Below are 51,213 nucleotides of genomic sequence, written 5' to 3' on the forward strand. Positions count from 1 at the left end.
GGGTCTGGGCCGGGGGCGGGCGGCGGGGTTCGTGCTGCCGGCGTTGGTGCTGATCGGGGTGTTCCTGGTCTTTCCGGCGCTGTGGACGCTCTATCTGGGGCTGACGGACTACCGGCTGACGGGGCTGGAGGCGGCCGAGCCGCGGGTGGTGGGGCTCGGCAACTACACCGCGGCGCTGGGTGACGAGCGGTTCCGGGGGTCGTTGTGGCTGACCGTGCAGTTCGTGCTCGGGTCGGCGGTGATCGGGCAGGCGGGGCTCGGGTTCGCGATCGCGTGGGTGCTGCGTGACCGCCGGGGGCCGGTGAAGCGAGTCACCGAGGGCCTGGTGCTGCTGGCGTGGATCCTGCCGTCGTCGGTCGTGGCGTTCCTGTGGATCGCGTTGCTGGACCGCGACGAGGGGACGCTGAACGCGGTGCTGCACACGCCGGGGTTCGCGTGGCTGCTCGACCATCCGATGCCGTCGATCATCGTCTTCAACGTGTGGCGTGGGACGGCGTTCTCGATGATGCTGTACGGCGCCGCGCTCTCGAACGTCCCGCCCTCGCACCTGGAGACGGCCCGGCTGGCCGGGGCGTCCACGTTCCAGCAGCTCAGAGATGTGGTGTTGCCGCGGATCAGGGGGCATGTGCTGACGAACCTGCTGCTGACCAGTCTGTGGACGTTCAACGACTTCTCGACGTTCCAGATCACGGCCGGGGGCCCGGAGGGGCGGTCGGAGATCCTGCCCGTCTACATCTACAACGTGGCGCTGAGCGGGGGGCGGCTCGGGTTCGGAGCGGCGATCTCGTTCCTCGTCCTGCTCGTCAACCTGGTGTTCGCCCTGGCGTATCTGCGTCTGCTCCGTTCCCGCCGCCCGGAATCCCCGCGGAAGGCGGCCAAATGAGCGAGCGGGCGGCGCGCGGAGGTCGCGGCGGGGAAGCGACCGCCGGGCGAGCGGGGAGCGGGGAACGAGCGACCCCGAGCGAGAAGGGCGCGAGCCGCCTGGGAGAGCGCCCGAAACCCGGCGAGCGAGTGGCGCGGACCCGGCACGCGGTGGGGGTGGTGGGACGGGCGACGTTCCTGGCGGTGGTTCTGGGGTTCTTCGCGTTGCCGCTGCTGTGGCTGGCGACGGCGCCGTTCGACACGCGGCCGGGGCTCACGACGTCGGTGCCGGAGTTCACGCTGCGGAACTTCCAGGCGTTGCTCGACAATCCGTACGCGCTGACCTCGTTGCGGAACTCGCTGATCCAGGCGGGGGGCAGCGCGGCGCTGGTGGTGGCGCTCGCGGCCCTGGCGGCGTACGCGCTGTCGCGGGTGCGCGTCCCGGGCCGGGACGCGCTGCTGTATGTGCTGTTGCTGCTGTCGTCGGTGGTGACGGGGACGGCGGCGATGGTGCCGCTGTTCGAGCTGGCGACCCGGCTGAACCTGATCGACACGCACCTGGGTGTGGTGCTGACGTTGTCGGGCGGCCTGCTGCCCGCGGCGATCTTCATCATGAAGGACTTCATGGACGGGACGCCGACCTCGTACGAGGAGTCGGCGCGGGTGTTCGGGGCGTCTCCGGCGCAGATCCTTCGGCACGTCGTGCTCCCGCTGGTGCGGCCGGGCCTGGCGACGATCGCGGTGTGGGCGGTGGCCAACGTGTGGGGCAGCTTCCTGCAGCCGTTCATCCTGCTCCGCGATCCGGAGAAGGCGCCGGGGGCGGTCATCCTCTACACGCTGTACACCGAGGGCGGCGCGCCGCGGCTCGACCTGATCTCCGCGTTCTCGCTGCTCTACTCCCTGCCGGTGGTGGTGATGTACGTGTTCGTCAGTCGCAGGTACGGCTTCCGCTTCCACGGGGGGATCAAGAGTTGATCGCGTTGAGCGGGCTGACCAAGGAGTTCCCGGGCGGTGTGCGGGCGCTGGACGGGCTTGACCTGGAGATCGCCGACGGCGAGTTCGTCGCGCTGCTCGGCCCGTCCGGGTGCGGGAAGACGACGCTGCTGCGGACGATCGCCGGCCTGGAGATCCCGACGTCCGGAAGGATCAGGATCGACGGGACGGACGTGACGTCGGCCCCTCCGGGGAAGCGGGACGTGGCCATGGTGTTCCAGGACTACGCGCTGTTCCCCCACATGGACGTCACGGCGAACATCGCCTACCCCCTGCGGATCAGGAAGGTGCCCCGGGCCCGGCGCGAGGCCAGGGCGGCCGAGACCGCGGCCCGGCTCAGCCTGTCGGAGCTGCTCACCCGCCGTCCGGGCCAGTTGTCCGGGGGCCAGCAGCAGCGGGTGGCGCTGGCCAGGGCCGTCGCCTGTCACCCGAAGGCGTTCCTCTTCGACGAGCCGCTGTCCAACCTCGACGCCCGGCTGCGTCTGGAGGCGCGCACCTTCCTCAAGCGGCTCCAGCGCGAGCTCGGGGTGACGACCGTCTTCGTCACGCACGACCAGGGCGAGGCGCTGGCGCTGGCCGACCGGATCGCGGTCATGTCCGCGGGCCGATTCACACAGGTCGGGACGCCGTCGGAGGTCTTCCGGCGTCCGGCGAACACGTTCACCGCGGCGTTCATCGGCTCGACCCCCATGAACCTGCTGCCCGGCACGGTGGGCGACGGCGTCCTGCGTGTGGCGGGAGCCGTCCTCCCCCGGCCCGGCGGCGTCCCCGACGGCCCGATCGTGTACGGCGTGCGCCCCGAATACATGGACCTGTCGCCGACGCCCCGCGAGGACGCGTTCGCGGGGAAGGTAGCGGTCGTGGAGAACCTCGGCGCCGCCCATCTCGTCACCCTCGAATCCGGAGCGCGGCTGGTCCAGGTCGTCGTCCCGGAGGGCGAGGAGCCGGCTTCGGGCACGGCCGCGTGGGCGGTCCCCCGGCCGGACCGCGCGCTCGTCTACCGCGACGACCGGCTGGTCTTCCCCCTCCCCGCGCCGGACGGCGCGGGGAGCCCTGCGTCGGGCGGGGGCGGGCTTCCGGCGTCGGACGGGAACGGACCGCCGGCGGCAGGTGGCGACGGACGTCCGGCGGCGGGCGGGGACGCGCGGTGACCACGATCAGGGGCGTGTGGACGCTCGCCGACCGCGTCGGCGGTCCGGTGCGCGAGGTGCCGGTCGAGCTGCCCCGGGGAACCGCCGCCGTGACGGTCCGCCTCTCCTACGACAGGTCGGCGGGGACCCTGGACCTCGGCTGCGCCGGGCCGGGCGGTTTCCGGGGCTGGTCGGGCGGCGCGCGTTCGGAGTTCACGGTCGGGCCGGGGTGGGCCACCCCCGGATACCTGCCCGGCGAGGTCGAGCCGGGCGTGTGGTGGGTGCTCCTCGGGCTCTACCGGATCCCGGACGACGGCCTGCCGTACGAGATCCGGGTGATCGCGCACCGGAGACCTCCGGCGATGCCGCGCGACCATCCGTCCGGCGGCGTGCGGGTGCCGCGCGCCCAGCACCGGGAACCGGCCGCCTCCCGCCGCGGGCTGCCCTCTCTGGAGGGCCTGCGCTGGCTCGCGGGCGACCTGCACGCGCACACGACGCACTCCGACGGCTCCCTCGGCGTCCACGAGCTGGCCTGCCTCGCCGCCGACCGGGGGCTGGACTTCCTGGCCGTCACCGACCACAACACCGTCAGCCACCACGCCGAGCTGGCGTCGGCCTCGGCGCTGGCGGGCATCCAGCTCGTCCCCGGACAGGAGGTGACCACCGACCTCGGGCACGCGAACGCGTACGGCGACATCGGCTGGGTGGACTTCCGTACCGACCCGGAGGAGTGGGCGGCGACCGTGCGCGAGCGCGGCGGGGTCCTGTCGATCAACCATCCGGTGGCCGGTGACTGCGCGTGGCGGCACCCGATGACGGCGGACCGGCCGAGGGTGGCCGAGCTGTGGCACTGGAGCTGGTGGGACCGCACCTGGGGCGCGCCGCTCGCCTGGGGCCAGGCGTGGGCGGAGGACCTCGTGGTGGTCGGGGGCGGCGACTTCCACCGGCCGGAGGAGGGGCATCCGCCCGGGGCGCCGACGACCTGGGTGCTCGCGGACCCGTCGGCGGGGACCGAGGGGATCGTCGCCGCCCTGGCCGAGGGCCGCACCGCCGTCTCCGCCGCGCCGGACGGGCCGCTGCTGCTGCGGCACGGGGACGAGTTCCTCACGGTCGGCGCGGACGGCCTGGTGCTGTGGGGGCCCGGGACGCGCGCCGTCGTGCGGGGCGAGCGGGCCGTGTTTCCCGCCGGGCCGGGAACGCACCGGCTGGAGACGCCGTCGAACGAGGTCATGGCCCTGTGCACCTGACGCGCGCCGCCCGCCGGTATGCCGCCCGCCCCGCGTGGCTTGCCACGCACGGCCTTCCACGCTCCCGGCGCGCCGCCGCGGGGCCGCCGCTTCCGCCCGCCGGAATCCGGCGGCCGAAACTTCCGCCGCATGCCGGGGCGCTTCCCAGGGAATCTGTACCTGGTCGCAAAACATGACAACACGCCCATTAAGCCACTTTTCCGGGTGATCACACTCAAAAGTGATTGGGGGACGCCATGAAGGTCGCCATCGTGGGGCTGGGGATCGCCGCGCAGGTGATGTACCTGCCGCTGCTGGCACGCCGCAGGGACCTCTTCGAGCTCAGCGCCGTCTGCGATCTGGACGACGCCCACGCCGCCAAGATCGGCGGAGAGCTGGGCGTGGCCGCGTTCGACGATCCCATGGCCATGCTCGGCAAGGGCGGCTTCGAGGCGCTCATCGTGCTCACCAACGGATCGCACGCGCCGCTGGTCCGGGCCGCGCTCGACCACGGCCACTGGGTGCTGTGCGAGAAACCGCTCGCCTACAGCCGGGCCGAGGTGGCCGAGATCCCGGCCGACGCCCGGCTCATGGTGGGCTACATGAAGCAGTACGATCCGGCCACCCAGCGGATGGCCGAGGCCCTCCACGAGGCCGGCGGCCCGGAGGCGGTGCGGCATCTGGACGTGACCGTGCTGCACCCGTCGAGCGAGTCCCAGCTCCTCTTCGCCAAGGCGCGTCCCTCCCACCCCTCGCCCGAGGCGCTCGCGCCGTACGCCGCGGCGGACGACAGGGCGCTCACCGCGGCCCTCGGCGCGCAGGCGCCGCAACGGCTGAGACGGCTCTACTCCCAGGTCGTGCTCGGCAGCCTGTGCCACGACCTGGCGCTGATGCGGATGTTCACCGGCCCGCCCACCGCGGTGGACCACGTGGCGGTCTGGCCGGACGACGTCTTCCCGCCCTCGGTCGAGGCGAACGGCGACCTGGCCTCCGGCCGGTACAGCCTGCGCTGGCACTACCTGCCCGGATATCCCGCGTATCAGGAGCGGGTGACCATCCACCACGATCACGGCTCGCTCGAACTCGACTTCCCGTCCCCGTACCTGATGAACACCCCGACCACGCTCACCTCGGTGACGCGGCTCGGGACCACCGAGCGGAAGATCGTGTTCCGGGACGTCGCCGAGGCGTTCGAACGGCAGCTCGTCGCGTTCCACCGGTTCGCGACCCAGGACGAACCGCCGCTCACCGGACGGGACGGCGCCCTGAGCGATATCGTCACGGCGCAGCGGATCGTCCGGCGCCACGCGGAGTCCGCCGGGCTGCCGATCGGAGGCGAGGCCGCGTCACCCGAGACGCCTCCCGAGACGTGACCTGGGGCGGCCGCGCCGGAGGCGTCCGCGCAGCCCCCGCCCGTCCCGCCTCCACGGCATCCCACCGAACACGACCAGCCGGACCGACCAACCGGACACGACCAGCCGGACAGACCAGCCGGGCACGATCAGAAGGGCGCCTCACCGACCACGCCGCCGGGCGCCTCGGCCGCTCAACGGGCCCGAGGCGCCTCGTCCGCCGCCGGGCCGCGCGGACGCAAGCCCCCTGAGGAGCACGCGTGAACACCCCCCACGAGATCGTCGTCGTCCCGCACACGCACTGGGACCGCGAGTGGTACCTCCCCTTCCAGCGGTTCCGCATGGGGCTCGTCCGCATGCTGGACGAGGTCCTCGACATCATGGCGGCCGACCCGCTCTACCGCTTCACCGTGGACGGGCAGCTCGCCGCCGTCGAGGACTACCTGGAGATCCGCCCGGAGCGGCTGGACGACATCCGGAAGTTCGTCGAGGAGGGCCGCCTCGCCGTCGGCCCCTGGATGATCCTCTCCGATGAGTTCCTCTGCTCCGGCGAGACCCTGATCCGCAACCTGGAGTACGGCATGCGCGGCGCGGCCTCCCTCGGCGGGGCCATGCGCGTGGGATACCTGCCCGACCAGTTCGGGCACTGCTCCCAGATGCCGCAGATCCTCTCGCTCGCCGGGCTCCGCAACGCGTGCCTGTGGCGCGGCGTGCCCGCGTCGGTGCGCCGGGACGCCTTCGCCTGGACCGGGGCCGACGGCTCCACCGTCGTCACCCGCTACCTGCCCGGCGGGTACGGCAACGCCGTCGCCCTGTTCAGCGGTCCCGCCGAGGGACTGCCCGACCGGCTCTCGGCCTTCGCCGCGTCCATGCGCCCGTGGCGTCCGGACGGTCCCCTCCTCGCGATGTACGGCGCCGACCACTCCGCACCGGCCGCCGAGATCACGGAACACGGCCTGCGCGTCGCGACCCTCGCCGAGTTCCTGGACCTGGCCGCCGACGCCTCGGACCCCTCGGAGCTGCCGGAGGTACGCGGCGAGCTGCGGTCGCACGCCCGGGCCAACATCCTGCCCGGGGTCCTGTCCGCCCGCGTCCCGATCAAGCAGGCGATGGCCCGCGCGGAGCGCGCCGTCATCCGGTACGCCGAGCCGCTGTCCACCCTCTGGCTGGCCGACCGTACGGCGTCGGCCCGCCTGCTCGACCTCGCCTGGCGGCGGCTGATCGCCTGCTCCGGGCACGACTCCGTCACCGGGTGCGGGGCCGACGAGACCGCCCAGCAGGTCGCCGCGCGCATCGCCGAGGCGGAGCAGATCGGCCAGGCCGTGGTGGATCTCGTGAGCGCCGCCCTCGCCGCCGAGGCGCCGCGCGGCTCGCTGGTCGTGGTCAACCCGTCCCCGTACGAGCGGACCGCGCTCGTGCTCGCCGACCTGCCGGAGCACCGCTCACGCCTGGTGGACGCGGCCGGGGAGGCCGTGCCCGTCCAGCGGCTGGAGCACGCGCCCACGCTGCTCGACGAGACCGTCATGGACGACCTCTCCCAGCTCCTCGGCCGGGTCCACGAGCGGGAGCTGTTCGGGCAGGAGATCGTCTCCTGGGAGGCCGGCGACGGCGTCTTCGCGATCACCGTGAGCCGGCACGCCTCCGGCGGCTACGCGTACGAGGACCTGCGCCGGGCGATCGTGGAGGCCGGTCCCGGGCCGTGGGTGGTCCGGACGCTGGCCGAACCGGTCGTCACCGTCGCCGCGCAGGTCACCGTGCCCGCGCTCGGCCGGTCCGTCCTGACCGCCGAGCCCCCGTCCCGGGGATCGGTCCCGCTGACGCGCACCCCGGAGGCCGCGGCCGCGCTCACCGCGCCGGACGGCGTCCTCGACAACGGGCTGCTGCGGGTGAGCGTCGCGGCGGACGGCACGCTGTCGCTGCGCGGGCGGGACGGGACCGAGGTCCACGGCGTCGGCCGGATCGCGCACGGCGGCGACATCGGCGACACCTACAACTACGCGCCCCCGCCCGGGGACCTCGTCGTCGACCGCCCCACGTCCGTGCGGGTGGAGGAGGTCTGCCGGGGGCCGCTCGTGTCGGTGCTGGAGATCTCCCGCTCCTACGAGTGGCCCGCGGGAGCCGTACCGTCCGGATGGGAGACTTCCCGGGACGGCGCCGAGCCGGAGGAGCCCGGCAGCTCTTCGGACGTCTGGCCGGACACCTGCCCGGAGGAGCCGGGCATCTCTGCGGACGGCTGGCCGGACGCCCCGGACCGGACTGACACGGTCGACGGCGGTTCGCCCGGCACGACCGGCCGCGGGCGCCCGGCGGGAGCCGTGGAGACGGTCGTCATGACCCGGGTGGAGCTGCGGGCGGGCGAACCGTTCGCCCGGTGCGAGATCGCGCTCGACGTACGCTGCCGGGACCACCGCCTCCGCTGGCACGCCCCGCTCCCCCGCCCTGCCACCGAGTCGTACGCGGAGGGCCAGTTCGCGGTCGTACGGCGCGGCCCGGTCCCCGTGGACGGCGGGGAAGACGGGAAAGACGGGAAAGACGGCCTCGCGGGCCACGCCCCGGAATCTTCCGGGGGAACGAGCGCCGCCCGCCAGGCGACGAGGCCGAGCGCCGGAGGCGAACGGCCGATCCCCACCTTCCCGGCGGAGGGGTTCGTCGCGGCGGGCGGCCTGGCGGTGCTGCTCGACCACGTCACCGAGTACGAGCTGATCCCCTCCGCCCGAGGAGACGGCGCGGACGCGGCGGACGGCACAGCGGTCGGCACGGGCCCGGCCGACGGCGCGGCGAACCGCGCGGACGCGACGGACGGCGCGGCAAACCGCGCGGGCTCGGCCGACGGCACAGCAGTCGGCGCGGGCTCGACGGACAGCGCGGCGAATGGCGCAGGCTCGGCGGGCGGCGCGGACGGGCGGGCCGAGCTGGCCCTCACCCTCATGCGGTCGGTCGGATACCTGTCCCAGAACCGGAACCCCTATCGGGACGAACCGGCCGGTCCTCAGGTGGCGACCCCGGCCGCGCAGTGCCAGGGGCCTTTCTCGGTGCGCTTCGCCGTCCTCCCCTACACGGGTGACTGGGCCGAGGCCGGACTGCCGCGCCTGGCCCAGGAGTACCGCCTCGACCTGCTCGCCGTGCCCGGCGCGGGACATAATCCCGGGGCCGGACGTGCTCCCGGGACGGGCCCCGTCCCGGGGACCTCACCCTCGGAAGGGGCCGGAGATCGGAGGCGCTCGGCGGTGCGGTCAGGCCGCGCGATAGAGGTGTCGGGCGAGGGCGTGATGATGGCCGCGCTGCGCGAGAGGGACGGCCTGCTGGAGGTCCGTCTGGTCGCCGAGCATCCGTCCGCGACCGAGGCGGTGATCCGCGGGAGCTTCACCGCCGCGCGGCTCGCCGACGCCCTCGGCTCTCCCACCGCTCCGCTCACGGTCGCGCAGGGCGCCGTACGGCTCCCGCTGCGGCCGTTCGAGATCGTCACCGTTCAGCTCTCGGCCTGACCGGGACGGCTGCGGAGATGGGAGCGTGCCCGGAAAAGGTGCCGGCCCGGGCCCAGAGCACGCGGATCACGTCCGCGGTCTCCTCCGGACCCGGGCCTCCCCTTCGCGGCCGTTCCCGGCCTTACTCTCCGCCCTTCTGGACGTACGACCTCACGAACTCCTCCGCGTTCTCCTCAAGGACCTCGTCGATCTCGTCGAGGATGGAGTCGACGTCGTCGCTGAGCTTCTCGTGGCGCTCCTGAACATCGGAAGTCGGCTGCGCCTCGGTCTCCTCGACCTCGCTCTCCTGGCGGCCCGTCTGCTTCTGGCCGCCGGTGTCCCTCGTCGCCATGTGGATACCTCCGCTCGGGGGATGCCTCTCTCCCGTATCTTCCCCGAACCGGGCGACAATTCGCGCGGATCGCCCCGCGATCTTTCACCCGGCTCCGGGGACGGTCCAGACACTCAACCCTGCCCGCGCCGGGAAAGCAAGCCGCGCGCCCCACCCGGACCGCTTCCTGGACGGCCGCACGGGCTTCCAAGATCATCTGGTAGACCGGATCGTTACCCTCGCCACCGGCCCGGGGCGGGCAAGGGTGATCCTTTTTACGACCACAATATGTACCGGGGAAGCGGAGAACCGTGTCATGTCAGGGGGGTGGCTCATGGGGACGGATCAGGAACTGCTGGGAGATCGCTACCGGCTGCTCTCCGCCGTTCGCCGCGGCCGGGAAGCGGTGATGTGGCACGCGCACGACCTGCGACTGCGCCGCAACGTGGCGATCAAGGAGCTGCGGCCGTCGCACCACGACGACGAGCCCGACCTGCAGACGGCGCGCCGGCGGGCGCTGCGTGAGGCCCGGTCGGCCGCCCGGCTGAGCCATCCCGGCGTGGTGACCGTGCACGACCTGCTGGAGGCCAACGGCCGCCTGTGGATCGTGACAGAGCTCCTCGAGGGGCTCACCCTGGAGGAGACGGTCCGCCACCTTGGGCAACTGCCGGCGCACTGGGCGGCCTGGGTCGGGTTCCAGCTTCTCGCCGGAGTGCGGCACGCCCACGAGACCGGAGTGGTCCACGGGGCGATCGAGCCGGCGAACGTCCTGCTGACCGAGGACCGCGTCGTGCTGACCGACTTCGGGATGGCCGCGATCGACGGCACCGGGTCCACCACGCTCCCGATCGTCCGTACGGCGGCCTACCTGGCCCCGGAGCGGGTGACCGGCGCGCCCCCGACCGTCGCCGCGGACCTGTGGTCGTTCGGGGCGACGCTGTACTGCGCCGTGGAGGGCCGTCCCCCGTACGGCGAGGCCGGGACGCTGGCCGAGCTGGAACGCGCGCTGGGCGGGGATCCCGCGCCCTCACACCGGGCGGGCCCGCTCCGTCCCGTCCTGGAGGGCCTGCTGCGGCGGGATCCGGACGAGCGGCTGACCGCCAAGGAGGCGGTCTCGCTGCTGGTCGGCGTGCTGCGGCGGCTGGGCATCTCGGCGGCGCCGCCCGGACGGCGGCCGGAGACGCCCCCGGCCCGCGCCTTTACAAGGTAGATCTCCTGGCCCGGAGTCCGCTCGCCCCACGCCTTCAGGAGGCCGACCTCCCCCGACCGGCCGGGCCGCGGACCCCGTGCCGTCACTCGCCGGGGCCGCGTCGTGTGCTCTCGCTCGCGGGGCGGGCCTCACTTGTCGCCGGTCAGGGCCGCCACGAGGGCGGCGGCGGTGCGGCAGCGGTCGAGCAGGTCGCCGACGTGCGCCTTGGTGCCGCGCAGCGGCTCCAGGGTCGGCACCCGCTGCAGGGACTCCCGGCCGGGGATGTCGAAGATGACCGAGTCCCAGGAGGCGGCGGCCACCGACTCGCTGTACTGGCGCAGGCAGCGGCCCCGGAAGTAGGCGCGGGTGTCCGTCGGCGGCAGCTCGACGGCGCGCTCCACCTCCGTCTCCTCGACCAGGCGCTGCATCCGGCCGCGGGCGACGAGGCGGTTGTAGAGGCCGCGGTCGGGCCGGATGTCGGAGTACTGCAGGTCGACGAGCTGGAGCCGGGGGTGCGACCAGGGCAGGCCGTCCCGGGTCCGGTAGCCCTCCAGCAGTTCGAGCTTGGCCACCCAGTCCAGTTCGCGCGAGAGCTGCATCGGGTCCTCGGCGAGCCGGGTGAGCACCGACTCCCACCGGTTGAGCACGTCCTTGGTCATGTCGTCGACGCTCGCGCCGTAGCGGTCCTCGACGTACTTGCGGGCCTGCTCCAGGTACTCCATCTGGAGCTGTACGGCGGTCATCTTGCGGCCGTTGCGCAGGGCGATCTCGTACCGGCAGGTCGGGTCGTGGGAGACCGCGCGGAGGGCGGCGACGGGCGACTCGACCGACAGGTCCGCGGTGAGGAACCCGTCCTCGATCATCGCGAGGACCAGCGACGTGGTCCCTAGCTTCAAATATGTCGAAATTTCCGACATATTGGCGTCGCCGATGATGACGTGCAGCCGACGGTACTTCTCCGGGTCGGCGTGCGGCTCGTCGCGCGTGTTGATGATCGGCCGCTTGAGCGTGGTCTCCAGGCCGACCTCGACCTCGAAGAAGTCGGCCCGCTGGCTGATCTGGAAGCCCTCGCCGCGCGAGTCCTGCCCGATGCCGACCTTGCCCGCGCCGCAGACGACCTGGCGCGAGACGAAGAACGGCGTCAGGTGCCGCACGATGTCGGCGAACGGCGTCGCCCGCCGCATCAGGTAGTTCTCGTGGCAGCCGTAGGAGGCGCCCTTGGCGTCGGTGTTGTTCTTGTAGAGCTGGATGGGCGCGTTGCCGGGCATCGCCGAGGCGCGGACGGCGGCGTCGTACATGACCCGCTCCCCCGCCTTGTCCCAGATCACCACGGCGCGGGGGTTGGTGCACTCCGGTGTGGAGTACTCCGGGTGGGCGTGGTCGACGTACAGCCGCGCGCCGTTGGTCAGGATCACGTTGGCGAGGCCGAGGTCCTCGTCGGTGAGCTGGCTCTGGTCGGCCACCTCCCTGGCGAGGTCGAACCCCCTGGCGTCGCGGAGCGGGTTCTCCTCCTCGAAGTCCCACCGTGCCCGGCGGGCCTTCGCGGCGGAGGCCGCAAGGTACGCGTTGACGACCTGTGAGGAGGTCACCATCGCGTTCGCACCGGGCTGCCCGGGCACGGCGATGCCGTACTCGGTCTCGATGCCCATCACCCGCCGTACCGTCATGCGCACCCCGCCTGCTTAAGGCCGTCGTTCCGCCGTTATATCCCCGAGCCTAGCCTCTTCTCTATGCCCGGCTACCAGACAGTTACGGCACAGATGCTTCCCTAGTTTGCGTGGCCGGCTCGGTCTCCCGTACGGGAGGAGGCGGCGCGGAACCCCCGTCGCGCAGGCGGATCCGGTCCAGGGAGGCGCTCAGGGCGGCCCGCAGCCAGCGCTGTCCCGGCCGGTCGACGAGCCGGTAGACGAGGTACGCGATCACGATCGAGACCGCCATCGTGAGGCCGACGAGCGGCCAGCGGCCGATCGAGTCCTTCAGGCCGGGGATGAGCACGGCCGAGACGTTCTGGTGGACCAGATAGAGCGGGTAGGTGAGCGCGCCGACGGTGGTCAGGGCGCGCCACCGCAGCCAGCGCAGCCAGCCGAGGGCCACCGCCGCGATCAGCAGGAAGATGAGCGTGATCGCGATGATCGCGCCCTCCGGCGGGGCCGGGAAGTGCGAGAACCCGATCATGTCCACCCGGCCCTTGACCCGCTCGGTGGCCGCGAGCAGGCACAGCCCGTACGACACCCCGACGAACGCCCACAACACGAACGTGGAGCCGAACCGGTAGATCAGGTAGAACGCCATGCCGGCGATGAAGTACGGCGCCTGGCGGGGCATGAACAGGTAGGTCAGCACGTCGTTGCGGGTGCCCTCGGCGACGGCCACGAGGATGATCCAGGCCGCCATGAAGCCGAGGCAGCGCCGCAGCGTGATGCCGACGAGGGTGAACAGCCCGACCAGGATGTAGAACCTGAGCTCCACCCACAGCGACCAGAAGACGGCGCCCGCGTGCCCGATGCCGACGCCGCCCTGAAGCATGGTCATGTTGACCAGCCAGTCGCGCAGCGACAGCCCGGGGTCGAAGCCCTTCACCCCGGCGAACGTGTACATCACGAAGAGCGCGATGACGACGAACCAGTACGCGGGGTAGAGCCGGGAGGCCCGGGAGACGACGAAGCCGCCGAGCGTGTTGCCCCAGGCGCTCATCAGGATGACGAACCCGCTGATGAGGAAGAACAGCTCGACGCCGAGGATGCCGAGCGTCGTGACGCGGTTGACGCTCGAGAACAGCGCGGTGGGGTAGTCGCCCCAGAGCGACTTGCTGGCCGCCATGTAATGGAAGGACATCACGGCGAACGCGGCGACGAAACGCAGCGCGTCGAGTTCGACGAGGCGCGGCCCCCTCGTCGTACGACCCCCGTGGGAGCCGTGCGAAGGCACATACGTCACGGGCGCACACCTAGGTAGATCACGCCCCTTTGACGTGAATCCGATGTCCCCGGTTCCCTGAAATTTCCTGAACTCTCACGCCGCTTTCCGGAAATTCGTACATTAAGCCATAAATGGCACATTTGGTATGGAAAACCGGAAAGGCCGGGAGGGATGCCCCCTCCCGGCCTTCGGTGTACCGGAGCCGGTGTTCTACAGGTACTGGCCGGTGTTGGCGACCGTGTCGATCGACCGGCCGGCCTCGGTGCCCTGCTTGCCCTGCACGAGGGTGCGGATGTAGACGATCCGCTCGCCCTTCTTGCCGGAGATGCGGGCCCAGTCGTCGGGGTTGGTGGTGTTGGGCAGGTCCTCGTTCTCGGAGAACTCGTCCACGCAGGCGGCCAGCAGGTGCGCGATCCGCAGGCCCTTCTGCTTGGTGTCGAGGAACTCCTTGATCGCCATCTTCTTCGCCCGGTCCACGATGTTCTGGATCATGGCGCCGGAGTTGAAGTCCTTGAAGTAGAGGACTTCCTTGTCGCCGTTGGCGTAGGTCACCTCGAGGAAGCGGTTCTCCTCGCTCTCGGTGTACATCCGCTCGACGACCCGCTGGATCATGGCCGCGATCGTGCCCTCACGGCTGCCGCCGTGCTCGGCGAGGTCGTCGGCGTGCAGCGGGAGGCCGCTGATCAGGTACTTGGAGAAGATGTCCCGCGCGGCCTCGGCGTCCGGCCGCTCGATCTTGATCTTGACGTCCAGGCGGCCGGGCCGCAGGATCGCCGGGTCGATCATGTCCTCGCGGTTGGACGCGCCGATGACGATCACGTTCTCCAGGCCCTCGACGCCGTCGATCTCCGACAGCAGCTGGGGGACGATGGTGTTCTCGACATCGGAGGAGACGCCGGACCCGCGGGTGCGGAAGATCGAGTCCATCTCGTCGAAGAACACGATCACCGGGGTGCCCTCGGAGGCCTTCTCCCTGGCCCGCTGGAAGACCAGGCGGATGTGCCGCTCGGTCTCGCCGACGTACTTGTTCAGCAGCTCCGGGCCCTTGATGTTGAGGAAGAAGCTCTTGCCGGACTGGCCGGTCTTCTCCGCGACCTGCTTGGCCAGGGAGTTCGCCACGGCCTTGGCGATGAGCGTCTTGCCGCAACCGGGCGGGCCGTACAGCAGCACGCCCTTGGGCGGGCGGAGCTTGTGCTCGCGGAACAGGTCGGAGTAGAGGTAGGGCAGCTCGATCGCGTCCCTGATCTGCTCGATCTGCCGGCTGAGGCCGCCGATCTCCTCGTAGGAGATGTCGGGCACCTCCTCGAGCACGAGCTCCTCGACCTCGGACTTGGGAATGCGTTCGTAGACATAGTTGGAACGAGGTTCGAGCAGGAGCGAGTCACCCGCGCGGACCGGCTGGTCCTTCAGCGAGTCGGCCATCTTGACCACCCGCTCCTCGTCGGCGTGCGAGATCACCAGCGCGCGCTCGCCGTCGTCGAGGAGCTCCTTCAACATGACGATCTCGCCGACGTCCTCGAAGCCGAGGGCTTCGACCACGTTGAGCGCCTCGTTGAGCATGACCTCCTGGCCGCGCCGCAACGAGTCCACGTCCACGGCGGGGCTGACGTTCACCCGGAGCTTGCGGCCCCCGGTGAACACCTCGATCGTGCCGTCCTCCCTCGCCTCGAGGAAGACGCCGAACCCGGACGGTGGCTGCGCCAGCCGGTCGACCTCCTCCTTCAGGGCGACGATCTGGTCCCTGGCCTCCTTGAGGGTGGCGACCAGTCGCTCGTTCTGACCAGTGAGTGCGGCCACCTGGGCCTGTGCCTCATGGAGACGCTCTTCGATGACCCTGGCCTGGCGAGGGGACTCTGCCAGCTTCCGCCGCAGTGCGGCGATCTCCTCTTGCAGGAAGGAGACCTGTGTTGTGAGGTCGGCGACCTCCCGTTCGCGCTGCGCGGCCCGAGCCTCAGCGTCGTCGCGAGCTGCCACGCCCCGTCACCTCCTTCCCCGTCGAGAACGACTACTCAAGACCCTACCTATCTTGCCGCTGTACGTAACCTGGCCGGGCAGTGTTCGTGTAGTTACATTGGGTGTTCGGTGTTTAGTACCGAATGGACGGTTTATTCAGGTGAGCATTAGGAACACACCTAGTTGTTCCCCAATGACGCGGTTTTGCCGGTTTGTGGCTGAATCGTCATATAGATTCCGTCCCCTCTCCGTACGCACCCTTGGCGGGGCGCCTGCGCCTCGGCGGCGGCGTGACGCCGTCCGCCATGCGGCGGGCCGTGACCAGGAATCCGGTGTGCCCGACCATGCGATGGTCGGGGCGGACCGCGAGTCCTTCGACATGCCAGTCGCGAACCAAGGTCTCCCACGCGTGGGGCTCGGTGAAACTCCCGTGATCCCTGAGGGTTTCGACGGTTCTTGAGAGCTGTGTGGTCGTCGCGACGTAACAGCAGATCACGCCGCCGGGGGTGAGCGCCTTGGCCGCCGCGTCGACGCACTCCCAGGGGGCGAGCATGTCGAGGATCACCCGGTCGACGTCCGCCTCGTCGAGCGCCGTGACGAAGTCGCCGACCACCAGGCGCCACTGCTCCATCGGGCCGCCGTAGAACTTCTCCACGTTCTTGGTGGCGATCTCGGCGAAGTCGGCGCGCCGCTCGTACGACGTGACCGACCCCTCCGAGCCGACCGCCCGCAGCAGGAAGCAGGTCAGCGCGCCCGAGCCGACCCCCGCCTCGACCACGCGGGCCCCGGGGAACACGTCCGCCATGGCGACGATCTGCGCCGCGTCCTTCGGATAGACGACCGCCGCGCCGCGCGGCATCGACACCGCGTAGTCCTGCAACAGGTGCCGGAAGGCGAGGTAGGCGGTGCCTCCCGAGGAGCGGACCACGGAGCCCTCAGGCTGCCCGATCAGGTCGTCATGCGGGATGGAGCCCTTGTGGGTGTGGAAGACGCCACCCTCTTTCAACGTCACCGTGTGCCGCTTGTCCTTCGGGTCGGTGAGCTGAACCTGATCTCCGGCCTGGAACGGCCCGTGCCTGCGAAAACCCATGCCGCCAAGGCTATCCGTGTTCGCCCGGTACCCGACGCGCTCCGGCCCGCCGCACGAGGGGGCGCCCGACGGGTGCCGCGCCCGTCCCGTATTCCTGTCGCGGAGATCCGATCGCGCTGGTAGAACCACCCCATGTACCCCGAAAATGTGGTTCCTGCCGGTCCGTACACACTGCGCCCGCCGGTGGAGGCCGACGCCGAGGCGGTCGCCAGGGCCTGCGACGATCCGGAGATCGCCCGGTTCCTCCCGCTGATGCCCTCGCCGTACACGCGCGAGGACGCGCTGAGCTGGATCACCGGCGTCTCCCGCGAGACCTGGAAGCGCGGCGGCGCGGACTACGCCGTCACCGACACGGCCACCGGCGAGCTTCTGGGCGTGGCCGGGCTCAAGCCGCTCGACCCGCTCGGCAACGGCGAGGTCGGGTACTGGGTCGCCCCGTGGGCGCGGGGCCGCGGGGTGGCGACCGCCGCCGTCCGGGCGCTGGCCGAGCTGGCCTTCGCCCAGGGCGTCCCCCGGATCGCCCTGATCGCCGAGATCGAGAACATCGCCAGCCAGCGGGTCGCGCTCGCGGCGGGCTTCCGGCGCGAGGGAGTGCTCCGCGCCGCGCAGGGGAGCCGCGACGGCTCGCGCGCCGACATGGCGGCCTTCGCCCGCCTGGCGACCGACCCCGGCGCCGCGATCACGCCGTACCTGCCCTTCTTCCCCGGCGGCGAGCTGACCGACGGCGTCGTACGGCTGGCGCCGCTCACCCCCGCGGACGCCGGGGACTACCACGCGATGGCGTCCGTCCCCGACGTCTACGCGCGTCACGTCCCCCCGGAGCCGCCCGTCCGCGCCGAGTGCGAGGAGCTCTGCCGGTACGCCATGCACCGGTGGCTGTCGGGGCACCAGGCCGGGATCGCGATCCGGGACGCGGCCACGGGCGAGTTCGCGGGGGACATCCAGCTCTCGAACATCGTCCCGCCGCTGGACCAGGCGATGACCGGCTACAGCCTGCGGCCGGAGTTCCGCGGGCGCGGCTTCGTCACCCGCGCCGTGGAGCTGCTCGTGGAGTGGGCGTTCACCCACACCTCCCTGCGCAGGATCGTCGCCGGCACCGCGCCGGACAACACGGCCTCGCAGCGCGTGCTCGAACGCGCCGGGTTCGTCCGCGAGGCGCTGGTCAAGGACCTGCTGCCCGGGCCCGGCGGCACCCGCATGGACGACGTCCAGTGGTCGCGCACGCGGTGACCCGCCCCGGGCCCGGGCGTGACGGGGTCAGTCGGCGCCGAACGCGGCCCTGAGCTTGGCGAACGCGGCGTCGGTGCCGAGCAGGGCGCGGTCGATCTCCTCGTCGGTGTGGGCGGTGGACAGGAACCAGTTGTGCCAGGGGTGGAGGTAGACGCCCTCGCTCAGGCAGGCGGCCGCCCATCGCATGCCCTTGTCCAGGGTGTCGTCCCCCTCGAAGGAGAGCCACGGGATCTGCACCGGGCCGGTCTGGTTGACCGTGAAGCCGTGGGAGGCCGCCTGGGCCGCCAGGCCCTCCCGCAGCCGGGTCCCCGCGCGCTCCATGAGGGCGGGCCCGTCGGTCTCGCGCAGGATCTCGATGGTCGCCTTCGCCGCGGCCATCGCGGTCGCCGAGAACCAGAAGGACCCGGTGGAGTACAGCGTCTGCGCCGGGCCGCGCAGCGCGTCGGCGCCGGTGACGGCCGCGATCGGGAAGCCGTTCGCCATCGCCTTGCTCCACGCGGTCAGGTCGGGGCGCACGCCGAACCGCTCCCAGGAGCCGCGCAGGTCGAGCCGCCAGCCCGCGCGCACGTCGTCGATGACCAGGGCGGCCCCGAGCCGGTCGGCGAGGGCGCGCACGCCCCGCGCGAAGCCGGCGTCGGCGAGCTCCTGGTCCTCGAAGGAGTCGTGCTTGAAGGGGGTCACCAGGATCGCCGCGACCTCCCCCGCCTCGGCCGCCGCCGCCTCCGCGCTCGCCAGGTCGTTGTAGGCGAACTCGACGGTGTCGGCCCGCTGGTTCGGCGTCGTGCCGGAGAGGCCGGGCGTGCACCAGGGGTCCGCGCCGTGGTAGGCGCCGTGGGCGACCAGGACCTTGTCCCGGCCGGTCGCCGCGCGGGCGACCATGAGGGCCTGCGTGGTGGCGTCGGTGCCGTTCTTGGAGAACATGGCCCAGTCGGCGGACGGGATCAGGTCCACCAGCAGCTCGGCCAGCTCGACCATGACGGGCCCCGGCCCGTTCAGGCAGTCGCCGTCCGCCTGCTGGGCCGCGGCGGCGGCCTCGACCCGCGGGTTGCGGTGGCCGACGATCATCGGTCCCCAGCTGCACATCAGGTCCACGTACTCGCGGCCGTCGGCGTCCCACTGCCGGGCGCCCTCGCCGCGTACGAAGAACTGGGGGTAGGCGTCGCCGTGCAGGGCGGCGTTGAGGTGGCCGTACATGCCGCCGGGGACGACCCTGGCGGCGCGCTCGCGCAGCGACGCGTCCGAGAAACCGGTCACGGGGGTGCTCCTTCGTCCTGTCGGGGTCGGTGTCACAGGGAGGCCGGGTCGAGGCCGTCGAGGCCCGCGTCGCTGCCCAGCCCGCCGGCGACCCTGGCGGCGAGGGCGGTGCCGAGGCGGGCGGCGCCGACGACGTCGCGGCCGCCGAGCAGGCCGGCGACGAAGCCCGCGCAGTACGCGTCGCCGCAGCCGGTGGTGTCGACCACCGGGACGTCGAGCGCGGGGATCCGCACGACGCCCCCGGCGGTGGCGACCAGGCTCCCCTCGCCGCCGAGCGTGATCACCGCGTTCGTCACCCCCTCGGCGAGCAGGGCGGCGGCGGCCCGCTCGGCGTCGTCCGCGCCGGTCAGCATCAGCGCCTGCTCCTCGTTGGGCAGGACGTGGTCGACGTGGGGCAGGAAGGTCCGCGCCCCGGCGACGAGGTCGGGCATGTTGGACAGCAGGTCCATGGTGACCACGGCGCCGCCCGCGCGGGCCTCGTCGAGCAGGGCGAAGAACGCGGGGTCGTGCAGGCCCCAGGTGACGTCCATGCCGCCGAGGTGGATCGCGGACGCCGCCAAGAGGCGGTCCTTGTCCAGGTCCGCGGTGGCCAGCGCGAGGTTCGCCCCCGGCACGTGGAAGGAGGGGCGGCCGCCGTCGGGCCGGATCGGCAGGATCGACGCGGCGGTCTGCTCGCCGGGCTTGCGGACGACTCCGGAGACGTCCACCCCGCGCCGTTCCATGATCATTATGAGGAAGTCGCCGAGCTCGTCGTCGCCGACGGCTCCCATGGAGACGACCGGAAGCCCGATCCTGGCCAGGTCGACCGCGGTGCCCGCGGCGGCCCCGGCGGCCGTGATACGGATCTGTTCGAGCAGATGGGTGTCCTGGCCGTCCGGGATGGACTCAACCGGGCGGGCCAGCACGTCCACGATGTGGACGCCGAGGGTGACGACGGTCATGCCCGGGATAATAGACGGACGTCCGACTAAAATGTCAACGGACGAAGGGGGATCGTGATGCCGAAGATCGTGGACCACGCCGAGCGGCGGGACGAGGTGATGGCGGCCGCCCGCCGGGTCATCCTGCGCGACGGCGTCGAAGGCGCGACCACCCGGGCGATCGCCAAGGAGGCGGGCTACTCCAACGGCGTGCTGACGCACTACTTCGCCGACAAGGACGACATCCTCCTGTCGGCCCTGCGCGACTCGCACCGCCGCATCGCCAACCGCTTGAAGGACAAGCTGGCCGGCCTCACCGGGCTCGCCGCGCTGCGCGAGGTCCTGCTGGACAACCTGCCGCTCGACGAGGAGCGGGCCGCCGAGACCGGGCTCGAGGTCGGCTTCTGGGGGCGCGGCCTGAGCAGCCCGGCGCTCCTCGCACTCCAGCGGGAGGACGCCGCCGAGCTGCGCTATCTCGTGCGCAGCCTGCTCGTCTCGGCCGCCGAGGCCGGGGAGATCCCGGCGGCGGACGACCTCGGCGAGGACCTCGACGACGTCACCGAGCGGCTGCTCGCGCTGGTCGACGGGCTCAGCGCGCACAGGCTCCTCTACCCCGACCGGATGCCGGCGGAGCGTCTCGAACGCCTCATCCTCCGCGAGCTGGACCGGCTCGCCGGACGCTGACGGCACGGGCCCCGGGCCGGTGGCCGCGGGACCCGCGCGCCGTGATCGGGCGGGTCAGGCGAGGTCAGGCCGTACGGTGCGGCTCGAACCGCATCGTACGCGAGACCCCGATGCGCACGGTCGTGCCCGGGGCGATGGCGACGACCTCGTTCGGCGGGATGTCGTAGAAGTTGACGTCGCCGGGCGGCTGGATCTGCGTGCCGTTGACCGAGCCGAGGTCGACGAGCGTGACGTCCCAGCCGTCCAGCGCGATCCGCAGGTGGCGGCGCGACACCGAGCCGTCCGGGCTGGTCACCTTGGCCGGGCGCGCCTCGCCCGACTGCGCCTCCGGCGCCCGCTCCGGATCGCGTCCGAGCACGTAGTCGGAGTCGAGGTTCAGCGTGACGCCGTCGTCGAGGAGCAGCACCCCGAGCGACGGCCGCGCCCCCTTGTACGGCACGAGCACGTGGGCCGGGACGGGCACCCCGCAGACCGCGCAGAACTGGGCGCGCGGGTCGTTGAAGTGGTCGTTCTTGCAGTCGACGCCGTAGACCATGGGCATCGGGTCGGACGACGGCGTGGAGTCGAGCTGGGTGGACTCCCCCGGCTCCTCGTCGGACGCGGACGAGGCCGGCGAGGCGGAGGACCCCGACGGGGAGGAGCTGAAGAACGGCTCGAACGGCGAGACCTCGTGCGGGGACGACCCGTCGTCGTCATGGCCCCCCGGCTGCTCGAGCTCCGGCTGGGGGCCGGTGGAGTGGCCCGGGACCGGGTCGGCGACCGGCCCCGAGATCGGCTCGGATATGGGGCCGGAGATCGGGCCCGACGGCGGACCGGAGAGGTCGGCGAGCGGCGGCGGGTACGGCAGGGCCTCCGCGGGCGGCGCCGGATAGGGCACCGAGTCGGCGGGCGGCGCGAGGTAGGGCAGCGGGTCGGACGGCGGCGCCGGATAGGGCAGCGGGTCGGACGGCGGCGCCGGATAGGGCAGCGAGTCGGACGGCGGCGCCGGATAAGGCTCCGGGGACGGCCCGGACGGCGGCCGGCCGAACGGTCCCGGGTCGCGGTCGGGGTCGGTCCTGGGGAACGGCGGCGGGGGCGCCTGGCCCGGCTCCCGGTGCGGCTCCACCGGCGGGAACGGCGGCTCCATGGGCGCGAAGGGAGACGACGGCGGCGGCACGACCGGCTCGCGCGCGGCGATCGGCTCCACCGGCGGGGCCGCCGGCTCCGGCACCGGCTGCCGCCTCGGCGGCGGGGGCGGCGGGAAGGCGATGCCGCCCGGCTCGGAGAAGTCCTGGATCACGCCGGCGCCCGCCACCACGCCGCCGTCGAGCCGCGCGTACGGGCTGGAGGGGCCGGCGCCGGGCAGGCGGAGCTCGATCGCCGTCACCGGGCCGCGCACCAGGCGGTCGGTCCAGGTGAGCGCGTCGCGTCCCGCGAGGTGGACGTCGCCGTCGGGGCCGCCGTGCACGGTGGCCTCGGCGGCGCCGCTGACCAGGACCGCGACGTCGCCCCCGGTGGGCCCGGCGATCGCGCACGCGACCGGCTCACCCGTGGTCCGGTCCATCGTCCCGGCCAGGACCTGGGCGACCCGGCGGGCCAGCGCCCGGCCGTCCCCGCCCGAGGCCGCGGTCTCCCGCAGCGCCGCGAGCAGGTCCTCGACCGGCTGGTCCTCGGCACCGCAGACCAGCAGCAGACCGTTCAGATGAGCGACGACGCCCTCTCCCGGCAGCGGGCGGACCACTCCCACGCCCTGTTCCGTCACTGAACTCTCCCTTTCCGGAAACCCCACCAGATGAACGGCACCGGCATCGGCGCGCTCACCGGGACATCCGTCCGCGGCGGGCGGGCCCGGAACGTGACCGAAGGCGACACCAGGTCGATCACCCCAGAACGTAGCAAAAAGAACGGCATACGGCCTTCCGGAGGCCATCCGCCACCGGGCGCCCGCGCCCGGCCCGCCGCCCCGTCCGGCGCGGTCAGGGCACCGGACGGCTCGCGGGTCGGTCCGCCGACGCTCGGGGGGCTGGCCACTGCACGCTCCTGATCGGTTCGATCTTCCAGAACACTAGTCGCACCCGGCCCCGGTAGACGAGTGGGGAGGCCGTCACACCGGCCTCCCGTCGTCAGACGCCGGAGAACACCCGGTTCACGTCGGCGGTGACGAGCACCCCGTAGATCTCGCCGCCGCGCTCGACGAGGAGGTACTCGCCGGACGGGGTGCCGCGCATGGCGTCGAGCAGCGGCTCGCCCTCCAGGTCGGCGCCCAGCACCAGCGACGGCTCGAGGGTGCGGGCGAGGGATCCGACGTTCACCCACGGCCTGCGGTGCTCGGGCGTGGCGTTCACCGCGGCCTCGTTGACGATGGCGACCGGCCGGCTCTCGTGGTCGACCACGACCATCGCCCCGGCGCCCGCGTCCCTCGCCCGGCGCAGCGCCTCGGACAGCGGGACCTCGGCGGTCACCGGCACCGCCCGGCGGGCGAGCGTCCGGGCGCGGAGGTGGGGCAGGCGGGCCCGCACCCGCGCCACCCGCAGCGACTGGGTGGCGCCCATCCAGATGAACGAGGCCAGGATCACCGCCCAGACCATCAGGGGGATGTCGATCTCCTGACCGGTCATGACGGACGTGAGGATCGGCCAGGCGATCATGACGACGGCGAGGCCGCGGCCGACCCAGGCGGCGGCGATGGTGCCGCTGCCGGGGCTCTTGGTGAACTTCCACACACCGGCGCGCAGGATCCGGCCGCCGTCGAGCGGGAGGCCGGGCACCAGGTTGAAGATCCCGACGATCAGGTTGGCCCCGGTGAGCTGGAAGACGAGCACGTACAGCAGGCCCTCGGCCGGCATGACGTAGGTGAGCAGCAGGTAGCCCACGCCGCCGAGGCCGAGCGAGAGCGCCGGGCCCGCCACCGCGACGAAGAACTCCCGGCCGGGGGTGTCCGGCTCGCGCTCGATCTCGGAGACGCCGCCGAGCATGTAAAGGACGATCCTGCGCACCGGGTAGCCGTAGTGCTTGGCCACCACGCAGTGGGCCAGCTCGTGCGCGAGCACCGAGAGGTAGAGGAGCACCGCGAAGATCAGCGCCACCCCGTACGTGCCGGGCCTGCCGTACCCCGGGAGGTAGGCCGCGAACCACGGCTCGGCGGACCAGGTGATGAAGGCGGCCACGAGGAGCCAGGTCGGCGAGACGTAGACCGGGATGCCGAACGGCCGTCCCATCCGCAGTCCGGGGGAGCCATTCACAGGGGTACTCATGGTGGTCGTCTTCCCTCCTTGGCCTTGATGGTACGCGCCGCGGAGTGGGCGCAGGCCGAGCCGAACGGGCCTCTCCGGCGCCGGGAGGGTTTCTGTCGGCTCGGTGGCCTACAGTGCGGGACATGGCCCTCACCGAAGAGCGCGCGATCATCGGCGCCCTTTCCCCTTCCCGTGCCGGCGATTTCATGACCTGCCCGCTGCTCTACAGGTTCAGGGTGATCGACCAGTTGCCCGAGCGGCCCTCCCCCGCCGCGGTCCGCGGCACGCTGGTCCACGCCGTCCTGGAGCGCCTGTACGACCTGCCCGCGCAGGCGCGCACCGTGGCGGCGGCGCAGGACCTGCTGGAGCCGCAGTGGCGCCGGCTGCTGGAGGAGGCCCCGGAGTACGGCGGGCTGTTCGCCGACGACGCCGAGCGGGACCGCTGGCTCACCGAGGCCAGGGGGATGGTCGAGCGCTACTTCACACTGGAGGATCCGCGCCGCCTGGAGCCGGCCGAGCGGGAGATGTACGTCGAGGCGGTGCTGGAGAGCGGGCTGCTGCTGCGCGGCTACATCGACCGGCTCGACGTGGCGCCCACCGGCGAGGTGCGGGTCGTCGACTACAAGACGGGCAGCGCGCCGGGGCCCGAGTTCGAGGCCAAGGCGCTGTTCCAGATGCGGTTCTACGCACTGGCGTTGTGGCGGCTTCACGGCACGGTGCCGCGGATGCTCCAGCTCATGTACCTCGGGAACGGCGAGATCATCCGGTACGTGCCCGACGAGGCCGACCTGCGCGCCACCGAGCGCAAGGTCCAGGCGCTCTGGGAGGCGATCGAGCGCTCGCTGCGGTCGCGCGAGTGGCGGGCCAGGCGCTCGCGGCTGTGCGACTGGTGCGACCACCAGGCGCTGTGCCCCGAGTTCGGCGGCACTCCCCCGCCCGTCCCCGACCGCGAGCCGGGGCTGAGCTCGCGCAGGAGCAGTCACCGGGCGGCCACCGACGAGCTGTGACGCCGCCGGGGGGTGGCTCATCCGTTCGGACGAGCCGGATATCCGCCCGGGGCAGGGTCGGGCTCGCGGAACGCGTCCGTAAATTGGAGGCGTGCGCCCCACCTCCGGCAGTGCGAGATCCCGGACCCGATCCCACCGTCTGATCACCGACTCCGCTGTCGCGGCGGTCCTCACGGCGGCGTCGCTCGCGCTCATCCTGCTGGTGGACGCCGATCTGGCGGCGCGCTGGCGGGGCGTCCCGTCGGTCGGTACGCGCGGCCCGGAGGCGCTCGGCCTCGTGCTGGCCGCGCTGTGCACGCTTCCGGTCGCGCTGCGCCGCCGCTGCCCGCTGGCCGCCCTGGCGTTCGTCGCGGTGCCCGAGGTCGCCCTCCAGGCGCTCGACCAGAACCCCGGCCTGGCGGGCGTCGCGGCGCTGATCCTCCTCTACTCCGCCGCCGCGCACCGCGGCCTCGCGATCAGCCTGGTCGCCCTCGCCGTCACCGGCCTCGCGTACGCCGTGGGCGCCCTGCTGGGCGACCAGCCGCTCTCCTGGACGGACCACACCATCGTGGTGGTGCTCACCATGCTGTGCTGGACCGGCGGGCGCAGCGTCCGGCTGCGCCGGGCCTACCTGGCCGAGCTGGTGGACCGCACCGACCGGCTGGAGCGGGCGCGGGAGGCCGACACCAGGGCCGCCAGGGCCGAGGAGCGCTCCCGGATCGCCCGTGAGCTGCACGACGTCGTGGCGCACCACGTGAGCGTGATGACGGTCCAGGCGGCGGCCGCGCGCAAGATGTTGTCGGTCAAGCCGGACGTGGCGCGGGACGCGCTGAGCGCGATCGAGGAGATGGGGCGCACGGCGATGGCCGAGATGCGCAGCATCGTGGGTGTGCTGCGCACGGACGGCCCGGCGGAGCGGGGGCCGCAGCCCGGCATGCAGGACGTGCCCACGCTGGTCGACCAGATGCGCGAGGCCGGCCTGCGCACCCAGCTCAGCGTCGAGGACGGCGCCGGCGGGGACCGCCCGGTGCTCCCGCCCGGCGTGGACCTCGCGGCCTACCGCCTCATCCAGGAGGCGCTCACGAACAGCCTCAGGCACGCGGGCCCGGCCGCCAGGGCGTGGGTGACCGTACGGCGGGAGAGCGGCGAGTTGCTGGTCCACGTGGAGGACGACGGGCGCGGCCCGGCGCCTGAGCCCGAGCTTCCCGGACGGACCGGCCACGGTCTCGTGGGCATCAAGGAGCGGGTCGCCCTTTATGGTGGAGTCCTGCGGATCGGCCCCCGTGACGGGGGCGGGTTCGAGGTCAGCGCCCGTTTCCCCCTCAAGGACAGATGATGCCCATCAGAGTGCTGCTGGTGGACGACCAGCCGCTTTTGCGTACCGGATTCCGCTTCATCCTTGAGGCCGAGCAGGACGTCACCGTCGTCGGCGAGGCGGGCGACGGCGCGACGGCGATGGAGCAGTCGAGGGCGCTGCTGCCCGACGTCGTCCTCATGGACATCCGCATGCCGGGCATGGACGGCATCGAGGCGACCCGGCGCATCGTGCGCGAGGCGGCGGCCAGCGCGCACGTGCCCAAGGTCCTGGTGCTGACCACCTTCGACCTGGACGAGTACATCGTGGAGGCGCTCCGCGCCGGGGCGAGCGGTTTCCTGCTGAAGGACGTGCCGCCCGACGACCTCGTGCAGGCGATCCGGGTGGTGGCGGGAGGCGACGCGATCGTGGCGCCGAGCATCACGCGGCGGCTGCTCGACCGGTTCGCCACCCGGCTGCCCTCGGCGCACGAGCGCGCGGTCCCGGCCCGGCTCGACCGGCTGACCGAGCGCGAGCTGGAGGTGCTCCAGCTCATCGCCAAGGGCATGTCCAACGCCGAGATCGCGGCGAAGCTGGTGGTCAGCGAGACCACGGTGAAGACGCACGTCGGGAACGTGCTGACCAAGCTCTCCCTGCGCGACCGGGTGCAGGCGGTGGTGCTCGCGTACGAGACCGGGCTGATCACGCCGGGGGCCCGCTCCTGACGGGCCGCCCGGCGTGACCGCGGGTCACGACGCCGCTTCCGTCTTCTCCTCCGTGCCCTCCCCTGGCGCCGCGTCGCCGGACGCCTTCGTGGCGGCGGCCGCGTCCCCGGACGCGGGCGCGTTCTCCGGGAAGTGGCAGGCCACCTGGTGGCCGCCCGCGAGCGCGAGCAGCGGCGGCTCGACCTGGGAGCAGATCTCCTGCGCCTTCCAGCAGCGGGTGTGGAAGCGGCAGGCGGGCGGCGGGTTGAGCGGCGAGGGCACGTCGCCCAGCAGCCGGATGCGGTCGCGTTCCTTGCGCCGCTTCGGGTCCGGGATCGGCACCGCCGACAGGAGCGCGTTCGTGTACGGGTGCATCGGCGACTCGTACAGGCTCTTGCGGTCGGCCAGCTCGACGATCTTGCCGAGGTACATGACCGCGACCCGGTCGCTGATGTGCCGGACCACCGACAGGTCGTGCGCGATCACCACGTAGGTGAGGTCGAGCTCGTTCTGCAGGTCCTCCAGCAGGTTGACCACCTGCGCCTGGATCGACACGTCGAGCGCGGACACCGGCTCGTCGGCGATGATCAGCTTGGGCTTGAGCGCGAGCGTACGGGCGATGCCGATGCGCTGGCGCTGGCCGCCGGAGAACTCGTGCGGGTACCGGTTGTAGTGCTCCGGGTTGAGCCCGACCAGCTCCAGGATCTCCTGGACCGCCTTCTTGGTGCCCTGCTCGGTCTCGATCCCCTGGATCCGGAACGGCGCGCCGACGATGGCGCCGACCGTGTGCCGGGGGTTGAGCGAGCTGTAGGGGTCCTGGAAGATCATCTGGACGTCGCGGCGGAGCGGCCGCAACCGCCCCTGCGACATGTGGGTGACGTCGTGCCCGTCGAAGACGACCTTCCCGCCGGTCGGCTCGATCAGCCGCGTGATCAGCCGTCCGGTGGTCGTCTTGCCGCAGCCCGACTCTCCCACGAGGCCGAGGGTCTCGCCCTTGACGACGTCGAAGCTGACGCCGTCCACGGCCTTGACCGCGCCCACCTGCCGCTTGAGCAGCCCCTTGGTGACCGGGAAGTGCTTCTGCAGGTCCTGCACGCTCAGCAGAGGCTCCGTCATGACGCCTCCAGGTTGGGCTTGATCTCGTTCTCCCAGACGGTTCGCCGCTCGTCGCGGGACAGGTGGCAGCGGACCAGGTGGCCGCCCTCGCTCTCCAGGAGCTCGGGCACCTCGGTGGTGGACCTGCCGCCGGTGCGGTCGCCGTACACGCAGCGCGGGTTGAAGGCGCAGCCCGGCGGCACGTTGATCAGGGAGGGCGGGGAGCCCTTGATCGGCATCAGCCGCTCGGTGCGCTCCCGGTCCAGGCGGGGCATCGAGCCGAGGAGCCCCCAGGTGTACGGGTGCTCCGGCCGCTCGAAGATGTCCTCGGACGTGCCGTACTCGATGGCCTTGCCGGCGTACATCACGAGGATGTCGTCGGACAGCTCGGCGACCACGCCCAGGTCGTGGGTGATGATGATCAGCGCGGCGTTGAAGTCGCGCTGCAGGTCGCGCATGAGGTCGAGGATCTGCGCCTGCACGGTCACGTCGAGGGCGGTCGTCGGCTCGTCGGCGATGAGCAGCTCGGGGTCGCAGCTCAGCGCCATGGCGATCATGGCGCGCTGCCGCATGCCCCCGGAGAACTCGTGGGGGTAGCTGTCCACCCGCCGGTCGGGCTGCGGGATGCCGACCCGGTCGAGCATCTCGATCGCGTGCTTGCGCGCGACCTTCTTGCTCACGTCGTGGTGGATCCGGTACGCCTCGACGATCTGCGCGCCCACCGTGTAGAAGGGGTGCATCGCCGACAGCGGATCCTGGAAGATCATCGCCATCTTCTTGCCGCGCAGGGTGCGCACGTGTTCGGCGCTCGCGCTGACGAGCTCCTCGCCGTCCAGCCAGATCTCGCCGGAGATCTTGGCACGGCCGCCCTTGTGCAGGCCGAGGATGCCGAGGCTGGTGACGCTCTTGCCCGAGCCGGACTCGCCCACGATGCCGAGGGTCTTGCCCCGCTCCAGCCGGAACGAGAGCCCGTCCACGGACCTGACCAGGCCGTCGTCGCTCGGGAAGTGGATCCGCAGATCCTTCAGTTCAAGGAAGGTCACGTCAGCCTCACCCTCGGGTCGACCACCGCGTACAGCAGGTCGACGACCAGGTTCGCCACGACGACGAAGAACGCGGTGAGCATCGTCACGCCCATGATTTGCGGCAGGTCGTTCTTCAGGATCGCGGTGATCGCGTACTTGCCCACGCCGTTCAGGGAGAAGGTGCTCTCGGTGAGCACCGCGCCGCCGAGCAGCAGGCCGAAGTCGAGACCGAAGATCGTCACGATCGGGGTCAGCGCGCCGCGCAGCCCGTGCTTGGCGATCACGGTGCGCTCGGGCAGGCCCTTCGCCCGCGCGGTGCGGATGTAGTCCTCGCCCATGGTCTCCAGCATTCCGGCCCGGGTGAGCCGCGCGTACGAGGCCGCGTACAGGAACGCCAGCGTGATCCAGGGAAGGATCATGTTGTACGCCCAGTCCACGGGGTTCTCGGTGATCGGCGTGTAGCTCCCGCCGGGCGCGGTGATGCCGAGGCCGTAGCTGAAGACGACCAGCGAGACGATACCCGTGAAGAAGACCGGCAACGAGACGCCGGCGAGCGCGACGCCCATGGCGGCGCGGTCGAAGACGCTGCCCTTGCGCAGCGCCGACAGCACACCGGTGGCGACGCCGGCCAGCACCCAGATCACCGCGGCCCCGGACGCCAGGGACACGGTCACCGGAAGGCGGTCGAGCAGGTCGTGCCAGACCGGCTGGTGGCTGATGAAGGAGTAGCCGAAGCAGGGGGCGGGGCATTGTTCCACGCCGGCGCCCGTATCGTACTCCGCTCCGGCGACGATCCCCTTGACCCAGCGGCCGTACTGGACGATCACGGGGTCGTTGAATCCCAGCCGGTCGGCGAGGTTGCCGACCGTCTCCTCCGTCGCCGACTTCCCGACGTACCGGGCCGCGAAGTCGTCGGCCGTGGCCCCGGCCGCGCGGGGGACGACGAAGAAGATCGCGAAGGTGACCATGCTCACCACCGCGAGCATGATCAGGGCGCCGATGAGGCGCTTGATGATGTATGTGACCACAGTCCCCCCGGCTCCGGGGGCCGGCCGCGCGGGCCGGCCCCCTTCCGCCCTGGCTTACTGGAACGGACGGATATGCCGGACGGTTACGAGACGCCCAGGTTGAGGTAGTCGTACATGTCCCAGGCGCCGCTGACCGCCGCGTTGGTCATGCCGGCGCCGCGCACGAGGACGGCCTTCGAGTAGACGCCCGGGAGGACGAAGGCGTTCTCCATGACCTTCTGGTCCACCTCGCCCCACAGGGCGTCACGCTTGGCGACGTCCGTCTCGACGTACGCCTTGTCGATCAGCGCGTCGACCTCGGGGCTCTTCACGCTGAGGTTGTAGTTGCCCGAGGCGCGGATCGTGCGGCTGTCGGTGATCTGGGACATGAAGCCGAAGCCGTCGTTCCAGTCGGCGCCCCAGCCGTTGGTGGCAAGGCCGATCTTGTTCTTCTTCACGAACTCCGGCTTGCCGGCGTACAGCGAGTAGTAGTCGCTGGTCGGGTAGCCCTTGAGGGTCAGCTTGATGCCGACCTTGGCGAGCGCCTGCTGCAGCGACTCGGCGGTGGCCTTCTCCTTCGGACGGTCGGCGCGGTACGACATGTTCGTCTCGAAGCCGTCGGGGTGGCCGCAGGCCGCGAGCGCCGCCTTGGCCTTCTCCACGTCGCCGGTGCCGGTCGGGTAGAGGTCGAGCTTCTTCCACCCGCCGATCGACGGCGGCATCAGGCTGGAGGCGATGTCGCCGCCGGCGAACTCGCCGCCGTAGGCGTTCTGCAGGCCGACCCGGTCCGCGCCGTAGATGACGGCCTTGCGGCACTCGATGTTGTCCAGCGGCGGGACGTCGCCGATGATCGAGGTGTACCAGGTGCGCGCCTGGGTCGGGTTGTCGGTCCTGGCCTTGATCGCCGGGTCGGACAGCACACGGCTGAGCGCGGCCGGCTGGACGCCGGAGCCGGCGAGGTCGATGTGCAGGTCGCCGGCGAGGATCCGGTTGTCGAGGTCGTCCGCGTTGACGTTGAGGGAGATCTCGTACCGGTCCGGGAGCGCCTTGCGGATCGGGTCGGTCGCCGGGTCCCAGTTCGGGTTGCGGACCAGGGTGTACTGCTTGCCCGCCTCGACCTTCTCGAACATGTACGGCCCGGAGGCGACCACGTGGTCGCGGTACTTCACGCCGGTGTCCTTGGCCTTCGGGACCGGGACCGTGCCGGGCAGCGCGGCGAAGTAGTCGAAGCCGCCGTAGGCGCGGTTCAGGTGGAAGACGATCGTCTGGTCGTCCGGCGTCTCGATGGCCTGGTCGGTGTTGACGTCCGGCGTCTTGTAGACGCTCTTGAAGTCCTTCGGCAGGTCCAGCCAGTCGTTGAAGTACGTGGGGCCGTTGACCAGGGTGTCCTTGTCCATCGACCGCAGCACCGCGTACTTCACGTCCTTGGACGTGATCGGCGTGCCGTCCTCGAACTTGACGCCGGCGCGGAGCTTGTAGGTCCACGTCTTGCCGCCGTCGCTCGGGGTGCCCAGGCTCTCGGCGAGGTCGGGGACCAGCTCGCGGCCCTTGGCGCCCGCGTCGGGCTTGAAGGTCACGAGCGGGCGGCCGTAGATCCGCAGGAGGTTCCAGGACATGGCGTAGTACGTGTCACCGGGGTCGACGGAGTCCCAGTCCTCGGAGACGGCCATCTTCAGCGTGCCGCCCTTCTTGTCCGAAGGGTTGAACACCGCCTCCAGAGCCGCGTTCGGCACGTCCTTCGCGGCGGAGGCGCCGGACGAGCCGCCCTCGGTCTTCTTGGTGTCGGCGCCGCCGCCACCGCAGGCCGACAGGCCCAGGGCGAGAGCGGCACCGGCGGCCACGATCGCCGCGGCCGATTTCTTCGTCATTTACTAGCACCCCTTGCTGGTAGGGATAACGGGGATGTAATGAGGGTTCAGCGGGACGACTTGGGGTCCAGGGCGTCGCGCAGCCCGTCCCCGAAGAGGTTGAAGGCGAGCACGGTGATGAAGATCGCCATGCCCGGGAAGAACATGAAGTGCGGGACGGTGTAGTACTTCACCGCGTCCGAGAGCATGCCGCCCCAGGTCGCCGTCGGCGCGGGGATGCCGACGCCCAGGAACGAGAGCGCGGCCTCGAACAGCACGTTGGTCGGGATCAGCAGCGTCGCGTAGATGAGGATCGGCGCGATCAGGTTCGGCAGGATCTCGCGGAACAGGATGTACGGCCCGCGCGCGCCCAGGCTGCGCGCCGCGTCCACGAACTCGCGCTCGCGCAGCGACAGCGTCTGCCCTCGGATGATGCGCCCGATGTACGGCCAGTTGAAGAACCCGATCACGAAGATCAGCAGCAGGATCCGGAGCGTGTCGCCCTTCACCGCCAGCGAGGTCTCGAACTGGGCCAGGACGCCGATGAGGGCGAGGGAGAAGACGAGCAGCGGGAAGGCGAGGAAGACGTCCATCACCCGGCTGATGAGCGTGTCGACCCAGCCGCCGAAGTACCCGGCGACGATGCCCATGACCGTCCCGATCACCACTGAGAGCAGCGTGGCGAAGAACGCGATGAGCAGCGAGATCCGCGCGCCGTACACCACGCGGCTGAAGAGGTCGCGGCCGTTGAGAGGCTCGACACCGAAGAGGAAGTCCCAGCCGATGCCGCTGCCGCCCTTGGGCGTCTGGGTGGCCGGGTCGATCATCTCCTGGTGGAACTCGTTCGGTGGGTGGCCGAACCAGCCGACGAGCACCGGCGCGAAGATCGCGATCAGGATGAGGAGGATGACGACGATGGCGCCGCCCATGGCGACCTTGTCGCGCTTCAACCGCATCCAGGCGATCTGGCCGAGTGAGCGCCCCTGGATGCTCGTGCCCGGCGTCCCGCCGGGCCCGGCCTGCGGCCGCTCCTCCACGACGGTCGCGGAGGGCGGATCGATCGGGGCGGTCACCGCGCCTCCACGCTCTCGATAGGCGAACGCGCGTCGCGCTCGCTCGCGGGTTCCCGCCGCGCCCGCACGCGCGGGTTACGCGTGTCGGCGACCTTGCTTCCCACGGCCATGCGTGTCGGCCCCCTGGGTTCCAGACGTTCTCGTGTGGTCCCGGCAGGCCCGGGTCCCAGAAGGGAGGATCTACGTTCTGAACTGCGTAAACAAGCCCAAAGGGGGGCTATGTAGCCCAACTGTGATTGACGCGAAACTCATTCGTACTGATCTTGGAAGGAATGTCCAAGGTCGGTTCCGGTTGCGTCTCGGAACCGTGACATTCCCACCATCCGAGATTTCGCGAGCCGCCCTCGTCCGGACGGCTCGCGGCGACGCGCCTCAGGCCCCGCGCGGAGCGCCGCGCGGGGACCCGGTTCAGCTGATGCCGCGCCGCTTCAGGATGTCCTCGATGTCGGAGAAGTCGTCCGCGGGGGCGGGCTTGGCGGGACGCTCGACCGGCTTGGCCTTGCCGGCGGAGGCGGCCGGGGTGCCGGTGGGCGTCGGCGCGGCGGCCTCGGCGGCGTCGGCGCTCCCCCGGCCCCGCGCGATGGCGCGGCCGCGCAGCGCGCCGGAGACGACGAAGAGAAGGACGGACAGGCCGGCCAGGACGACGCCCGCCCACACCGCCGGCGACAACACCAGGCCGGTCACGAAGGACACGACCGTGGAGACCACGTTCCACAGCGTCGCCAGGATCCCGGTCAGCAGCGCGGCGAGCGGCAGCAGCGACCACGCCGTGGCGCGCAGCCCGGCGGCGAGCCCCCGGCGGCGGAACGCCAGGTAGCTCAGCACGAGCCCCACGGCGGTGACTCCCACGCACAGCGGCGTCCAGGCGATATCGGTGAACGACATGACATGCTCCTCTTACGGCGTTCGTTCCATCCTGACACGCGCAGCCCCGGGGCGAGCGCCCCGAGATCACCGGAGCACCCTGAGATCTCCCTGAAATGCGCGCGGGAACGGGTCGGGGACGTCCACGGGGAGCCGCCGGCGCGACCGGGCGGGACGTCAGCGAGGAGCAGGGCCGCGGCCGTACGGGAGGGCGCGGTCAGGCGAAGAGACCGCGCAGGAGCGCGACGTCCACGTGGCGCAGCGACGGCACGACGACCCGCCCCGGTGCGGGGTCGATCGCCAGCAGGCTGGGCACGGCGACCACGCGGCATCCGGCCGCCGACGCGGAGGCCACGCCGTTCGGCGAGTCCTCCAGCACCGCGCAGCGCCCCGGCTCGACGGACAGCAGGCCCGTCGCGGTGAGGTACGGCTCGGGGTGCGGCTTGGTCCAGGTGACGTCGTCCGCGGTGACGATGATGTCGAAGTGCTCGCGGCCGACGGATTTCAGCACCGCGTCGGCGATCACCCGCAGCGACGAGGTGACCAGCGCGATGGGCACCCCCTCGTCGGCGACCGCGCGGAGCAGCTCGAGCGCCCCCGGCATGGTCTCCACGCCGTCGGCGAGCCGCCGCTCCATGCCGTCGAGCAGCCACTCGCCGACGACGGACGGCGCCACGTCGGCCTCGGTCACCGCGAGCATGTACGCGATGCTGCGCTCCCACGAGCCGCCCACGAGCCGCTCCTGGTGCTCGGGTCCCCAGGTGCCGCCGAGGCGGGTCACCACCTCGGACTCCACCTCGAACCACACCTTCTCGGTGTCGACCAGCAACCCGTCCATGTCGAAGAGAACCGCGTCCAAGCTTCCCCCTTGCCGCTTCGCCGTACCGGTCGATCCAGGCGCGTCGCCGCGTGCCGGGGGGACCCCATGAGAACACGATCAACGGATGCGCAGGTCAGCCATGCTATACGGGCACGGCCCGGCACCCGCGCGCGGGGACGCTCAGACGTTGAAGTACTTCGCCTCCGGGTGGTGGACCACCAGCGCGGACGTGGCCTGCTCGGGGTGGAGCTGGAACTCCTCCGACAGCGTCACGCCGATGCGCGAGGGGTCGATCAGCCCCATGACCTGAACCTGGTCCTCCAGATTCGGGCAGGCCGGGTAGCCGAACGAGTAACGGCAGCCGGTGATGTTGACCTTGAGCATGTCGGCGAGCGTCTCGTCGCCGCCGATGCCCAGCTCGGACCGGACACGGGCGTGCCAGTACTCGGCGAGCGCCTCGGTGAGCTGGACGGACAGGCCGTGGAGCTCCAGATAGTCGCGGTAGGAGTCCTTGGCGAACAGCTCGGCGGTCGCCTCGCTGATCCGGCTGCCCATCGTGACCACCTGGAAGGCGACGACGTCGACCTCGCCGGACTCCCGCGACCTGAAGAAGTCGGACAGGCACAGGTGCCGGTCCCGGCGCTGGCGGGGGAACGTGAAGCGGGTGCGCTCGCCCCCGGCGTCGTCGAGGATGACCAGGTCGTCGCCCTCGCTGACGCACGGGAAGTAGCCGTACGCGACCGCGGCCTCCAGCAGCCCCTCGGTCTGCAGCCGCTCCAGCCACATGCGCAGCCGCGGGCGGCCCTCGAGCTCGACCAGTTCCTCGTACGACGGCCCGTCGCCGCCGCGCGCCGCCTTGAGGCCCCACTGGCCCATGAAGGTGGCCCGCTCGTCGAGGAAGGCCGCGTAGTCCGCGAGCGGGATGCCCTTGACCACCCGGTCGCCGAAGAACGGGGCGCGCGGCACCGCGTTGTCCGCGGCGACGTCCGACCTGGAGGGCAGCTCCTCGGCCGGGGTGCGGGTGAGCACCGCGCCGGTCTTCACCCTGCGGGCGCGCAGCGCGGGCAGTTCGGCGCCCTCCTCGCCGCGCTTGACCGCCATGAAGGCGTCCATCAGCCGCAGGCCCTCGAAGGCGTCCCTGGCGTAGCGGACCTCTCCCCCGAACAGGTCGGCCAGGTCCTGCTCGACGTACGCCCGGGTGAGCGCGGCGCCGCCGAGGAGCACGGGGTACTTCTCGGCGATGCCCCTGGAGTTCATCTCCTCCAGGTTCTCCTTCATGATGACCGTGGACTTCACCAGGAGCCCGGACATGCCGATCACGTCGGCCTTCTTGTCCTCGGCGGCCTCGAGGATCGCCGACACCGGCTGCTTGATGCCGAGGTTGATCACCTCGTAGCCGTTGTTGGACAGGATGATGTCGACCAGGTTCTTGCCGATGTCGTGGACGTCGCCCTTGACCGTGGCGAGGACGATGCGCCCCTTGCCGTCGCCCTCCACACGCTCCATGTGGGGCTCAAGGTAGGCGACGGCGTTCTTCATCACCTCGGCCGACTGCAGCACGAACGGGAGCTGCATCTCGCCGGAGCCGAACAGGTCGCCCACGGTCTTCATGCCGTCGAGCAGCACGTCGTTGATGATCTCCAGGGCGGGCCGCTGCGCGAGCGCCTCGTCCAGGTCGGCCTCCAGGCCCTTCTTCTCGCCGTCGATGATCCGGCGCTTGAGGCGCTCCCAGAGCGGGAGCCCGGCCAGCTCGGCGGCCTTGCCCGCCTTGAGCGCGGCGGCGTCCACGCCCTCGAACAGCTCCATGAACCGCTGCAGCGGGTCGTAGCCCTCGCGGCGCCGGTCGTACACCATGTCGAGCGCGACCTGGCGCTGCTCGTCGGGGATCCGCGCCATCGGAAGGATCTTGGACGCGTGCACGATCGCCGAGTCGAGCCCGGCGTTCACGCACTCGTTGAGGAAGACCGAGTTCAGCACCATGCGGGCGGCGGGGTTCAGGCCGAACGACACGTTCGAGACGCCCAGCGTGGTCTGCACGGTGGGGTGGCGCCGCTTGAGCTCGCGGATCGCCTCCAGCGTCTCGACGCCGTCGCGCCTCGTCTCCTCCTGGCCGGTGGCGATCGGGAACGTGAGGCAGTCGACGATGATGTCCTCTACCCGCATGCCCCAGTTGTGGACCAGGTCCTCGATCAGCCGGTCGGCGATCCTGACCTTGCTCTCGGTGGTGCGGGCCTGGCCCTCCTCGTCGATGGTCAGCGCCACGACGGCCGCGCCGTGCTCCCTCACCACGCGCATGATCCGGGTGAACCGCGAGTCGGGGCCGTCGCCGTCCTCGTAGTTGACCGAGTTGACGACCGCGCGGCCGCCGAGCATCTCCAGGCCGGCCTCGATGACGGCGGGCTCGGTGGAGTCGATCACGATGGGCAGCGTGGAGGCGGTGGCGAAGCGGAACGCCAGCTCCCGCATGTCGTTCACGCCGTCGCGGCCGACGTAGTCGACGCACAGGTCCAGCAGGTGGGCGCCGTCGCGGGCCTGCGCCCGGGCGATCTCGACGCACTCCTCGTGGTTCCCGGCGAGCATCGCCTCACGGAACGCCTTGGACCCGTTGGCGTTGGTGCGCTCGCCGATGGCGAGGAACGAGGTGTCCTGCCGGAACGGCACGTGCTGGTAGAGCGAGGACGCCCCCGCCTCCGGGCGGGGACGCCTGGCCTCGCGCCGCCGGCCCCGCATGCGCTCGACCACCTGGCGCAGGTGCTCGGGCGTGGTGCCGCAGCAGCCGCCGACCAGGGCGAGGCCGTAGTCGCGGGTGAACGCGTCGTGCGCGTCGGCGAGCTCCTCGGGGGTGAGCGGGTAGTAGGCGCCGTCGGAGGTGAGCTCGGGCAGGCCCGCGTTGGGCATGCACGACAGCGGCAGACGGCAGTGCCGGGCCAGGTAGCGCAGGTGCTCGCTCATCTCGGTCGGCCCGGTCGCGCAGTTGAGGCCGATCACGTCGACGCCGAGCGGCTCGATCGCGGTCAGCGCGGCCCCGATCTCCGAGCCGAGCAGCATGGCGCCGTTGGTCTCGATCGTCACCTGGGCGATGACCGGCACGTCGCGCCCGGCCGCCTCGACGGCCCGCTTGGCGCCCACCACGGCCGCCTTCACCTGGAGCAGGTCCTGGCACGTCTCGATGATCAGCGCGTCGGCGCCGCCGGCGATCAGGCCCGCCGCGTTGTCGCGGTACGCGTCGCGGAGCGTGGCGTACGGCAGGTGCCCGAGCGTGGGGAGCTTGGTGCCGGGGCCCATCGAGCCGAGGACGAAGCGGGGGTGGTCCGGGGTGGACCAGCGGTCGGCCTCCTCGCGGGCGAGGCGGGCCCCGGCCTCGGACAGCTCGAAGACGCGGTCGGAGATGCCGTACTCGCCCAGCGCCGCGTGGTTGGCGTTGAAGGTGTTGGTCTCGACACAGTCGACGCCGACCGCGAGGTAGGCCTCGTGGACGGCCCTGACGATGTCGGGCCTGCTGACGTTGAGGACGTCGTTGCAGCCCTCGTGCCCCTGGAAGTCGTCGAGCGTGGGGTCGTAGGACTGCAGCATGGTGCCCATGGCCCCGTCTGCCACCAGCACGCGCTCGGACAGGGCTCTGCGGAAGGACGGTCCACTCGTCATGCGCCAAGCCTATCCGGACGCGCGCCGGCGCTATTGAACGCGTCGGCCAATAGGAACGACCCGGGCCCCCGCCCGGTTCCCCACCGCGGCGGGCCGACGATCATCGAACGGCGCGTGGGTGACGCCGGAGGCCGGTCACCGAATAGTCTTGGGGGAAGGTCACATCCCTGTGGGCCAGTGAGGAGGCGGCGCGTGATCGAGCTCGAAGGGCTCCCTGAGCTCGTCGACCCGGTGCTGATCGCCGCGTTCGAAGGGTGGAACGACGCGGGCGAGGCGTCCAGCGGCGTGCTCGCGCACCTGGAGTCGGAGTGGAAGGCCACTCCGCTGGTCGAGCTGGACCCGGAGGACTACTACGACTTCCAGGTGACCCGGCCGCTGGTGGAGATGGGCGACGACGGCGTGACCCGGTCCATCGCCTGGCCGACCACGCGGCTGCTGCTCGCCCGGCCGCCGGGCGCGCGGCGCGACGTGGTGCTCCTGCGCGGCATCGAGCCGAACATGCGCTGGCGCACGTTCTGCTCGGAGATCGTGGGTCTGTGCCACGAGCTCGGCGTGGAGCTCGCGGTGCTCCTCGGCGCGCTGCTCAACGACTCGCCGCACACCCGGCCGGTGCCGATCGTCGGGTCGGTGAGCGACCCCGGCATGGCCCGCGCGCTCAACCTGGAGCTGACGAAGTACGAGGGCCCGACCGGCATCGTCGGCGTCCTCCAGCACACCCTCGGCTCGGCCGGGCTGCGCACCGTCTCGCTGTGGGCGTCGGTGCCGCACTACGTCGCCCAGCCGCCGAACCCCAAGGCCACCCTGGCGCTGCTGCGCCGCATCGAGGACATGCTCGACATCCCGATGCCGTACGGCGACCTGGCCGAGGAGGCCAGGGCGTGGGAGCACGGCGTGGACGAGCTGGCCGCGCAGGACACCGAGGTCGCCGAGTACGTCCGCGAGCTCGAGGAGCGCAAGGACGCGACGGAGCTGCCCGAGGCGAGCGGCGACGCGATCGCGGCCGAGTTCGAGCGCTACCTGCGGCGCAGGGACCGTGGCACCGACGGCTGACCCGCCGCCGGCTCCGCGGCCGTACACCTAGCCCGGCCGCGGCACGGCGTACCGGCGGCGGTCGCCGCCACCTCGTCGAACCTCGCCCACACCAGCGCGGCGAGGTCGTCGTCGGCGCCCAGCGGCTCGCTGACGAGGTCGGCGCCGCACTCCTTCAGCCGGTCGTGGAAGAAGCCGGGCGCGAGCAGGTAGGAGGCGACCGCGACCCGCGGCGCCGGACCGCTCCGCGCCCTGTCGAGCGCCTCCGCGATCGGGGGCGTCCCGCTCGCGACGAAGGCGGCCGTGACCGGGCGCGACAGCCGTACGGCGAGCAGGCGGGCGGCGGCGCGCGCGTCGGCGAGGGCGTCGCGGTCGCAGGAGCCGGCCGCGCCCAGGACGACCGTGTCGCACGGGCGCAGCCCGGCCGAGGCCAGCCTGCGGGCGAGCACCGACGCGAGCAGCGGGTGCGGGCCGAGGTGTCCGGCCACGACGGCGTCCGGCCGGGCGCGGGCGACCACGGCGGGCAGGTCGACGTACGCGTGGTAGCCGCCGGTGAGCAGCAGCGGCACGACCACGACCGGGCCGCGTGCGCGGGCGAGCGCCTCGGCCAGCGGCGGCGCGCTCAACTCCAGGAAACCGAGCTCGACCGGCGTGCCGGGACGGGCCAGGCGCACGCGGGCGGCGACGCGGTCCATGACCTCGGCCCAGCGGGCGTCGCGCGCCCCGTGCGCCGCCAGCACCAGGGTCGTCACCGCTCGTCCCGGTCGCAGGCCAGCCGGTAGCCGCGCTTGACCACGGTCTCCACGATCCCGGCCGGGCCGAGGCCGCGCCGGAGCCGGGTGACGGCCATCTCGACGGCGTGCTCGGCGGCGTCGCGCGAAGGGCCGCCCGGGAGGACCGGCCGTAGCTCGGCTCTCGCGACGACGTGGCCCGGCCGTTCGGCGAGGCGTTTGAGCACCGCCATCGGCGCGGGCGGCAGCGGCTTGAGCTCGCGGTCGACGACGACGGCGTGGCCCCGGATCTCCAGGCGGTGACCGCCCGCGACCAGCCGGGTCACGCCGTTCTCCGGCAGGTGGCGGGCGAGCGCGCGGGCCAGGGCGCCGAGGCGGGCGCGGTCGGGCCGGATCACCGGGACGCCGCGCTCCGTGAGCGGGCCCGCGGTGACCGCTCCCACGCAGGCGGCGGCCACGGGGCCGCGGAACGCCGCGATCAGGGCGTCCTCCATTCCCTCGGCGCGGGCCGCGGCGAGCGTGGCGAGCACGGCGGGCGCGCTGGTGAACGCCACGGCGTCCACGGACCCGGCGACCGTCTGGGCGATCAGGCGGCGCAGCGGCGAGGGGTCGCGGTAGGGCAGCCACCGGTAGACGGGCACCTCGATCACCCGCGCCCCGGCCGCCCGCAGCGCGGCCACGAAGCCGGTCAGCGGCTCGCCGTGGAGCTGGACGGCGACGCGCCGGCCGCGCAGGTCCTGGGCGAGAAGGTACTGCTTGACCTCCTCGCACGATTCCGTGGGCGGAGTCCAGTGGTCGGCCAGCCCCGCGGCCCGGACGGCTCCGCGCGCCTTGGGTCCGCGGGGCAGCAGCCGGGCTCCGGACAGCCGCGCGACGACGTCGGCGGACACCCCCCAGCCCTCGGCCGCGGCCATCCAGCCGCGGAAGCCCACGCCCGTGGTGACCACCACGTCGTCGATCGGGGCGGCCAGGCACTCGCGCGTCGCCGCCAGCAGCTCGGCGTCCTCGGCCAGCGGGACGAGCCTGATCGCGGGCGCCTGGACGACGCGCGCGCCGCGACGTTCGAGCAGCGCGGCGAACTCCTCGCGGCGGCGGGTGGCCGTCACGCCGACGGTGAACCCGGCGAGCGCGTCGGGAGCCGTCTCCGGGCCGTGTCCGGCTCCCGCCGGCGCGGTCTCAGGCGGTGCGGTCTCAGGCAGCGCGATCTCGGGCGGCACGGTCTCGGGCGGCGCGGTCTCAGGCGGCACGGTCAAGGCCCACCTCCACGGTGCCGTCGACGACGCGGACCGGATACGTCGGCACGGCCGTCGCCGGGTCGTCCAGGCTCACCCCGCTCGCCAGGGAGAAGACCTGCTTGTGCATGGGCGAGGCCACCGTCGGCTCCTGCCCCCTGCTGCCGACGATGCCGCGCGCCATCACGTACGCGCCGCTGTAGGGGTCGCGGTTGCCGATGGCGTACAGGCGGCCGTCGAAGGTGCGGAACAGGGCGATCTGGCGCCGGCCGACCAGCGCGGCCGCGCCGCGGTCCGGGGACAGGTCGGCGTACCGGCAGACCGGGGTCCAGGCGCGCTCCCCGGCCGCCGCGGCCGGGCTCTGCTGAAGAACGCTCATCGGCTCACTGCCTCCAGTGGGATCAGGACCGGCTTGATCTGGTCGCGCTCGGTCTCGAACTCGATGGACGGGTCGGGCGTGCCCGGCGCGTTGACGAAGCCGACGAAGCGGCGCAGCCGCTCGGGGTCCTCGAGGGTGGCGCGCCACTCGTCCGCGTAGCCGGCCACGTGCCGCTCCATCTGGGCGTCGAGGTCGGCGCAGATGCCGAGGGAGTCCTCGACGATCACCTCGCGGAGGCGGCCGAGCCCTCCGTCGAGGCTCTCCAGCCAGGCCGAGGTGCGCTGCAGCCGGTCGGCGGTGCGGATGTAGAACATGAGGAACCGGTCGATGAGCCGGACCAGCTCCTCGGTCGGCAGATCGGCCGCGAGCAGGTCGGCGTGGCGCGGGGTGAACCCGCCGTTGCCGCCGACGTAGAGGTTCCAGCCCCGCTCGGTGGCGATGACGCCGAAGTCCTTCGACCGGGCCTCGGCGCACTCGCGGGCGCAGCCGGACACCGCGGACTTGAGCTTGTGCGGCGCGCGCAGCCCCCGGTAGCGCAGTTCGAGCGCGATGGCCAGCGCGACCGAGTCCTGCACGCCGTAGCGGCACCAGGTCGAGCCGACGCACGACTTCACCGTGCGCAACGCCTTGCCGTACGCGTGGCCGGACTCGAACCCGGCGTCCACGAGCCGCTTCCAGATGGCCGGGAGCTGCTCGACCCGGGCGCCGAGCAGGTCGATCCGCTGACCGCCGGTGATCTTGGTGTAGAGACCGAAGTCGCGGGCCACCTCGCCGATGACGATGAGCCGCTCCGGCGTGATCTCGCCGCCCGGTATGCGCGGCACGACCGAGTACGTGCCGTTCTTCTGGATGTTGGCGAGGAAGTGGTCGTTGGTGTCCTGGAGCGCCGCCTGCTCGCCGTCCAGGATGTGGCCGTTCCCCAGCGAGGCCAGGATCGAGGCGACCACCGGCTTGCAGACGTCGCAGCCGCGTCCCGTCCCGTGCTCGGCGATCAGCCGGGAGAAGGTCATGATCCCACGGACGCGGACGATGTCGAACAGCTCGGCCCTGCCGTACGCGAAGTGCTCGCACAGGGCCCGGCCGGTGTCCACCCCGGACTCGGCCAGCATCCGGCCCAGCGCGGGGACGCAGCTTCCGCACGTCGTCCCGGCCCTGGTGCACTCCTTGACTCCCCGGACGTCGGTCAGGCCGTGCTCGGCGATCGCCGCGCGCACCCGGCCCCTGGTCACGTTGTTGCACGAGCACACCAGGGCGTCGTCCGGCAGGTCGATCCCGTCGCCGCCCGCGCCCGCGAACAGCAGGTCGCTCGGCGCCCCCGGCAGGTCCCGGCCCACGAAGGGCCGCAGCGTGTCGTACGGCGCGGCGTCGCCCACGCAGATGCCCCCGAGCAGGGTGCGCGCGTCGTCGCTGACGAACAGCTTCTTGTAGACCCCGGCGACCGGGTCCATGTAGGTGACGTCCAGCGCGCCGGACGTCGCGCCGAACTGCGCCACCTCCACGCCGAGCAGTTTCAGCCTGGTCGAGAGGTCGGCGCCCTCGAACGTCGCCGCGCCGCCGAGGATCCGGTCCGCCGCCACCTCCGCCTGCGCGAGGCACGGCCCGGCCAGGCCGTACACCATGCCCGCGGCCAGGGCGCACTCCCCCACCGCGTAGATGTGCGGGTCGGAGGTGCGCATGCCGGAGTCCACCACCACGCCGCCGCGCTCCCCCACCGCGAGACCGCAGCCACGCGCCAGTTCGTCGCGCGGCCTGACGCCCGCGGAGAACACCACGACCCGGGCCTCGACCGCCTCGCCGTCCGGCTTCACCAGGCGGGCCGCCCTGCCGTCCGGGCCCGCCTCGACCGCCCGCACCCCCGCCCCCGTGTGCACGGTGAGGCCGAGCGCCTCGATGTGGTTCCGCAGCACCGCGCCGCCGCCCTCGTCCACCTGGCGCGGCAGCAGCCGGTCGCTCATCTCCACGACGTGGGTGTCCAGGCCGAGCCCGCGCAGGGCGTCGGCGGCCTCCAGGCCGAGAAGCCCGCCGCCGACGACCACGCCCGGACCGCCGCCGCGCGCCGCCTCCCTGATCGCGTCCAGGTCGTCGATCGTCCGGTAGGCGAAGCAGCCCGGCAGGTCGCTCCCCGGCACCGCCGGCACGAACGGCGCCGACCCGGTGGCGAGCACCAGCACGTCGTACGGCACCGCCTCGCCCGAGGCCGTGACGACCGTCCGGCCCTCCCGGTCGATCGCGGTCACCCTCGTGCCCACCCGCGCCGTCACGCCCGCCGGCGCCGGGTACGCGAGGTCCTCGGCCGTTCGACCGGCCAGATAGGAGGTCAGCGCCACCCGGTCGTACGCCGGACGCGGCTCCTCCCCCAGCACCGTCACCGTGCCGTCGAACCCGTTCCCGGTCAGCGCCTCCACCAGCCGGTGCGCCGCCGGGCCGTACCCCACGACGACGACCCGCCGCCCGCACCCCTCTCGGACGTGCCTCCGGGTCGCGCTCCGCTCCTCGGTCGCGCTCATACGCTCACGCCCTCCTGCTCGCACAGCCAGCCGATGATCCCGTCCACCGCGTCGCGGCAGCCGCCGCAGCCGGTCGTGGCCCGCGTCGCGGCGGCCACCGCGGCGACGTCCCGCGCGCCGGACTCCCAGCACGCCCGGATCCGGCCCTTCGTCACGTCGTTGCACCGGCAGACCCGCGCCGAGTCCGGCATCCGCACCGGGCTGTCCGCCGCCGCGCCGTCCGCTCCCGGACCGGCGAGACCGGGGAAGAGCAGCCCGGCGCGGTCGGCGGGCAGCGGAGCGCCCCGGTCGAAGAGCTGGGTGAGCGTGCCCACCGCCGCCGTCTCGCCGAGCAGGATGGCGCCGACCAGCCGGCCGTCCCTGATCACGAGCTTCCGGTACGTGCCGTCGCGGCGGTGGCTGAAGCGGACGATCTCGGCCTCGTCCTCGGTCAGGTGGGTCTCCCCCATCGCCGCGAGCTCCACCCGGCTCGCCTTCAGACGCGTCACCAGCCGCGACCCCCGGTAGCGCGCCTCCTTGTCGGCCCCCGTGACGATGTCCGCCACCACGGACGCCTGCTCCCATGCCGGGGCCACCAGGCCGTACACGGTGCCCGCATGCTGCGCGCACTCGCCGATCGCGAAGACCGCCCGGTCGCCGGTGCGCAGCTCGTCGTCCACCAGGACGCCGCGCTCCACGCCGAGCCCGGCGTCGCGGGCCAGGCCGACGACCGGCCGGACACCGCAGGCGAGCACGACCAGGTCCGCCTCGACCGGCCCGCCCTCCGACAGCTCCACCCGCCCGTCGACGATCCGGGTCGCGTTCACCCCGGTCCGCGTCGCGACGCCGAGGGCGGCGAGCGTCTCGCCGAGCACCAGCCCCGCCTCCGCGTCGAGCTGGCGCTCCATCAGGTGGCCCGCGAAGTGCAGGAGGGTGACCGGGAGGCCGAGCCCGGCCAGACCGCGCGCCGCCTCGACGCCCAGCAGCCCGCCGCCGATCACGACCGCCCGCCGCGCCGTCGCCGCCGCCTCCCGGATGCGGTCGCAGTCGTCCAGCGTCCGGAACGGCGACGCCCGCTCCACCCCGGGGATCGGCGGCACCACCGGCTCGCTGCCCGTCGCCAGCACCAGCACGTCGTACGGCTCGCGCGTCCCGTCGGCGGCGACCACCGCGCGGGCGTCCCGGTCGATCGCGGTGACGGCGACGCCGAGCCGCGCCGTCACGTCGTGCTCCGCGTACCATCGCGGGCCGACCAGCCGGACCTGCTCGCGTCCGGCGGTGCCCGCCACCACGTTCGACAGCAGCACCCGGTTGTACGGCCGCGCGGCCTCGGCGCCGTACACGGTGATCCGGACGTCCGCGCTCCGGGCGCGCACCTCGCTCACCAGGCGGGCGCCCGCCATCCCGTTGCCGACCACGACGAGTCTCATCGGTCCCCCTTCCCGCGCGCCCCGGCGGGCGCGTCGAGGCGCTCGACCATCGCCGCGCAGACCTTGAACTCCGGCATCCGCGACACCGGGTCCAGCGCGGGGTTGGTCAGCCGGTTGACGCCCTCCCAGTGGAACGGCATGAAGAGCGTGTCCGGCCGGATGGCGCGGCTGACCCGGGCGGCGCACTCCACCGCGCCGCGCCGTCCGCGCACCCGCACGGTCTCGCCGTCCTCGACGCCGAGCCGCTCCGCCAGCTCCGGGTGGAGCTCCACGTACGGCGCCGGCGACGCCGCGTTGAGCGCGGGGACGCGCCTCGTCTGCGCCCCCGACTGGTAGTGCGCGAGCGTCCGCCCGGACGTGAGGTGGAGGGGGAACTCCTCGTCCGGCTCCTCGGCCGCCGGCCGGTGCTCGACCGGGACGAGCCGGGCCCGCCCGTCCGGGGTGGCGAAGCGGTCGAGGAACGGCCGCGGCGTGCCCGGATGCGGCCCGCCGTCCTCCGTCGAGCGCGGGCAGGGCCAGAAGACCCCGGTCTCGGCCGCGATCCGCTCGTACGTGATGCCCGAATAGTCGGCGATCCCGCCCTCGGACGCCCTCCTCAGCTCGTCGAAGACCGTACGCGGATCGGCCGGGAACCGGTGGCCGTGGCCGAGCCGGGCGGCGATGCCGTGCAGCACCGCGAGGTCGCCGCGAACTCCGGGAGGCGGGTCGGCGGCCCGGCGGCGGAGCAGCACACGGCCCTCCAGGTTCGTCATGGTGCCCGCCTCCTCGGCCCACTGCGTGACGGACAGCACGACGTCCGCCATGGCCGCGGTCTCCGAGAGCACGACGTCGGCGACGACGAGCAGGTCCAGCGCGCCGAGCCGCCCGGCGACGTGCCCGGCGCGCGGCGCCGAGACCACCGGGTTGGAGCCGAACACCAGCAGCGCCTTCGGGCCTCCCGGCGTGCCCAGCGCGTCGAGCAGCTCGTACGCCGACCGGCCGGGCCCGGGCAGGTCGCCGGGATCGACGCCCCACACCGACGCGACGTGGGCGCGGGCCGCCGGGTCGTCGATCCGCCGGCAGCCGGGGAGCTGGTCGGCCTTCTGGCCGTGCTCGCGCCCGCCCTGGCCGTTGCCCTGGCCGGTGAGGCAGCCGTAGCCGGATCCCTCCCTGCCGGGCAGGCCGAGCGTGAGCGCCAGGTTGACGAACGCGGTCACCGTGTCGGTGCCCTTCGCGTGCTGCTCGGCGCCCCTGCCGGTGAGGATCATCGCCCGCTCCGCGCCGCCGAGGATCCGCACGGCCTCGCGCATCCGGGCCGCCGGCACGCCGGTGACCCGCTCCACGCGCTCCGGCCACCACGCCGCCACCGAGTCCCTGACCGCCTCGAACCCGGTCGTACGGGCGGCGAGGTAGCCGAGGTCGGCGTGCCCCTCGGCGACCGCCAGGTGGAGCAGGCCGAGCGCGAGGGCGAGGTCGGCGCCCGGGGTCACCTGCAAGTGCAGGTCGGCGAGCGCCGCCGTCGGGGTGACCCTCGGGTCCACGACGACCAGGCGGCCGCCCCGGTCGCGTATCCGGGTCAGGTGGCGGACGAAGGGCGGCATCGTCTCCGCGACGTTGCCGCCCGCGAGCAGCACCGCGTCCGCCCGCCCGATGTCGGTGATCGGGAACGGGAGGCCGCGGTCCATGCCGAACGCGCGCCCGGCCGCCGCGGCGGCCGACGACATGCAGAACCGGCCGTTGTAGTCGATCCGGGAGGTGCGCAGCGCCACCCTGGCGAACTTGCCGAGCTGGTAGGCCGCCTCGTTGGTCAGGCCGCCGCCCCCGAACACGGCGACGGCGTCGCGGCCGTGCTCCTCCTGCACCGCCCGGATCCGCGCGGCGGTGAAGTCGAGCGCCTCGTCCCACGTGGCGGGGCGGCCGCGCAGCAGCGGGGTGGTCAGCCGCTCCGGGGAGGTCAGCAGCTCCGCCGCCGTCCAGCCCTTCTGGCACAGGCCGCCGGCGTTGGCGGGGACGTCCTCGCGCGGCGTCACCGCGCCCCCGGCCACGTGCATGCCGCACTGCAGCGCGCAGTACGGGCAGTGGGTGGCGGATCCCTCCGCGACCGGTGACATCACAGGCGCGGGGAGGAACGGTGAGGTCGGCATGGTTCCGATGGTGCGGAGAGGGGGTTTCACCGCTGGGTCCCTTCTGTTACCTCTGTGCTACAAGCCGCCAACCGCGCGGGGCCCCGGTCAGACCCGCGCCGCCGCCGGGCCGGTCGCGGCGGCCGGGCCCGGCCGCCGCAGGTAGCCGAACCAGGTGAGCGCGAGGCAGACCGCGTAGAAGGCGGCGAACGCGGCGAGCGCGGCGGACACGTTCCCGGTCGCGCCGACGGAGGCGCCGAAGCCGCGGTTGATGAAGAACCCGCCGAAGGCGCCGACCGCCGAGATGACGCCGACGGCGGCGGACGCGTCCCGCCGCCCGGCCGCCGCCGCCAGGGCCAGCGCCCGCGTGTCGGAGGGCGGGATCCCCGCGGCGGCGCGCGTATGGAAGATCGCCGGGATCATGCGGTACGTCGAGCCGTTGCCGACGCCCGTAGCCGTGATCAGCAGCAGGTACGCGCAGAAGAAGAGGACGACGTCGTGCCCGGCCAGCCCGCGCCACACGAGCAGCAGCGCCAGGGCCATCGCCGCGAAGCTCGCCACGGTCCACCCGCGCGCCGCCGTGCCGGTCGGCCAGCCGGCCGCCGATCGGGCGGACCAGCGATCCCGCGAGCGCGCCCGCGAACGCGTACCCGACGAGCGCGTCGTGCTCGGGGAACTGCGTCGTGAGCAGCAGCGGGAACGCGGTCGAGTAGCCGATGAACGAGCCGAACGTCCCGATGTACAACACGGACATGGTCCACGTGTGGCCGCTGGCGACGATCCTGAGCTGCTCCCTCGGGGCGGCCTTCGCCGAGGCGAGGTTGTCCATGAAGAGGTACGCGCCGGCCGCGGCCGCGACGACGAACGGCACCCAGAACAGCCCGGCGGCGGCCGCTCCGAACGCGCCGATCACCGGCGGCATGAGGAGTTGCACCGAGCTGACGCCGATGTTGCCTCCGGCGGCGTTCAGGCCGAGCGCGGCGCCCTGCCGCGACCGCGGGTAGAAGTGCGTGATGTTGGCCATGCTGGAGGCGAAGTTGCCGCCGCCGAGCCCGGCGGTGGCGGCGATCGCGAGGAACGCCCAGTACGGCGTGCCCGGATCGTTCACCGCGACCGCGAGGAGGACCGCGGGCACCAGCAGGAGCAGCGCGCTCACGACCGTCCAGTTGCGCCCGCCGAACCGGGCGGGCGCGAACGTGTACGGGATCCGCAGCGCGGATCCGACTAGGTTGGGCAGGGAGACGATCCAGAAGAGCTGCTCGGTCGTGAACCGGTAGTCGCCCAGCTTCACCGCCACGACGCTCCACACCGTCCACAGGGTGAAGCCGAGGTGCTCCGCGACGATCGAGAAGACCAGGTTGCGCCGCGCGACGGCACGTCCCGTGCTCTCCCAGAAGTCCGGGTCGTCGGGGTCCCAGTGGCCGATCCACCGGCCGGTCCGCGGCGCGCTCCGCGTCATCGTCATCGTTCCTCCCGCGTTTCTCGGGGACGGCTGGGGGCCGCGGCCGACGCTAGGAGGCGGACGTTACGCACGATGACTCTCTGTGATCGTGCGGGGGTTACGTGTGGCGCACCGATGAAACAGCGGATCCACAGGCATCACCGGTGTAACAGGGATTTAACAGAGATTGGAAGCAGCCCGGTGCGGGCATTTCGTTGTGGTGTCGTCTTCGCCGCGGGGAGCGTGCATGAGTGTCCGGCAGATCCTGATGTTCGGCGACCCGTCGCTACGCGGCGTAGCCGAACCGGTCACCACCTTCGATCGTTCCGTACGCGACCTCGTCCGGTCGCTCACCGCCACCATGCGGGCGGGCACGGGACGGGCGGGCCTGGCCGCGCCGCAGATCGGCGTCCCGCTCCGGGTGATCGCCTTCGAGGTGGACGGCAGGGCGGGCCACATCGTCAACCCCCGGCTGGAGCTCTCCGGGCGGCTGATCCGGGCCGACGAGGCGTGCCTGTCGGCTCCCGGGCGCTGGTGGCCTCTGGAGCGCTCCTTCGCCGCCGTCGCCCGCGGCCGCGACATGCACGGCAAGCCGATCACGGTGCGCGCCATCGGCATGCTGGCCCGGGTGCTCCAGCACGAGACCGACCATCTGGACGGCGTCCTCTTCGTCGACCACCTGCCGGAAGAGGAGCGCGAGCGCTTCCTCGCCGCCATCCCCTGACGCGCTCCCCGGCCTGAGGCTCCTGCGGCGGGGGCGGGTACGCGGAGATCCGCCGTCTGCCCGACGCCGCCCCCTGACGGCGGGGTCCGTCGCCGCGCCTACCTCTTCACGGCGACGCCGCACCAGGTGCGCAGCGCGTCCGCGCTGTGGGCGATCGCTCCCCCGGGCGCCCAGGCCCGGCAGTCGACCATGCCGGGGTCGACCAGGTCCAGGCCGTCGAAGAACCCGCCGATCTCCTCGCCGGTCCGGAAGTTCAACGGGACCGCCATGCTCGGGTTCGTGACCTGGATCCTCTCCCAAAGGGCGGGGTCGATGCCGTCCACGGTGACGTGGGACAGGATCAGCACGCTGCCGGACGGCAGTTCGGACATGAACCCGGCGACGATGCCGCGCGGGTCGTCGGCGTCCCGGACGAAGTGCAGGACCGCGACCATGAGCAGCGCGACCGGCCGGGAGAAGTCCATCAGCCGGACCGTCTCCGGGTGGGTGAGGATCCCCTCGGGATCGCGCGCGTCCGCCTCGATATAGCGGGTGAGTTCATCCCCCGCGATGAGCGCGCGGGCGTGCGGCAGCACGCTCGGGTCGTTGTCCGCGTACAGGGTACGGGCCTCGGGCGCGACCGCGCGGGCGACCTCGTGGACGTTCTGCGCCGTCGGCAGCCCGGACCCGATGTCGAGGAACTGGCGGATCCCCCGGCCGGCGGCGTAGCGGACGGCCTCGATCAGGAACCGCCTGTTGGAGCGGGCGACGGCGACGGTCTCCGCGGAGACCGCCATCACCCGTTCAGCCGTCTGGCGGTCGATGTCGAAGTTGTTGCCGCCGCCCAGGAAGTAGTCGTACATGCGGGCGGGGCTTGGGCGGGTGGTGTCGGTGCCGTCGGTCGTGGTCACCGGGGGCTCCTTCCCGCTGCCGGCGGGCGGGTGGTGGGGGGCGCTCAAGACAGACGCGATCATAATCACCGGACCGGCCGGATCCGGTGTAAAGGGCGACATAGGGGCGTGCGCCCATGCCAGCGGACATACGCGTAACTATCCGACCGCGAGGAGTAGCGGCCTCATGCCTTGGGGACGATGGCTTCGACCTCCCCGGCGACGTGGAAACCCCGAGAATCCACGCTCAACTCGGGGAGGGTCAACATGTCCGTGTTCTACCGCGGTCTCACGCCGGCTGGTGAGCCCGCACATTCCGGCGACCTCGGGCCGGCTCCCGAGGTCGTACGCACACGCGGTCTCACGCCGGCTCCGGAGGCCGCGGTCTCCGGCGGTCCCACGCCGGACGGCCCGGGCCTCGGCGGGGTGGGCGGCACGCCCGACCTCGCTTCCGGGGGCGCGCTCAGCCGACGGGCGTTCCTGGCGCTCGGCGGCGGCATCGCGAGCGGAGCGTTACTCCGGCCGCCGGCCCCTGCCGCTCCGGGCTCGCCCCGCGCCGGAGCGCCCGGCTCGGCCCGTACGGCGGCCGCCGCGTCTCCCGGCACGGGCGCCGCCTCCGCTG

The 51,213-nt window shown here is 72.5% G+C and carries 39 protein-coding genes and 2 pseudogenes; 15 read left to right on the forward strand and 26 right to left on the reverse strand.

From position 1 onward, the window contains the following. From AWQ70_RS34155 to AWQ70_RS41750, 6 genes are all read left to right on the forward strand, one after another. On the forward strand, window positions 1-883 hold an 883-nt coding region (locus AWQ70_RS34155; RefSeq protein ID WP_067185807.1), incomplete at its 5' end, for a carbohydrate ABC transporter permease. Then, the gene (locus AWQ70_RS34160) at window positions 880-1,836 is read left to right on the forward strand and encodes a carbohydrate ABC transporter permease (protein ID WP_084518117.1); all 957 of its coding nucleotides are present in this window, start codon (window positions 880-882) and stop codon (window positions 1,834-1,836) included. The genes AWQ70_RS34155 and AWQ70_RS34160, both read left to right, overlap by 4 nt. After that, window positions 1,833-3,005, forward strand: a complete 1,173-nt coding sequence (locus AWQ70_RS34165) for an ABC transporter ATP-binding protein (protein ID WP_084518118.1) — start codon at window positions 1,833-1,835, stop codon at window positions 3,003-3,005. Before AWQ70_RS34160 ends, AWQ70_RS34165 begins: the two co-directional genes overlap by 4 nt. Continuing rightward, window positions 3,002-4,231 carry a CehA/McbA family metallohydrolase gene (locus AWQ70_RS34170; protein WP_245647285.1) on the forward strand — a complete coding sequence of 410 codons (1,230 nt, stop codon included), beginning with the start codon at window positions 3,002-3,004 and terminating at the stop codon, window positions 4,229-4,231. The genes AWQ70_RS34165 and AWQ70_RS34170 overlap by 4 nt, the downstream gene beginning before the upstream one ends. Before the next feature lie 236 nt (window positions 4,232-4,467). Next, window positions 4,468-5,583, forward strand: coding sequence for a Gfo/Idh/MocA family protein (locus AWQ70_RS34175; RefSeq protein WP_067185811.1), 1,116 nt, complete (start codon window positions 4,468-4,470; stop codon window positions 5,581-5,583). Window positions 5,584-5,822: 239 nt separating this feature from the next. Beyond that, window positions 5,823-9,047, forward strand: a complete 3,225-nt coding sequence (locus tag AWQ70_RS41750) for a glycoside hydrolase family 38 N-terminal domain-containing protein (RefSeq protein ID WP_245647286.1) — start codon at window positions 5,823-5,825, stop codon at window positions 9,045-9,047. A 121-nt stretch (window positions 9,048-9,168) separates the two neighbouring features. Here AWQ70_RS41750 and AWQ70_RS34185 read toward each other — a convergent pair whose 3' ends face one another. Then, window positions 9,169-9,378, reverse strand: coding sequence for a ubiquitin-like protein Pup (locus AWQ70_RS34185; protein WP_067185813.1), 210 nt, complete (start codon window positions 9,376-9,378; stop codon window positions 9,169-9,171). Window positions 9,379-9,691: 313 nt separating this feature from the next. Here AWQ70_RS34185 and AWQ70_RS34190 point away from each other — a divergent pair, with 313 nt between their 5' ends. After that, a complete protein-coding gene (locus tag AWQ70_RS34190) occupies window positions 9,692-10,567 on the forward strand; it encodes a serine/threonine-protein kinase (protein ID WP_067185816.1) in 876 nt (291 codons plus the stop codon). A gap of 128 nt (window positions 10,568-10,695) precedes the next feature. On the opposite strand, the gene dop is transcribed toward AWQ70_RS34190, so the two are convergent. The 4 genes from dop to AWQ70_RS34210 all read right to left on the reverse strand — a co-directional run bounded on the left by dop (window position 10,696) and on the right by AWQ70_RS34210 (window position 16,508). Then, the gene (dop, locus tag AWQ70_RS34195; protein WP_067185876.1) at window positions 10,696-12,213 is read right to left on the reverse strand and encodes a depupylase/deamidase Dop; all 1,518 of its coding nucleotides are present in this window, start codon (window positions 12,211-12,213) and stop codon (window positions 10,696-10,698) included. A gap of 82 nt (window positions 12,214-12,295) precedes the next feature. Further along, window positions 12,296-13,483 (reverse strand): acyltransferase family protein, encoded by a 1,188-nt coding sequence (locus AWQ70_RS34200; RefSeq protein ID WP_067185818.1) that lies wholly within the window; start codon window positions 13,481-13,483, stop codon window positions 12,296-12,298. Window positions 13,484-13,675: 192 nt separating this feature from the next. After that, entirely contained in the window at window positions 13,676-15,439 is a 1,764-nt protein-coding gene (gene arc / locus AWQ70_RS34205; protein WP_067185821.1) for a proteasome ATPase, read from the reverse strand. Between the two features lie 205 nt (window positions 15,440-15,644). Further along, window positions 15,645-16,508 carry a tRNA (adenine-N1)-methyltransferase gene (locus AWQ70_RS34210; protein WP_067185823.1) on the reverse strand — a complete coding sequence of 288 codons (864 nt, stop codon included), beginning with the start codon at window positions 16,506-16,508 and terminating at the stop codon, window positions 15,645-15,647. A 132-nt stretch (window positions 16,509-16,640) separates the two neighbouring features. On the opposite strand from AWQ70_RS34210, the gene AWQ70_RS34215 reads away from it, so the two are divergent. After that, entirely contained in the window at window positions 16,641-17,738 is a 1,098-nt protein-coding gene (locus AWQ70_RS34215) for a GNAT family N-acetyltransferase (protein ID WP_067185825.1), read from the forward strand. A 27-nt stretch (window positions 17,739-17,765) separates the two neighbouring features. On the opposite strand, the gene AWQ70_RS34220 is transcribed toward AWQ70_RS34215, so the two are convergent. Next, window positions 17,766-18,992 (reverse strand): aminotransferase class III-fold pyridoxal phosphate-dependent enzyme, encoded by a 1,227-nt coding sequence (locus tag AWQ70_RS34220; RefSeq protein ID WP_067185828.1) that lies wholly within the window; start codon window positions 18,990-18,992, stop codon window positions 17,766-17,768. Between the two features lie 32 nt (window positions 18,993-19,024). Further along, the gene (locus AWQ70_RS34225; RefSeq protein WP_067185830.1) at window positions 19,025-19,933 is read right to left on the reverse strand and encodes a carbohydrate kinase family protein; all 909 of its coding nucleotides are present in this window, start codon (window positions 19,931-19,933) and stop codon (window positions 19,025-19,027) included. 57 nt (window positions 19,934-19,990) lie between these two features. On the opposite strand from AWQ70_RS34225, the gene AWQ70_RS34230 reads away from it, so the two are divergent. Then, window positions 19,991-20,596: a TetR/AcrR family transcriptional regulator gene (locus tag AWQ70_RS34230; protein WP_067185832.1), complete on the forward strand. Its 606-nt coding sequence runs from the start codon at window positions 19,991-19,993 to the stop codon at window positions 20,594-20,596. 64 nt (window positions 20,597-20,660) lie between these two features. Here the strand turns inward: AWQ70_RS34230 and AWQ70_RS42185 are convergent, their stop codons facing one another. Both AWQ70_RS42185 and AWQ70_RS34240 read right to left on the reverse strand, forming a co-directional pair. Next, window positions 20,661-22,337, reverse strand: coding sequence for an FHA domain-containing protein (locus tag AWQ70_RS42185; protein WP_067185835.1), 1,677 nt, complete (start codon window positions 22,335-22,337; stop codon window positions 20,661-20,663). A gap of 361 nt (window positions 22,338-22,698) precedes the next feature. Then, on the reverse strand, window positions 22,699-23,829 hold the full coding sequence (locus AWQ70_RS34240; RefSeq protein ID WP_067185837.1) for a site-2 protease family protein: 1,131 nt from the start codon (window positions 23,827-23,829) through the stop codon (window positions 22,699-22,701). 122 nt (window positions 23,830-23,951) lie between these two features. Between AWQ70_RS34240 and AWQ70_RS34245 the strand changes: the two genes are divergently transcribed. From AWQ70_RS34245 to AWQ70_RS34255, 3 genes are all read left to right on the forward strand, one after another. After that, window positions 23,952-24,815 carry a RecB family exonuclease gene (locus tag AWQ70_RS34245; RefSeq protein ID WP_067185840.1) on the forward strand — a complete coding sequence of 288 codons (864 nt, stop codon included), beginning with the start codon at window positions 23,952-23,954 and terminating at the stop codon, window positions 24,813-24,815. A gap of 91 nt (window positions 24,816-24,906) precedes the next feature. Beyond that, window positions 24,907-26,130, forward strand: coding sequence for a sensor histidine kinase (locus AWQ70_RS34250; RefSeq protein ID WP_067185841.1), 1,224 nt, complete (start codon window positions 24,907-24,909; stop codon window positions 26,128-26,130). Beyond that, entirely contained in the window at window positions 26,130-26,813 is a 684-nt protein-coding gene (locus AWQ70_RS34255; protein WP_067185843.1) for a response regulator, read from the forward strand. The genes AWQ70_RS34250 and AWQ70_RS34255 overlap by 1 nt, the downstream gene beginning before the upstream one ends. A 24-nt stretch (window positions 26,814-26,837) precedes the next feature. Here the strand turns inward: AWQ70_RS34255 and AWQ70_RS34260 are convergent, their stop codons facing one another. The 8 genes from AWQ70_RS34260 to metH all read right to left on the reverse strand — a co-directional run bounded on the left by AWQ70_RS34260 (window position 26,838) and on the right by metH (window position 38,168). Beyond that, window positions 26,838-27,908, reverse strand: a complete 1,071-nt coding sequence (locus tag AWQ70_RS34260) for an ABC transporter ATP-binding protein (RefSeq protein ID WP_067185845.1) — start codon at window positions 27,906-27,908, stop codon at window positions 26,838-26,840. After that, entirely contained in the window at window positions 27,905-28,930 is a 1,026-nt protein-coding gene (locus tag AWQ70_RS34265) for an ABC transporter ATP-binding protein (protein ID WP_067185848.1), read from the reverse strand. The genes AWQ70_RS34260 and AWQ70_RS34265 overlap by 4 nt, the downstream gene beginning before the upstream one ends. After that, window positions 28,927-29,940 (reverse strand): ABC transporter permease, encoded by a 1,014-nt coding sequence (locus AWQ70_RS34270; protein ID WP_067185850.1) that lies wholly within the window; start codon window positions 29,938-29,940, stop codon window positions 28,927-28,929. Before AWQ70_RS34270 ends, AWQ70_RS34265 begins: the two co-directional genes overlap by 4 nt. Window positions 29,941-30,023: 83 nt before the next feature. Further along, window positions 30,024-31,787: an ABC transporter substrate-binding protein gene (locus tag AWQ70_RS34275; protein WP_067185852.1), complete on the reverse strand. Its 1,764-nt coding sequence runs from the start codon at window positions 31,785-31,787 to the stop codon at window positions 30,024-30,026. A 47-nt stretch (window positions 31,788-31,834) separates the two neighbouring features. After that, the gene (locus AWQ70_RS34280; RefSeq protein WP_067185854.1) at window positions 31,835-32,839 is read right to left on the reverse strand and encodes an ABC transporter permease; all 1,005 of its coding nucleotides are present in this window, start codon (window positions 32,837-32,839) and stop codon (window positions 31,835-31,837) included. Between the two features lie 408 nt (window positions 32,840-33,247). Beyond that, window positions 33,248-33,724 carry a cellulose synthase gene (locus AWQ70_RS34285; RefSeq protein ID WP_067185857.1) on the reverse strand — a complete coding sequence of 159 codons (477 nt, stop codon included), beginning with the start codon at window positions 33,722-33,724 and terminating at the stop codon, window positions 33,248-33,250. Window positions 33,725-33,920: 196 nt separating this feature from the next. Then, window positions 33,921-34,562 (reverse strand): HAD family hydrolase, encoded by a 642-nt coding sequence (locus tag AWQ70_RS34290; protein WP_067185859.1) that lies wholly within the window; start codon window positions 34,560-34,562, stop codon window positions 33,921-33,923. A 141-nt stretch (window positions 34,563-34,703) separates the two neighbouring features. After that, window positions 34,704-38,168, reverse strand: a complete 3,465-nt coding sequence (gene metH, locus AWQ70_RS34295; protein ID WP_067185861.1) for a methionine synthase — start codon at window positions 38,166-38,168, stop codon at window positions 34,704-34,706. Window positions 38,169-38,360: 192 nt separating this feature from the next. Here metH and AWQ70_RS34300 point away from each other — a divergent pair, with 192 nt between their 5' ends. Continuing rightward, the gene (locus AWQ70_RS34300) at window positions 38,361-39,218 is read left to right on the forward strand and encodes a PAC2 family protein (RefSeq protein WP_067185863.1); all 858 of its coding nucleotides are present in this window, start codon (window positions 38,361-38,363) and stop codon (window positions 39,216-39,218) included. Here AWQ70_RS34300 and AWQ70_RS34305 read toward each other — a convergent pair. The 8 genes and pseudogenes from AWQ70_RS34305 to AWQ70_RS42315 all read right to left on the reverse strand — a co-directional run. Continuing rightward, window positions 39,182-39,949 (reverse strand): sirohydrochlorin chelatase, encoded by a 768-nt coding sequence (locus AWQ70_RS34305; RefSeq protein WP_084518119.1) that lies wholly within the window; start codon window positions 39,947-39,949, stop codon window positions 39,182-39,184. The two genes, AWQ70_RS34300 and AWQ70_RS34305, sit on opposite strands and share 37 nt — an antisense overlap. Continuing rightward, window positions 39,946-41,127 (reverse strand): uroporphyrinogen-III synthase, encoded by a 1,182-nt coding sequence (locus tag AWQ70_RS34310; protein ID WP_067185878.1) that lies wholly within the window; start codon window positions 41,125-41,127, stop codon window positions 39,946-39,948. The genes AWQ70_RS34305 and AWQ70_RS34310 overlap by 4 nt, the downstream gene beginning before the upstream one ends. Window positions 41,128-41,164: 37 nt before the next feature. Continuing rightward, the gene (gene nirD / locus AWQ70_RS34315; protein ID WP_067185865.1) at window positions 41,165-41,539 is read right to left on the reverse strand and encodes a nitrite reductase small subunit NirD; all 375 of its coding nucleotides are present in this window, start codon (window positions 41,537-41,539) and stop codon (window positions 41,165-41,167) included. Continuing rightward, window positions 41,536-44,046 (reverse strand): nitrite reductase large subunit NirB, encoded by a 2,511-nt coding sequence (gene nirB, locus AWQ70_RS34320; RefSeq protein WP_067185866.1) that lies wholly within the window; start codon window positions 44,044-44,046, stop codon window positions 41,536-41,538. Before nirB ends, nirD begins: the two co-directional genes overlap by 4 nt. Continuing rightward, complete coding sequence (locus AWQ70_RS34325; protein WP_067185868.1) at window positions 44,043-45,455, reverse strand: FAD-dependent oxidoreductase; 1,413 nt, start codon at window positions 45,453-45,455, stop codon at window positions 44,043-44,045. Before AWQ70_RS34325 ends, nirB begins: the two co-directional genes overlap by 4 nt. Continuing rightward, complete coding sequence (locus AWQ70_RS34330; protein ID WP_245647287.1) at window positions 45,452-47,578, reverse strand: molybdopterin oxidoreductase family protein; 2,127 nt, start codon at window positions 47,576-47,578, stop codon at window positions 45,452-45,454. The genes AWQ70_RS34325 and AWQ70_RS34330 overlap by 4 nt, the downstream gene beginning before the upstream one ends. Before the next feature lie 87 nt (window positions 47,579-47,665). Then, entirely contained in the window at window positions 47,666-48,118 is a 453-nt protein-coding gene (locus AWQ70_RS42310) for an MFS transporter (RefSeq protein WP_306303431.1), read from the reverse strand. 73 nt (window positions 48,119-48,191) lie between these two features. Then, window positions 48,192-49,022: pseudogene (locus AWQ70_RS42315) on the reverse strand (MFS transporter); the annotation flags it as partial. A gap of 223 nt (window positions 49,023-49,245) precedes the next feature. Here AWQ70_RS42315 and AWQ70_RS34340 point away from each other — a divergent pair. Beyond that, window positions 49,246-49,722: a peptide deformylase gene (locus AWQ70_RS34340; RefSeq protein WP_067185870.1), complete on the forward strand. Its 477-nt coding sequence runs from the start codon at window positions 49,246-49,248 to the stop codon at window positions 49,720-49,722. A gap of 98 nt (window positions 49,723-49,820) precedes the next feature. Here AWQ70_RS34340 and AWQ70_RS34345 read toward each other — a convergent pair whose 3' ends face one another. Beyond that, window positions 49,821-50,612, reverse strand: a complete 792-nt coding sequence (locus AWQ70_RS34345) for an SAM-dependent methyltransferase (protein WP_067185872.1) — start codon at window positions 50,610-50,612, stop codon at window positions 49,821-49,823. Window positions 50,613-50,858: 246 nt separating this feature from the next. On the opposite strand from AWQ70_RS34345, the pseudogene AWQ70_RS40745 reads away from it, so the two are divergent. Beyond that, window positions 50,859-51,213: pseudogene (locus tag AWQ70_RS40745) on the forward strand (hypothetical protein); the annotation flags it as partial.

The organism is Microtetraspora niveoalba (assembly GCF_001570405.1).
In the GTDB taxonomy this organism is placed as follows: domain Bacteria; phylum Actinomycetota; class Actinomycetes; order Streptosporangiales; family Streptosporangiaceae; genus Microtetraspora; species Microtetraspora niveoalba.

Excerpts from the sequence above, each read along its gene's own strand:
- AWQ70_RS34160 (WP_084518117.1), top strand. The coding sequence starts at position 880 with ATGAGCGAGCGGGCGGCGCGCGGAGGTCGCGGCGGGGAAGCGACCGCC.
- AWQ70_RS34175 (WP_067185811.1), top strand. The coding sequence starts at position 4,468 with ATGAAGGTCGCCATCGTGGGGCTGGGGATCGCCGCGCAGGTGATGTAC.
- AWQ70_RS34185 (WP_067185813.1), bottom strand. The coding sequence starts at position 9,378 with ATGGCGACGAGGGACACCGGCGGCCAGAAGCAGACGGGCCGCCAGGAG.
- AWQ70_RS34190 (WP_067185816.1), top strand. The coding sequence starts at position 9,692 with ATGGGGACGGATCAGGAACTGCTGGGAGATCGCTACCGGCTGCTCTCC.
- dop (WP_067185876.1), bottom strand. The coding sequence starts at position 12,213 with ATGACGGTACGGCGGGTGATGGGCATCGAGACCGAGTACGGCATCGCC.
- AWQ70_RS34210 (WP_067185823.1), bottom strand. The coding sequence starts at position 16,508 with ATGGGTTTTCGCAGGCACGGGCCGTTCCAGGCCGGAGATCAGGTTCAG.
- AWQ70_RS34215 (WP_067185825.1), top strand. The coding sequence starts at position 16,641 with ATGTACCCCGAAAATGTGGTTCCTGCCGGTCCGTACACACTGCGCCCG.
- AWQ70_RS34225 (WP_067185830.1), bottom strand. The coding sequence starts at position 19,933 with ATGACCGTCGTCACCCTCGGCGTCCACATCGTGGACGTGCTGGCCCGC.
- AWQ70_RS34230 (WP_067185832.1), top strand. The coding sequence starts at position 19,991 with ATGCCGAAGATCGTGGACCACGCCGAGCGGCGGGACGAGGTGATGGCG.
- AWQ70_RS34240 (WP_067185837.1), bottom strand. The coding sequence starts at position 23,829 with ATGAGTACCCCTGTGAATGGCTCCCCCGGACTGCGGATGGGACGGCCG.
- AWQ70_RS34245 (WP_067185840.1), top strand. The coding sequence starts at position 23,952 with ATGGCCCTCACCGAAGAGCGCGCGATCATCGGCGCCCTTTCCCCTTCC.
- AWQ70_RS34255 (WP_067185843.1), top strand. The coding sequence starts at position 26,130 with ATGCCCATCAGAGTGCTGCTGGTGGACGACCAGCCGCTTTTGCGTACC.
- AWQ70_RS34260 (WP_067185845.1), bottom strand. The coding sequence starts at position 27,908 with ATGACGGAGCCTCTGCTGAGCGTGCAGGACCTGCAGAAGCACTTCCCG.
- AWQ70_RS34275 (WP_067185852.1), bottom strand. The coding sequence starts at position 31,787 with ATGACGAAGAAATCGGCCGCGGCGATCGTGGCCGCCGGTGCCGCTCTC.
- AWQ70_RS34285 (WP_067185857.1), bottom strand. The coding sequence starts at position 33,724 with ATGTCGTTCACCGATATCGCCTGGACGCCGCTGTGCGTGGGAGTCACC.
- metH (WP_067185861.1), bottom strand. The coding sequence starts at position 38,168 with ATGACGAGTGGACCGTCCTTCCGCAGAGCCCTGTCCGAGCGCGTGCTG.
- nirD (WP_067185865.1), bottom strand. The coding sequence starts at position 41,539 with ATGAGCGTTCTTCAGCAGAGCCCGGCCGCGGCGGCCGGGGAGCGCGCC.
- nirB (WP_067185866.1), bottom strand. The coding sequence starts at position 44,046 with ATGAGCGCGACCGAGGAGCGGAGCGCGACCCGGAGGCACGTCCGAGAG.
- AWQ70_RS34325 (WP_067185868.1), bottom strand. The coding sequence starts at position 45,455 with ATGAGACTCGTCGTGGTCGGCAACGGGATGGCGGGCGCCCGCCTGGTG.
- AWQ70_RS34330 (WP_245647287.1), bottom strand. The coding sequence starts at position 47,578 with ATGCCGACCTCACCGTTCCTCCCCGCGCCTGTGATGTCACCGGTCGCG.
- AWQ70_RS34340 (WP_067185870.1), top strand. The coding sequence starts at position 49,246 with ATGAGTGTCCGGCAGATCCTGATGTTCGGCGACCCGTCGCTACGCGGC.